Origin of the sequence: Xenorhabdus bharatensis (assembly GCF_037996705.1) — a bacterium.
Classification (GTDB): Bacteria; Pseudomonadota; Gammaproteobacteria; order Enterobacterales; family Enterobacteriaceae; genus Xenorhabdus; species Xenorhabdus bharatensis.
In genome coordinates this window covers 1-57,671 of sequence record NZ_JBBMXG010000021.1, presented here as the reverse complement: position 1 = coordinate 57,671, position 57,671 = coordinate 1, and the positions used below count along the sequence as shown (strand labels likewise).

Annotated in this window: 45 protein-coding genes; 28 read left to right on the top strand and 17 right to left on the bottom strand. The window is 43.0% G+C overall.

The annotated features are described in order from the left end of the window. The first annotated feature begins 71 nt into the window (after positions 1-71). The 4 genes from AAC855_RS17450 (at position 72) to AAC855_RS17435 (ending at position 4,355) form a co-directional block, all read left to right on the top strand. Positions 72-236 carry a hypothetical protein gene (locus AAC855_RS17450; protein WP_340611284.1) on the top strand — a complete coding sequence of 55 codons (165 nt, stop codon included), beginning with the start codon at positions 72-74 and terminating at the stop codon, positions 234-236. 39 nt (positions 237-275) lie between these two features. Next, on the top strand, positions 276-2,318 hold the full coding sequence (prlC, locus tag AAC855_RS17445) for an oligopeptidase A (protein ID WP_340611282.1): 2,043 nt from the start codon (positions 276-278) through the stop codon (positions 2,316-2,318). Between the two features lie 17 nt (positions 2,319-2,335). Further along, entirely contained in the window at positions 2,336-3,079 is a 744-nt protein-coding gene (gene rsmJ, locus AAC855_RS17440; protein ID WP_340611280.1) for a 16S rRNA (guanine(1516)-N(2))-methyltransferase RsmJ, read from the top strand. Positions 3,080-3,446: 367 nt separating this feature from the next. Next, complete coding sequence (locus AAC855_RS17435) at positions 3,447-4,355, top strand: lipase family protein (protein ID WP_340611278.1); 909 nt, start codon at positions 3,447-3,449, stop codon at positions 4,353-4,355. Between the two features lie 71 nt (positions 4,356-4,426). Here AAC855_RS17435 and gdhA read toward each other — a convergent pair whose 3' ends face one another. Continuing rightward, positions 4,427-5,770, bottom strand: a complete 1,344-nt coding sequence (gene gdhA / locus AAC855_RS17430; protein WP_340611276.1) for an NADP-specific glutamate dehydrogenase — start codon at positions 5,768-5,770, stop codon at positions 4,427-4,429. 267 nt (positions 5,771-6,037) lie between these two features. Next, complete coding sequence (gene uspA / locus AAC855_RS17425) at positions 6,038-6,469, bottom strand: universal stress protein UspA (RefSeq protein ID WP_099120419.1); 432 nt, start codon at positions 6,467-6,469, stop codon at positions 6,038-6,040. Between the two features lie 334 nt (positions 6,470-6,803). Here uspA and uspB point away from each other — a divergent pair, with 334 nt between their 5' ends. Beyond that, positions 6,804-7,136, top strand: coding sequence for a universal stress protein UspB (gene uspB / locus AAC855_RS17420; RefSeq protein WP_340611275.1), 333 nt, complete (start codon positions 6,804-6,806; stop codon positions 7,134-7,136). Positions 7,137-7,232: 96 nt separating this feature from the next. Here the strand turns inward: uspB and pitA are convergent, their stop codons facing one another. Beyond that, complete coding sequence (gene pitA / locus AAC855_RS17415; RefSeq protein ID WP_340611274.1) at positions 7,233-8,723, bottom strand: inorganic phosphate transporter PitA; 1,491 nt, start codon at positions 8,721-8,723, stop codon at positions 7,233-7,235. Between the two features lie 321 nt (positions 8,724-9,044). Here pitA and AAC855_RS17410 point away from each other — a divergent pair, with 321 nt between their 5' ends. The 3 genes from AAC855_RS17410 to AAC855_RS17400 all read left to right on the top strand — a co-directional run bounded on the left by AAC855_RS17410 (position 9,045) and on the right by AAC855_RS17400 (position 12,442). Further along, on the top strand, positions 9,045-10,247 hold the full coding sequence (locus AAC855_RS17410; RefSeq protein WP_340611273.1) for a BaiN/RdsA family NAD(P)/FAD-dependent oxidoreductase: 1,203 nt from the start codon (positions 9,045-9,047) through the stop codon (positions 10,245-10,247). 523 nt (positions 10,248-10,770) lie between these two features. Beyond that, the gene (locus AAC855_RS17405) at positions 10,771-11,535 is read left to right on the top strand and encodes an enterotoxin A family protein (RefSeq protein WP_340611271.1); all 765 of its coding nucleotides are present in this window, start codon (positions 10,771-10,773) and stop codon (positions 11,533-11,535) included. Positions 11,536-11,929: 394 nt separating this feature from the next. Continuing rightward, on the top strand, positions 11,930-12,442 hold the full coding sequence (locus tag AAC855_RS17400; protein ID WP_340611269.1) for a pyridoxamine 5'-phosphate oxidase family protein: 513 nt from the start codon (positions 11,930-11,932) through the stop codon (positions 12,440-12,442). Positions 12,443-12,516: 74 nt separating this feature from the next. Here the strand turns inward: AAC855_RS17400 and AAC855_RS17395 are convergent, their stop codons facing one another. After that, a complete protein-coding gene (locus AAC855_RS17395; RefSeq protein ID WP_340611267.1) occupies positions 12,517-13,701 on the bottom strand; it encodes an MFS transporter in 1,185 nt (394 codons plus the stop codon). A gap of 655 nt (positions 13,702-14,356) precedes the next feature. Between AAC855_RS17395 and AAC855_RS17390 the strand changes: the two genes are divergently transcribed. From AAC855_RS17390 to AAC855_RS17375, 4 genes are read left to right on the top strand one after another with little or no spacing between them, the layout of a single operon-like run. Next, complete coding sequence (locus tag AAC855_RS17390) at positions 14,357-15,487, top strand: LuxE/PaaK family acyltransferase (RefSeq protein WP_340611266.1); 1,131 nt, start codon at positions 14,357-14,359, stop codon at positions 15,485-15,487. Position 15,488: 1 nt separating this feature from the next. Next, positions 15,489-17,918, top strand: a complete 2,430-nt coding sequence (locus AAC855_RS17385) for an acyl-CoA reductase (RefSeq protein ID WP_340611265.1) — start codon at positions 15,489-15,491, stop codon at positions 17,916-17,918. A gap of 18 nt (positions 17,919-17,936) precedes the next feature. Beyond that, entirely contained in the window at positions 17,937-19,178 is a 1,242-nt protein-coding gene (locus AAC855_RS17380) for a phenylacetate--CoA ligase family protein (protein ID WP_340611264.1), read from the top strand. 12 nt (positions 19,179-19,190) lie between these two features. Next, a complete protein-coding gene (locus tag AAC855_RS17375) occupies positions 19,191-20,183 on the top strand; it encodes a GNAT family N-acetyltransferase (protein WP_340611263.1) in 993 nt (330 codons plus the stop codon). Here AAC855_RS17375 and AAC855_RS17370 read toward each other — a convergent pair. From AAC855_RS17370 to AAC855_RS17340, 7 genes are all read right to left on the bottom strand, one after another. Beyond that, positions 20,180-20,956, bottom strand: coding sequence for an APH(3') family aminoglycoside O-phosphotransferase (locus AAC855_RS17370; RefSeq protein WP_340611262.1), 777 nt, complete (start codon positions 20,954-20,956; stop codon positions 20,180-20,182). The genes AAC855_RS17375 and AAC855_RS17370 overlap by 4 nt on opposite strands. Positions 20,957-21,363: 407 nt before the next feature. After that, positions 21,364-21,510: a hypothetical protein gene (locus tag AAC855_RS17365; protein ID WP_340611261.1), complete on the bottom strand. Its 147-nt coding sequence runs from the start codon at positions 21,508-21,510 to the stop codon at positions 21,364-21,366. Then, complete coding sequence (locus tag AAC855_RS17360; RefSeq protein ID WP_340611259.1) at positions 21,488-21,991, bottom strand: hypothetical protein; 504 nt, start codon at positions 21,989-21,991, stop codon at positions 21,488-21,490. The genes AAC855_RS17365 and AAC855_RS17360 overlap by 23 nt, the downstream gene beginning before the upstream one ends. 258 nt (positions 21,992-22,249) lie before the next feature. Further along, positions 22,250-23,869 (bottom strand): phosphoenolpyruvate carboxykinase (ATP), encoded by a 1,620-nt coding sequence (pckA, locus tag AAC855_RS17355; RefSeq protein WP_340611257.1) that lies wholly within the window; start codon positions 23,867-23,869, stop codon positions 22,250-22,252. Positions 23,870-24,086: 217 nt separating this feature from the next. Continuing rightward, positions 24,087-24,947: an Hsp33 family molecular chaperone HslO gene (gene hslO / locus AAC855_RS17350; RefSeq protein WP_340611255.1), complete on the bottom strand. Its 861-nt coding sequence runs from the start codon at positions 24,945-24,947 to the stop codon at positions 24,087-24,089. An 86-nt stretch (positions 24,948-25,033) separates the two neighbouring features. Beyond that, positions 25,034-25,453, bottom strand: a complete 420-nt coding sequence (gene hslR / locus AAC855_RS17345; protein WP_099111038.1) for a ribosome-associated heat shock protein Hsp15 — start codon at positions 25,451-25,453, stop codon at positions 25,034-25,036. A 127-nt stretch (positions 25,454-25,580) separates the two neighbouring features. Beyond that, positions 25,581-27,689 (bottom strand): IgaA/UmoB family intracellular growth attenuator, encoded by a 2,109-nt coding sequence (locus AAC855_RS17340; RefSeq protein WP_340611253.1) that lies wholly within the window; start codon positions 27,687-27,689, stop codon positions 25,581-25,583. Between the two features lie 274 nt (positions 27,690-27,963). Between AAC855_RS17340 and nudE the strand changes: the two genes are divergently transcribed. Together nudE and AAC855_RS17330 are read left to right on the top strand one after the other, a co-directional pair. After that, positions 27,964-28,515, top strand: coding sequence for an ADP compounds hydrolase NudE (nudE, locus tag AAC855_RS17335; protein WP_340611252.1), 552 nt, complete (start codon positions 27,964-27,966; stop codon positions 28,513-28,515). Positions 28,516-28,975: 460 nt separating this feature from the next. After that, positions 28,976-36,130: a Tc toxin subunit A-related protein gene (locus AAC855_RS17330; protein ID WP_340611251.1), complete on the top strand. Its 7,155-nt coding sequence runs from the start codon at positions 28,976-28,978 to the stop codon at positions 36,128-36,130. 94 nt (positions 36,131-36,224) lie between these two features. Here the strand turns inward: AAC855_RS17330 and mrcA are convergent, their stop codons facing one another. Continuing rightward, complete coding sequence (mrcA, locus tag AAC855_RS17325; protein WP_340611249.1) at positions 36,225-38,756, bottom strand: peptidoglycan glycosyltransferase/peptidoglycan DD-transpeptidase MrcA; 2,532 nt, start codon at positions 38,754-38,756, stop codon at positions 36,225-36,227. Positions 38,757-38,880: 124 nt separating this feature from the next. Here mrcA and AAC855_RS17320 point away from each other — a divergent pair, with 124 nt between their 5' ends. The 11 genes from AAC855_RS17320 to trpS all read left to right on the top strand — a co-directional run bounded on the left by AAC855_RS17320 (position 38,881) and on the right by trpS (position 48,545). After that, positions 38,881-39,783, top strand: a complete 903-nt coding sequence (locus tag AAC855_RS17320; RefSeq protein ID WP_340611247.1) for a pilus assembly protein PilM — start codon at positions 38,881-38,883, stop codon at positions 39,781-39,783. Continuing rightward, positions 39,780-40,334 carry a PilN domain-containing protein gene (locus AAC855_RS17315; protein WP_340611246.1) on the top strand — a complete coding sequence of 185 codons (555 nt, stop codon included), beginning with the start codon at positions 39,780-39,782 and terminating at the stop codon, positions 40,332-40,334. Before AAC855_RS17320 ends, AAC855_RS17315 begins: the two co-directional genes overlap by 4 nt. Next, complete coding sequence (locus tag AAC855_RS17310; protein ID WP_340611245.1) at positions 40,324-40,890, top strand: hypothetical protein; 567 nt, start codon at positions 40,324-40,326, stop codon at positions 40,888-40,890. The genes AAC855_RS17315 and AAC855_RS17310 overlap by 11 nt, the downstream gene beginning before the upstream one ends. Then, positions 40,887-41,972 (top strand): secretin N-terminal domain-containing protein, encoded by a 1,086-nt coding sequence (locus AAC855_RS17305; protein WP_340611244.1) that lies wholly within the window; start codon positions 40,887-40,889, stop codon positions 41,970-41,972. The genes AAC855_RS17310 and AAC855_RS17305 overlap by 4 nt, the downstream gene beginning before the upstream one ends. A gap of 402 nt (positions 41,973-42,374) precedes the next feature. After that, positions 42,375-42,896 (top strand): shikimate kinase AroK, encoded by a 522-nt coding sequence (gene aroK / locus AAC855_RS17300; RefSeq protein ID WP_038260059.1) that lies wholly within the window; start codon positions 42,375-42,377, stop codon positions 42,894-42,896. Between the two features lie 45 nt (positions 42,897-42,941). Continuing rightward, positions 42,942-44,030 carry a 3-dehydroquinate synthase gene (aroB, locus tag AAC855_RS17295; RefSeq protein WP_340611243.1) on the top strand — a complete coding sequence of 363 codons (1,089 nt, stop codon included), beginning with the start codon at positions 42,942-42,944 and terminating at the stop codon, positions 44,028-44,030. Positions 44,031-44,201: 171 nt separating this feature from the next. Beyond that, the gene (locus AAC855_RS17290) at positions 44,202-45,152 is read left to right on the top strand and encodes an SPOR domain-containing protein (protein WP_340611242.1); all 951 of its coding nucleotides are present in this window, start codon (positions 44,202-44,204) and stop codon (positions 45,150-45,152) included. 84 nt (positions 45,153-45,236) lie between these two features. Next, on the top strand, positions 45,237-46,055 hold the full coding sequence (gene dam / locus AAC855_RS17285) for an adenine-specific DNA-methyltransferase (protein WP_340611240.1): 819 nt from the start codon (positions 45,237-45,239) through the stop codon (positions 46,053-46,055). A gap of 57 nt (positions 46,056-46,112) precedes the next feature. Beyond that, positions 46,113-46,787, top strand: coding sequence for a ribulose-phosphate 3-epimerase (rpe, locus tag AAC855_RS17280; protein ID WP_340611239.1), 675 nt, complete (start codon positions 46,113-46,115; stop codon positions 46,785-46,787). Positions 46,788-46,801: 14 nt separating this feature from the next. After that, on the top strand, positions 46,802-47,506 hold the full coding sequence (locus AAC855_RS17275; RefSeq protein WP_422824402.1) for a phosphoglycolate phosphatase: 705 nt from the start codon (positions 46,802-46,804) through the stop codon (positions 47,504-47,506). Between the two features lie 4 nt (positions 47,507-47,510). Next, on the top strand, positions 47,511-48,545 hold the full coding sequence (trpS, locus tag AAC855_RS17270; RefSeq protein ID WP_340611237.1) for a tryptophan--tRNA ligase: 1,035 nt from the start codon (positions 47,511-47,513) through the stop codon (positions 48,543-48,545). A 112-nt stretch (positions 48,546-48,657) separates the two neighbouring features. Here trpS and AAC855_RS17265 read toward each other — a convergent pair whose 3' ends face one another. The 5 genes from AAC855_RS17265 to sodA all read right to left on the bottom strand — a co-directional run bounded on the left by AAC855_RS17265 (position 48,658) and on the right by sodA (position 53,035). Then, positions 48,658-49,785: a TcdA/TcdB catalytic glycosyltransferase domain-containing protein gene (locus tag AAC855_RS17265; protein ID WP_340611235.1), complete on the bottom strand. Its 1,128-nt coding sequence runs from the start codon at positions 49,783-49,785 to the stop codon at positions 48,658-48,660. A 44-nt stretch (positions 49,786-49,829) separates the two neighbouring features. Beyond that, positions 49,830-51,050, bottom strand: coding sequence for a glycosyltransferase (locus AAC855_RS17260; protein WP_340611234.1), 1,221 nt, complete (start codon positions 51,048-51,050; stop codon positions 49,830-49,832). 94 nt (positions 51,051-51,144) lie between these two features. Beyond that, on the bottom strand, positions 51,145-51,816 hold the full coding sequence (yiiM, locus tag AAC855_RS17255; protein ID WP_340611233.1) for a 6-hydroxyaminopurine reductase: 672 nt from the start codon (positions 51,814-51,816) through the stop codon (positions 51,145-51,147). A 54-nt stretch (positions 51,817-51,870) separates the two neighbouring features. Beyond that, positions 51,871-52,293, bottom strand: coding sequence for an Exc2 family lipoprotein (locus tag AAC855_RS17250; protein ID WP_340611232.1), 423 nt, complete (start codon positions 52,291-52,293; stop codon positions 51,871-51,873). A gap of 115 nt (positions 52,294-52,408) precedes the next feature. After that, a complete protein-coding gene (gene sodA / locus AAC855_RS17245) occupies positions 52,409-53,035 on the bottom strand; it encodes a superoxide dismutase [Mn] (protein WP_340611231.1) in 627 nt (208 codons plus the stop codon). A 389-nt stretch (positions 53,036-53,424) separates the two neighbouring features. On the opposite strand from sodA, the gene acs reads away from it, so the two are divergent. From acs to actP, 3 genes are all read left to right on the top strand, one after another. Next, positions 53,425-55,380, top strand: a complete 1,956-nt coding sequence (gene acs / locus AAC855_RS17240) for an acetate--CoA ligase (protein WP_340611230.1) — start codon at positions 53,425-53,427, stop codon at positions 55,378-55,380. 192 nt (positions 55,381-55,572) lie between these two features. Continuing rightward, the gene (locus AAC855_RS17235; protein ID WP_099111057.1) at positions 55,573-55,884 is read left to right on the top strand and encodes a DUF485 domain-containing protein; all 312 of its coding nucleotides are present in this window, start codon (positions 55,573-55,575) and stop codon (positions 55,882-55,884) included. Continuing rightward, on the top strand, positions 55,881-57,542 hold the full coding sequence (actP, locus tag AAC855_RS17230; RefSeq protein ID WP_340611229.1) for a cation/acetate symporter ActP: 1,662 nt from the start codon (positions 55,881-55,883) through the stop codon (positions 57,540-57,542). Before AAC855_RS17235 ends, actP begins: the two co-directional genes overlap by 4 nt. Positions 57,543-57,671 lie beyond the last annotated feature (129 nt).

Sequence of the window (57,671 nt, the reverse complement as noted above, 5' to 3'; positions counted from 1 at the left end):
ATGAGCCAGCACAGTCATCTGCTGGCTTTCTTTATGATTCATTACGGCAGTTCCTTATGTTATTGGAAGCGATGAGTAAATTTCATCCCCTGCATGAACTCACCAAAGAACGTCCGCGTAAACCAACCACCATTGCTGAGGTACTGAAAAATGCAGTAGCCATAACATCAAGCATTGAACTCACGCTATTTTATCCCCATCTATCACCCATACCCCATAATGGGATATCAGGCTGATAACAGCTTATACCCACATGCAAAGATAAGGCGCTCATTATGACTAACCCGTTACTGACATCTTCAGTATTGCCTAAGTTCGCTGACATTAAACCTGAACATGTCGTTCCTGCCGTAAAAGAAACGCTGGCGAACTACCGTCAGGTCATTGAGAAAATTTTAACTGAGAACTCCGCTTTTACCTGGGATAGCCTGTGCCAGCCGCTTTCTGAAGAGCAAGATAAGCTTTCCCGTATGTGGTCACCCGTCGGGCACCTGAATTCTGTCAAAAATAGCCCTGAACTTCGTGAAGCCTATGAACAAAGCCTGCCTCTGCTCTCCGAATTCAGTACCTGGCTCGGGCAGCATAAAGGGCTATATCAGGCTTATAAGTCACTCAAAGAGAGTGAAATTTTTAATTCACTGTCCCAGCCACAACGCAAGTCTATCGAAGATACTCTGCGTGATTTTGAGTTATCCGGCATTGGCTTACCGGAAGAAAAACAGAAACGCTACGGTGAAATTGCCGTCCGTATGTCAGAGCTAGGTTCCCAGTTCGGCAATAACGTGCTGGATGCCACCATGGGCTGGTCTAAGCTCATCACCGACGAAAACGATCTGGCTGGTTTACCTGAAAGTGCCAAAGCCGCGGCCAAAGCTGCCGCAGAAGCAAAAGAGCAGGAAGGCTGGTTGCTGACGCTGAATATGCCAAGCTATCTTCCCGTCATGGCGTATGCTGATAACCGTGAACTGCGTCAGGAAATGTATTACGCCTACACGACTCGTGCATCCGATCAAGGGCCAGATGCCGGAAAATGGGACAATAATGCAATTATGGCAGAAATGCTGGCATTACGTCATGAACTCGCTCAATTGCTGGGTTTCGCAAGCTACGCAGAAAAATCCCTTGCCACAAAAATGGCGAAAGATCCTCAGCAGGTACTCAACTTCCTGAATGATCTGGCTAACCGTGCACATGGTCAGGGCAAGAAAGAACTGGAAGAACTGACCAGCTTCGCCCGTTCACATTACGGTGTTGATAAGCTGGAAGCTTGGGATGTGACCTACTACAGCGAAAAGCAGAAACAACATCATTTCTCCATTGATGATGAGCAACTTCGCCCTTATTTCCCTGAACAACGTGCCGTTGAAGGGTTGTTCGAAGTTGTTCGCCGCATTTATGGCATCACCGCCAAAGAGCGACACGATGTAGAAACTTGGCATTCTGATGTTCGTTTCTTCGAGCTGTATGATGAAAAAGGGGAACTGCGCGGTAGCTTCTATCTGGATCTCTATGCCCGTGAGCATAAACGTGGTGGCGCATGGATGGATGACTGTGCCGGCAGAATGCGTTTTGCTTCCGGCGAATTGCAGAAACCCGTTGCTTACCTGACCTGTAATTTCAATAAGCCAGTAGGTGACAAACCTGCTTTGTTTACTCACGATGAAGTGATAACACTGTTCCATGAATTTGGTCACGGCCTGCACCATATGCTGACCGAAATCGAAACACTGGATGTTGCCGGTATTAACGGTGTTCCGTGGGATGCCGTTGAGCAGCCAAGTCAGTTTATGGAAAACTGGTGTTGGGAGCCGGAAGCACTGGCGTTTATCTCCGGCCATTACGAGACAAACGAACCTCTGCCACAGGAAATGCTGGATAACATGCTGGCAGCGAAGAATTATCAGTCTGCGATGTTTATCCTGCGTCAGCTGGAGTTTGGTCTGTTCGATTTCCGCCTGCATGCTGAATATGATCCGGCAAAAGGCGCTCAAATCCTGCCAACGCTGTACTCCGTGAAAGAACAGGTTTCTGTTGTACCATCTCCTGAGTGGAACCGTTTCCCTAACTCTTTCAGCCATATTTTTAATGGTGGTTATGCCGCTGGCTATTATAGCTATTTGTGGGCTGACGTACTGGCAGCAGATTCTTATTCCCGTTTCTCCGAAGAAGGTATTTTCAACCGTACAACCGGTCAGTCATTCCTCGACAATATCTTGTCCCGTGGCGGCTCTGAAGATCCAATGACGCTATTCGTCCGCTTCCGTGGCCGCGAACCCAAACTGGATGCCATGCTGAAAAGCGCTGGGATCACGGGATAATTTGTGTGGAAACTCGCGTGAAAATTTGTTTGATTTGCGAACAGGGCGCTGATAGCAGCGCCTTATCTCATTTGGCTGAACGCTGGAGTCTGGTACACGATGAAGATTCCGTTATGGCCTTGGTTCTGACTCCCGAGCGGCTGGAACTGCGCAAACTCGACGAGCCGAAGCTCGGTGGAATTTATGTTGATTTCGTGACCGGAACAATGGCACATCGCCGCCGCTTTGGTGGCGGGCGTGGTGAAGCCGTTGCGAAAGCAGTCGGTATCAAGAAAGATTATTTACCCACAGTCGTTGATGCCACGGCAGGATTAGGGCGGGATGCCTTTGTTCTGGCTTCAATCGGCTGCCATGTCAGAATGCTGGAACGCAATCCTGTCGTTGCGGCATTGCTGGATGACGGACTACAGCGCGGTTATCAGGATGAAGAAATCGGCGGATGGCTGAAAGAGCGCATGACACTGATCCACGCTTCAAGCATTACCGCACTGACGGATATCACTCCGCAACCGGATGTGGTTTATCTTGATCCGATGTATCCGCATCGGCAAAAAAGTGCGCTGGTCAAAAAAGAAATGCGTGTATTCCAGTCTCTCGTGGGTGCCGATGAAGATGCTGATGCACTGTTAGAACCAGCCCGTGCGCTGGCAAAGCGCCGTGTTGTAGTGAAACGACCTGATTACGCCGAACCAATGGCCGGTATTAAAGCATCCGCCGCCATTACCACCAAAAATCATCGGTTTGATATTTATCCTTGTTGATAACATGACTACACCATGAAATACACCTATTTTTCAGACATGGATGTCTGAAAAATAACTAAATATTTCTCCTCCTGACTATCAAAGCTAATAAATTAAAAATTAATTTATATACAGCATGAATTTATCACAAAAAACCAGCTTTACTTGATTAACATATTAATATATTGACTGCATTTTAATTTACTCCATAATTAAATGAGTTATATTTAGAAAAACAAAAAACATATAATTTAAATTACAAATAATAATATATTGATAAAATTAAAAATGAAATATTCTCTTAATTTCAGGAAAAAAATCAAAATAGAAATATACTTTAATTATCTCTTTAATTTTCATTAAACCAATATAATGGGAGTGGACTATGTTTACAGCAGATTACTACGACAGTTTTGCAGCACTAATTCTATACGCATCAGATATGTGTGATCGATATCCTAATAACCTTACACCGCCTCCAGACCAACGTATAGAAAAAGATGGTTGGAAACTGAAATGCTATATTTATTGTAATGATTTCAATATTTTTATGAACACCAAAACGAATAAAAAAGAATTAATGATTTTGGAAGAAAAAGTTAACTTTGGATATATGGTAGAGAGAATAACGAATCCCGGAGAATACGTCCTTGCTATCCGTGGAACAAAAACTAATATCGAATGGATAAAGAATATTGATGCAATACTTATATCCCCTTGGCCTGATACGCCTGATCAAAAAGTTTGTGCCGGTTTTTACTCAATGTATCATTCTTTGCGTCTGATGGTTCCTGATAACACAACGGGGGTTAATTATCAGAACCTCCCACTAGCAGATGCCATCACACAATTTATCGGAACAAATGGTTATTGCACAATATCAGGTCATAGTCTTGGGGCTGTACTAGGAACTTATCTCATGAGAGATATTTATGATAAAGCAGCTCACTTTAGGTCTTGCTTATTTGCCAGTCCAAACGTAGGAAATAATGAATTTGTAACATATGTTGATCAGCATTTTCGTGATAATGTCGTTCTTAATTATGTAAATGACACTATTACTAAATTACCTCTTGCTTATTCGCATCTACCAAATATTAATGAACTACTGCCAAGAGACGATGTAAAAATAAGAGACGATTTAGGCATAATTGAATCCATATATTGCAATCATGTAATACTCACTTATCTTGCTTTAGTAAATAAATACAAATTCTTCGAGGTGCTTGATGGAGATTTTCCAGAAGATCAAAAAACATGGAATGATTGTCTACAAGTAACGCTGGACGCTTGAAAAATAAGCCCCATTCATCATGGGGTTTATTCATCAAAAATTATTTCTTGTTTACTGGTAAGCTCGCTGAATTATAAAATCCCTTGCGCCAGCATGGCATCAGCAACTTTCACAAAACCCGCTATGTTCGCGCCCTGTACATAGTTTATCTGTTTGCCTTCTCCGCCATATTCTACGCATGACTGGTGAATATCGAGCATGATGTGATGTAAGCGGATATCCACTTTTTCTGCTTTCCAGTTCTGGCGTATCGCATTCTGCGACATTTCCAGACCCGAAGTTGCCACTCCTCCCGCATTGGCGGCTTTGCCCGGCGCAAACAGAACACCGGCTTCAAGGAAAGCATCCGTCGCTGCGATAGTTGCCGGCATGTTGGCGCCTTCTGCAACCAATTTCACACCATTCTGAATCAGTGTTTTTGCATCTTCCAGATGCAATTCATTCTGTGTCGCGCAAGGCAGAGCGATATCAACAGGCACTGACCACGGGTTTTGCCCTTTAAGGAAAGTCAGCCCCCGTTCTTTGGCATAATCCTCAACACGCCCATAACGCTTGTTCTTTATCTCTTCCAGATGGGCCAGTTTCTCTGGAGTGAACCCTTCTTCATCCAGAACAGTACCGCCGGAATCGGATACCGTCACTACTTTAGCTCCGAGTTCCAGACATTTTTCGATGGTATACTGAGCAACATTTCCCGCTCCCGAAACCGATACCCGCATACCATCCAGCGCCATACCATGACGTTTCAGCATCGCATGAATGAAATAAACCAAACCATAGCCCGTCGCTTCCGGCCGGATCAAACTGCCGCCGAAAGAGAGCTCTTTACCCGTGAAAACACAGGCCGTGTTGTTGGATAACTTTTTCATCATCCCGGCCATAAACGCCACTTCCCGGCCACCAACCCCGATATCTCCGGCAGGAACATCAGTATCAGGCCCCAGATGACGATACAACTCCGTCATCAATGCCTGACAGAACCGCATAATCTCTCCCTGACTTTTTCCTTTAGGATCGAAATCAGAACCACCTTTCCCACCGCCCATTGGCAATGTTGTCAGCGCATTTTTTAACGTTTGCTCAAAACCCAGAAACTTCAGGATAGAGAGGTTAACGGAAGGGTGAAAACGCATCCCGCCTTTAAATGGCCCGATGGCTGAATTGAACTGTACCCGCCATGCACGGTTTACCTGAACCTTTCCCTGATCATCAACCCAGCTTACGCGGAATTGAATGACTCGTTCTGGTTCAACCAAACGCTCTAATAACCCCTGTTCACGATATTGCGGATTCCGCTCAAGAAAAGGCCAAAGAGAAGTCAGTACTTCCCTGACTGCCTGTAAATATTCTGGTTGATGTGGGTTGTGATACTGAACAGATTCAAGAAATGAGACTAAAGATGATGGTACATTCATTTATAGCTTCCTTTATACATTCAGATGTGATGCCCTCCCCATTTTCTTTGTTATTTTTTGTCGAAAATGTGAGGTAATTACGGTTTGCTTTCTGAATATACCACTATTTTATGATTGAATTTCAATAACTATTTTTATTAATTTTGTTAAAAATAAATTTTATAGTTTCTAAATAAAAAGCTTTTTCAAGCACCTTATCCTTTGTAGGGGCAAAAAAATCGCCTGCAATGAGCAGGCGATTCCATAGAATAAGTTTTCGGCAGAATATTAATCTTCGTCACGTAACGGGACGATAAGCATATCTACATGAACTGTGTTAATGAGCTGACGAGCTGATGACATCAGCTTGCTCCAAAAATCCTGATGATGGCCACAGACAACGAGATCCATATCATATTGCTTAATGGCATCAACAAGCACCTGCCCTAAATCGCCACTACCACTCAGCGTTTCCTGAATTTCATAACTTGAATTCTCTGACAGCTCTTTCAGGGAGTTACGGGTTTCATCTGCGATACGTGCCTGCATATCACCAAGATTAACATCTATCAGGCCGGTGTATAAATCAGAGTAATTTACATCAACATGGATCAAGGAAACTTTGGCATTGTATGGTCTTGCCAAAGAAACCGCTTTATCCACCAAGACCCTGCTTTCTGGAGATAGATCAACTGCTACAAGAATATGTTTATAAGCCATATAAGTGAACTCCTTCCATAAAATGGATTGGCGGCATTAAACGCCATGATTTTATACTTATACTATAACTGCTTGACGACTCTTTTGAGTGTCGTCGTGATCACAACTTGTTACTTTATTTAGTTAACCACTTGAAAGAAAAGATATCTGCTTTCAATACCATAACTGTATTAAACATTTTATCTCTGATACTGAGACCATTTTTCAATATCATTTGGCTTTTCTAATAAAACATTTCCGCCTAAAATTTAATACTGTGACTATTTACATTGCTACCTTTTCAGATAAATTCTTAACTCACAATATCCCGTTGCCACTCTAAGGAGGGGGGAATATGTTCAGTATGTTTGCATTCTTCTGGGCAATTTGCATTATCTGTATTATCAATATATTACGCTATATTTCTTCACTACGTGCTTTATTACTTATTCTTCGTCAGGCAGATCCGATGCTATATCAATCTATTGATGGAAATGGTTTTTTTACTGGTAATGGTCAGTTCAGTAAACAAATTCGGCTGGTACGCTACATTAACACACAAGGCTATCTCAACCATCACAATGATGATGTCATCTTTTTCTGCGAAAGGCTGCGTAAGCAGTTTTTATTGACGAAAGTATTATGTGGGATTGTCTTACTGTGTCTGGTAGTTATCGCAATAGTCTGATAACAACAGAGAAGGAAAGCGAGTTGAAAATAAAAAGTGGCAATAAAAAGGGTTGAGCTGCTGAGATAGCTGCCAACCCTTTTTAATCACTTAAGCTTAGATCAATTGCAGAGCAATCCAATACAGGCAGCCTGACAAGGCAATTGAAATAGGTAACGTCAGTACCCACGCCAGCATGATATTTTTGATAGTCTTACTTTGAACACCACCACCATCAACCAGCATTGTACCTGCGACTGCAGAAGAAAGAACCTGTGTCGTCGATACCGGCATCCCCGTATAACTAGCAACCCCAATCGATACTGCGGCGGTAACCTGAGCGGAAACCCCCTGAGCATAAGTCATGCCTTTTTTACCGATTTTTTCACCGATGGTGACAGCAACTCGTTTCCAGCCCACCATGGTGCCCAGAGACAGTGCCAGCGCCACCGCGATGATTATCCACATTGGTGCATATTCAACAGTATTCAGCAGATCTTTACGTAACTTATGCAGGAAACGCGCATCTTCCATGCTGGTTTCAGGCAATTTAGCCACAGCACTTGCTGTATCAGCAATACACATCAACATGCGACGCATGCTGTTACGTTGATCCGGATTCAGCTCACTATAGTTCTGAATACTTCCCAGCATCGTTTCCGTGGTATTCAGTACATCCAGTGCCCGTGAATTATCACAGTGGAAATTCATATCCAGTTGATCTTCAACCGGAGAGATAGCCGGAGTCAGCTCAATTGCATGGGTCAGTGCAGGTTCATGATGTTCATAATACTGCTGCAAATGAACAACCGCATCATGGGTACGAGCAATGTCATAGCTTGTTGAGTTCATATTCACAACAAAGCCAGCAGGCGCGACACCAATCAGTACCAGCATGATCAGACCAATCCCTTTCTGGCCGTCATTGGCGCCATGAGAAAAACTCACACCAACAGCAGAAAGGATCAGAGCTGTTCGTGTCCAGAATGGTGGTTTACGTTTACCATCCTGCTTTTCACGTTCAGCCGGAGTCATGTGGATACGACGGCGTTTTTTAGTACCACTCCAGTAACGGCGCAGTACAAAGACCATCGCTCCCGCGATCACCAAACCAATCATAGGAGACAGAATCAAGGACATAAAAATCTGTATCATCTTCGGAATATTCAGCGCATCAACTACAGAAGAGCTGGTCACTATCGCATTGGTCAGGCCAATCCCGATAATAGAACCAATCAACGTATGAGAGCTGGATGCAGGGATCCCGAAATACCATGTACCCAGATTCCAGATAATTGCCGCCAGCAGCATGGAAAAGACCATCGCCAAACCATGGCTTGAGCTGACATTCAGCAGGAGATCTGTCGGTAATAGATGAACAATCGCATAAGCGACACTTAATCCACCAAGTAGAACACCAAAAAAGTTAAAAACCCCTGCCATGACAACAGCAAATTGCGAGCGCATAGCGCGGGTATAAATAACAGTTGCTACTGCATTTGCGGTATCATGAAACCCATTGATGGCTTCATAAAAAAGCACAAACAACAGAGCAAGTACTAACATAAGGCCGGTATAAAAATCCAGGCCAGTAAACAGATGTAGCATAAACGTTAAGCCAGTTAGTAGGACATGAACGCGGCGCATTATCAGTGACAAACGCTGGCGGGAAAAGAGAAATATGACCTTTTTTTGATTTAATGACAATAAACCGGCAGCTAATAATTTACTTTCTTCATAAAAATCAAAAAATTATGGTATTTTTATCTTTTTATATTTTTTTGATGAAAAATAGCCCGCCATAATAAAAGTTTAACCAAGTACTTATTTTTCTCTGCATTTCGCAGATAGTCCCTCCACAATGAAGTGTATTTCCTGAAAAATAATCCGGCAAGAAAGTTATTCTGCAAGTATAGAGATAGCAAACGAATGGAAAAATTTGATGTAGTAATTATTGGTGCCGGCGCGGCTGGCTTGTTTTGTGCAGCACAGGCCGGGCAGTCAGGACTCCGCGTTCTGGTGCTGGATAATGGTAAAAAAGCAGGCCGCAAGATTTTAATGTCAGGAGGTGGACGCTGCAATTTTACCAATATGTATGCCGAACCCGCAGCCTTCCTTTCAGCCAATCCGCACTTTTGTAAGTCAGCACTTGCTCGCTATACACAATGGGATTTTATTGACTTGGTGCAACGTCATGGTATTGCCTACCATGAAAAAACGTTAGGGCAGCTTTTTTGTGATGACTCGGCGCAGCAGATTATTAACCTGCTGTTGAAAGAGTGCGAAGCCGGTCAGGTTACAATTCGCTTACGCAGTGAAGTCACTCAGATAGAGAAGAATGAGCAGGAGTTCGAAATTACTGCATCAGGGAAAAAAGTAAGCGCACACTCTCTTGTAGTGGCTTCCGGCGGATTATCTATGCCCGGTTTAGGAGCCTCTCCTTTCGGTTATCGCATTGCGGAGCAATTTGGTCTTAATATCCTGCCAACTCGCGCAGCCTTAGTGCCTTTTACCCTACACAAGCCATTGCTGGAGCAGCTTCAAACCCTCTCCGGTGTTGCGGTTCCTTCAGTTGTTACCGCACAAGACGGAACGGTGTTCAGGGAAAATATCCTGTTTACGCATCGCGGACTTTCCGGCCCCGCTATTTTACAGATCTCCAGCTATTGGCAGCCCGGTGAATATGTGAGTATTAACTTACTCCCGAATATCGATTTGGATGACTTCTTAACTCAGGAACGCGAATCCCACCCTAACCAAAGCCTGAAAAACACCCTTGCCAAACTGTTGCCAAAACGTCTGGTGGAGTGCCTGCAATCTCTTGGTCAGCTACCCGAACTCTCTCTGAAACAACTTAATTCCACACAGAGAAAAGAACTGATCACCACCCTGCAATGCTGGCAGGTACAACCAAATGGCACTGAGGGATATCGCACCGCAGAGGTGACGCTTGGTGGCGTAGACACGAATGAGCTGTCATCGAAGACAATGGAATCTCATAAAGTGAAGGGGTTGTATTTTATCGGTGAAGTTGTCGATGTCACCGGCTGGCTTGGCGGGTATAACTTCCAATGGGCATGGAGTTCAGCGTGGGCCTGTGCGCAGGCATTGGTGACAATGGAGAGACAATAGTATTTATCTGTTGGCAATAAAGTTTGCCCATAAGAACGATTCGATTCTTGTTCTTACGGTATCGTTCTTACGGGCAACCATAATCAAACCCATTCTCACCTTCTTCTGGCCATGAAGATAGCCATTAATCTTTTCCAATTTGATATTTTCCAAATCGGCAGACGATACATAATTCAATAAATTGACATTACAACTGATTAATAAAAATTATGAATATTATTTCAACATATTAAATAAAAATGTATTTTATTATACAAATAATTATTACCATAATATAACAATATTAAAAATAAAAATATTTAAATAGCAAGCACCATACAAAACCCAAAAAAATTAAGAAAAAATAACAATATAAAATTTCAATTTAAAAAATTTATTCATTACCATCAAATAGAAATCTTCATTGGTAAAACACCAAAATTGAACTATATTTAAATGACTCTAAATTCAAACTCAAAAAATAAAAATACACTCCATAATATCGTGGTTCATTTTCTCTGTAAAATTAAGGGGTGAATACTTAATGAAAATTTTAAAATTCCTTACGTTACTATGCATTTTATTTTTATACACAGTACAATCCTATGCTCAGCAACCCATTAATCATCTTTACCGAATGGATACCCGTACCCCAATAGAAATCTTTGGTCCCATAGGAAGAGGTTTTGTATCGTGGGGAACAAATGACGATATTGTAGAACATATTCAGGATTATAGTGTTTCAACACAGGGTAGGGCTGCCGGTTCAGCATTCATATCAACGAGTGTCGAACGAGAGTATGTTATTGAGTGGGGTGTTGATATGGATCTGAGAAGCCCATTCTACATTTATGACATAAGGCCAACTGTCAATTTTTATAGCGTAGTCAGATCATTAACTAGACTCTATGAGATAACTAGAAATGAGAATTATTTTCATCTAATAAGTGATTACCAAGAACAACAGGAGTATGTGGCAGTTGGAAATATTCCTGTTACACAAATTCGCGGAGCTTGGGAGTTTTTGTATGATGCAATCAATAATGAATATGTTGAAGGTAGTTATATAGAGAACATGGCGTATCATGATGATACAACAAGACCCAATACCGAACCTTATATACAAAGATCTCCATTATCAGGAGAAGTCATAGAACCCTCAACGAGTTGTGCTTTCTACCGAACTTCCCATAATCATTCTGCCCACACTTTAATCCGAACTAATAAATATCCATTTTTAAAAGAACTCATACTATGCCGTAAGATCTTAACGGAAATATCTCCTTTATCCATTTATGTTATGGAATAGCCCTCTATTTAACTCTACTCCGCCTGAGCCAAAGGCGGAATGTAGGGTTACCAATCCAGCTTTAATTATCTTTCTTAATCTCACTCATATCTTTATCGTATCTAATTTAGCCATGCCAAAAGTAGATTTTGTCATTACTATTGATAAATATTATTGTTATTTTCCTAATACATTCCGAACAAATAAATTTAATTTCACCAAAATCAAGTTTTTTTATTAATGACATGATAAATTTAAAGAAACACTTACACCTGACTATTTAATTCAATGTTTATTATAATCCTTGATGCAACAAAATTTGTGGTTCTGAAACCATATTGATTAATACCTTTATGAAAAATAAATAATACCATAATGTTCTGATATACAGAGCTATTCTGTTAAAGAGGAAGTTATGAATAAAAATGCCCAAAGTAGTTTTAATATACTCAGCAATATCCGTTTTTTCTGCCTTGCTACATCCCATCCTGAAACCAACTCAGTTTGGACAGCACCTTTACTTTATATTCCTCGCTATAACCCTCTGCGCTTGATTTGGTATTCAAAATTAGATACCCGCCATTCCCGTGGTCTGTCTATCGACCCACAAGTTAGTGGTTCAATATTCAGTGCTCGCCTAAATCGGGATGCCTTTGAAGATGTTGCCGGAGCGCAATTTAGCGGACTGGCTCGTGCAATACCCCATGCGGAGTTACAGGATACCTACGATTACTATTACAACCGCGTATTTCCTGATCCAGATATCAGAAAGAAAAACGCACGGCATATTGATGAATTTTATGGTCTGGGTTCCCGTCGTTTTTATGAATTGGAAGTAAAAGAATGGTGGTTATATGCGTTTGACGGGGATGACGGACGAATCTTTATCCCATTAGATGAATTGGCCCATCCGCCTGAAGGCCAATAAGAATATATTGCTAAAATTTAACAGGCCCGGCTTCTTACTGGGCCTGTAATAATAAAGACTAACTCAAGCAGTATTTATCCTCGCCTCACATTTGCAGTCAGTGAAGCGCTGCCTGCAACGCAGGTAGCGGCCAGAAGCATGATCACCGCAAGACCGATCATTAATCCGGTGAAATTGGATACATCAGCCACAATGAGCGGCCCGGCGCTGGCACCTATAAACAGGATAAAACCATTAAGAGCCATGCCCCCAGCCCGATTGGGGACGGACATCGTACCAAATTGCGTAATCATCGCCGGTATGGCAAGTGCCACACCAGCCACAAAGATCAGGCTCCCAATCGCAACGCCCGTCAGGGATTGTGGTAAGACTGCCACCAAAAATAAGCCAAAAGACGCAAACATATAACCCGTAATAGCAACGCCCTGCATCCCAATCCGGGTAGCAATCGACCCGGCCAAAAGCGCTGCAAACATTCCGGGTAATCCGACCATACGCAGCAAAATGATTTTTTCCGGCTCCAACCCCAAAACTTCAAGATGTGGCCCCAAAGCAGCATATATCGCAACAAATGACAGTAATAACGTGATATGAGCGCAAGACAGCAATAAAACAGCCGGACGCAGGGTAATCGCTCCCAACGCCATAAAACGATATCCTAGGTGCCCATTAACCGCAGCGCGTTCTGGTTCTCTGACCATCGCTGCAACGAATGGAATTGCCACCAGCAGACAAATTCCGGTTATCAGAAATACCCAATACCACTCCCATCTCAGCACCACCCAAGCAGCCAGTACCTGCCCGAAAATACCGGCAACAAGAAATGAGGTCGACATTGCTCCGGTTGCTATCGCACGCCGACGAACCGGAATAGCTTCACCGAGGTAGGCAAGTGCTGTCGGTGCAAAACTGGATGCCGCCAGCCCTTGTATCGCTCGTAGCCCAGTCAGCCATGATAATGATGGCGCGAAAGCACATGCAAAGGTAGCAAACGACAATATCACTAATCCCGTCAGCATCACCGGACGACGTCCATACTGATCTGATACCGGTCCCCAGATTAAGAATCCACAGGCATAGGCCAGACTGAAACTTGTAGCAAGAGCAAACGTAACATGCCGCTGGCTGGTCGGGCTGAAATCCTGACCAACTTGTGCCAGTAGAGGGATCACCATATAAAGCTGAGTCAGAACAAACAGGGCAATCACGACCAGCAACGCAATGACACCACCACTCGCCATCTGGGATTGGTTATGCATGACACTTTGTCTCCACTGAGCCAAACATGACGATGGTTTACTCATCCATAAAATAATCAACAAAATGCTGGATCTAAGTCTAGTATGATTTCTGTGATACTGGCAGTTGTATAACCAATATATTTCGAGGATATTAAGTTCCTACATAAAATATAAATAATAAACTTATGCAATTAACACATTCAATTATGAATTAACCTTTCAATTAATACTCAACCCCCTCCTATTATTTAAAAATGCCTTTTTCTCTCAGCAGGAATAAATAATGAAATAGGTATATCAAATATTGATACAAGATTATGTATGATTCAGCAAGAAACATTAGAAAAACAGATTGATTATTATATTTCTATTTGGAATAATGCGCGGCAAATTAGGACTGACTCCAAACTATAAAACTGGATAAAGCATGTTTATCCAGTCAAAAACCCAATTAAAATAGTTTAAAAATAATTTTAACAACGGTCAGAACTTTCCAACATCATTCTTCAACAAAGCCTCAGGGATTTAATTATTAGTACAAATGATTTATATCGGATAACGAAATAAATCCATTAAAAATCATTACATCCAAAATATGAGCAAACAAACTTATTAATCTTTATTGGGATGCGAATCCCAAGATTGTTCTGTTCAAAAAGAATGAGTCTTAAATATGCAAAACTTAACCCATGTTAGAGCACTATGTGCTTTAGCACATCCTTATCGTGCCTGTGCCGATCATGATGCGTTATTTAATGATGCCATGCGTGAACTGACGTTATATCACTGTGAATATACTCCGGGCTATGAACAGTGGCTGGCAAATAATGGTTTGAATAAACAAGCGGTCATGGCAATGGATGATTGGTCAAGCCTGCCACCTCTTTTTGCTAATTATTTCAAACGTAATTTGATCGTGAGCAACAGCTCGGTAGATGCTTTGGAGTTAACGTCCTCAGGCACAACCGGACAGAAGAGCCGCATGCACTATGACAACAGAAGTATTGCGGCTGCACAGAATATGGTGGATCGTATTTTTAACTATTATGGCTGGAATACACCTGATCAACCCTGCAATTACCTGCTACTCAGCTATGAACCTGCCGGAGCCATTACGTTGGGAACCGCTTACACCGATCAGTTTCTGTGTAAGTATGCACCGGTAAACCGCTCCTACTATGCCCTGCGTCATAACGGAAAAAGTAATGAGTTCGACCCTTTCGGTACGATTAAAGCTTTACAGGAATTTGCTGAAGAAGGGCTGCCAGTGCGTATTTTCGGCTTTCCGGCTTTCCTGTGGTTTACCCTGCAAAGAATGGAGCAAATGGGGCTCCCCGCGCTGAAATTACACCCGGAATCACTGCTTTCTCTGGGTGGCGGCTGGAAAACGCATTCCGATAAAGCGATCTCTAAACAAGAACTGTACCAACGATTGGAAAAACAATTAGGTATCCCGAATGTACGCTGTCGCGATGGCTACGGTTCCGTTGAACACCCTGTGCCTTATATGGAGTGCTCTCACCACCGTTTCCATGTTCCGGTCTACTCACGGGTCTATATCCGCCATACCGCGAATATGTCACGCCAGCCTTATGGCGAACCGGGGTTTCTGCACTTCGTCTCTCCTTTTATCACTTCCAGCCCGGCGCACAGTATCGTGATGAGTGATCTGGCGGTACTGCATCCCGGCAGTCACTGTGGCTGTGAGCTGGATACCGATTGGTTTGAGTTGCTTGGTCGTGCTGGTACCAGCAAAAGTCGTAGTTGTGCTATTGCCGCATCAGAATTGATAAAAGAGGCCTGAGATGTCTTCCATAGAAAATACTAATGAGCCGCTTTCTGTAGAACAGTTGGCAACACAAAAAATTGCAGAATTAAGTGAACGTTTACCAGAGCTTCTGGCACGGCCTCATACTGCGGAACAAGTACTTGAGTGTGCACAACGCTTTGCTGATCACCTTGTCACTATGGATGATCACCCTCTTTTTGATGCCAAAACACGTGAAGCCTTAATTGCTTTCTGCCAGCGCGAAGCACTACAGACTAAGCTGGAGCGAGAGTTAGGAAAAGACGCATTCTCCCTGCGCCGGTTCGATTATAACCAAAACCGCTATGAGTCATGGAAGCCACTGGGATTGGTCGTCCATATCACACCGTCCAATGCTGCCCTGCTTCCTTTTATGGCAGTGCTGGAAAGTTTACTGGTCGGCAATATCAACTGGCTACGTCCGAGCAGCAGCGATAAAGGCTTTAGTGAACAACTCCTGCATGCGTTCCTCGCTCATGACATTTCCGGTGATTTAGCCGATCGGATTGCTGTTCTGTCGTTACCGTCCACACAATTGGGAGCGTTGTTAAGCCAGGCTGATGCCGTTTCTGCCTGGGGCGGAGATTCTGCATTATCTTCCATCCGTAGCCAACTGCCGGCCGGCTGTCGCTGGGTAGACTGGGGGCACCGTATCAGTTTCGCTTGGCTGAACCCTGATGCAATCGATGATGCGCAACTGGATGCGCTGGCAGATGATATTTGTTGTTATGACCAACAAGCCTGTTCCAGCCCGCAATGCCTGCTGGTTGATAGTGATGATCCGGCTGTTTTGCAGCATATCGGGCAACGTATGGCCACTGCGCTTGAACGCCGTTCTGGATTACATCCTGCATTGCAGGCAGATGTGCAGGAATCCGCTGAAATTACCACTCAGATGGCATTTCAGCACCTCGATTTCGCCTTCGCTCCGGTAAGTGGCAAACTCTGGCAAAACGATGGATGGCGGGTCGTATGGCGACATGAGCAGGAACTGGCGGCTTCTCCCCTGTTCCGCACATTACAGTTACGTCCGGCACCTCGTCAGCAATTATGTTCTATTCTGCGTCCGTGGCGTAATCACCTCCAAAGCTGTGCCTTGATTACCCGTCAGGAAGATATTGCTGAAATGAGCCATGCTCTGTTCGCTGCGGGCGTCAGCCGCATAGCCGCTGCCGGTCAGATGCACAATGGCTATAGCGGTGAGCCGCACGATGGCGTTTATGCATTGTCACGTCTTGCCAAACGGGTTTCTGTCAGCCTGCCTGTAGGTATGCTGGAAGGCTGTGCGCATCTGAATACACCGCCTTCACGTCCACACGGGCTGGATAACCTGCCGATTATGAATAAGGCAGATTTTCAGGCACGGACTCCAAACGAAAAAGGCCGTCTGTATTTCCGTAGCGGAGGCAGCAGCGGAGCACCAAAACTGGCGGCTTACAGCTATTCCGATTATCACACACAGATGCAGTCAGCCGCTGACGGAATATTCGCTTGTGGGCTTGAGCCTGCTACAGACCGGGTCATGAACCTGTTATACGGCGGAAAGCTCTATGGCGGTATGATGAGTTTCTTCACAATTCTGGATAAGCTGGATGTCGCTCAATATCCGATGGGTGGCCCCACTGACAGTGATTTCAGCGAAATAGCAGACTTAATCATACAGGAACGTATTAATACGTTGGTCGGTATGCCAAGCACGATACACCGATTATTCCTGAGTGAAGCCGACAAACTGCGCCAATATGGCGGAGTTCGTAAACTGTTTTTGGGAGGTGAGCACCTGAATATTGGTCAGCGGAATTTTCTGAACGAATTCGGCATCACTCTGATACGTTCAGCAGCCTATGGTTCAGTCGATGCAGGCCCATTAGGTCACGGCTGTACAGCCAGCGAAGATGGCGTTTTCCACTTAATGGCTGATACCCAATGGCTGGAGATCCTGAACATTCATGATGATAAACCCGTAGCAGAAGGGGAAACCGGTCGCCTGATATTCACCTCCCGTCACCGCGAGGCACAATCTGTCCAGCGATACGATTTAGGCGATCTCGGGCACTGGATCACTGAACCTTGTTCCTGCGGCCTAATTACACCTCGTTTCCGACTTGTTGGACGTAATGGTGCTTTACTACGTGTTGGTAGTATTTTTATCAATCTGGCTGAATTATCAGAACAGCTGGAAGGGCCTGTGCAATGGATAATCGATCACAATGAAGAAGGTATCGGTGGTATCCAGTTATTGATTGAAAATCCTGATGTTGCCACAGTCCGCCAATATTTATTGGATCTGGAGCAGAATGCAAAAATTAAGGAAGTTGTCGACGGTGGAATGTTGAATCTGGATGTTACATTTTGCCCAGTATCAGAATTTCGTCGAAATGCTCATAGCGGAAAAGCACCCTTGTTCATTGACTCACGTAAATTCTGATTAAGTGAAGCGAATATCATGAAAAGCATAGCGTTAATTGATCTGTTCAATCATGTACGTAAGCATTCTGTTTATTATCGGGAGCTCTACAAGTCCGTTCCTGATAACTGGACGCTACAGGATTTACCCTTAGTCGAACCCGGTCATTACTGGGTCGGCTCAGAAAATTTACAAACGTGGCCGGTGCTTACCGCCCCACTGGAAGGGGGGCATGTGTTTAAAACGGGTGGCTCAACCAGTGATGGTCGGCTGTCGGTTTTCAGCCAGCAAGAGTGGAAAGCATTTATCCAATCTTTTGGCAAAGCTGTTGCCCGTCAACTCCAGCCGGGAGATCGCGTCGCCAATTTGTTTTTTGCGGGTGATCTTTATACCAGTTTACTGTTTATTCATGGTGCGTTGTCTAACTCATCATTACCTATTGTGGAGTTTCCCTTCACCTGTAAAGTCGATGACGATTTGCTGGCTCACAATATTCAGCATCACAACATCAATGTGCTGGCGGGCGTTCCCGTCCAGCTCATCCGCTTTGCCCAATATCTGAAAGAGAACGGGCAGACTCTGCCAATGGTAGAAACCATTCTGTTTGGTGGCGAGAGCCTGTTTGAAGGGCAAATTGCAGCAATGAAGCAGGTTTTCCCGCAGGCCCGCTTTGGCTCTGTAGGCTGCGCCAGTGTTGACGGCGGATTAATCGGCTTTGCTGATCCCGAATGTGGGCCGGGAGAACACCGGGTTTTCAATGAAGAGACTATTATTGAAATTATTGATGAGGTTACCCATGAACCCATCACAGAACCGGGGAATCGGGGAATACTGGTGGTTACCAGCTTACAAAGGCAACTGATGCCGGTACTCCGCTATCCCACCGGCGATCTGGCTTGTTGGTGTGAACCTGAGCAAACCCACCGTAAGTTTGCACTTCAGGGACGTGCCAATCAGGGCTACCGGATCAGAGTGGGTGATCTTTCATTATTTCCTGACGACTTAGCCACCCAGTTGTCGCCACAAACCGAGCTGCTTGCCTGGCAATTGGTGCTATCTCAGGAGGAATCGGAAGACAAAATTAAATTATTAGTAGCCAGCCCTGAACCCGTCAATGTCGAGAAAATACGCCATAATATGCTACTGGCATTTCCCGGTCTGAACACAGCTCATTTCCGGCAAAATATGCTGGAGATCGTTCAAACCAATATCGATGCAATGTATACCCACCCGCGTTCAGGTAAATTGCAGCGGGTTGTGGATCTACGTAGTTATAATTGAAGGATAAAATGTATGACGACTTTTCCTTCTGCCATTTTGGATTCAACTATTCAGATCCGCAGCTATCAATCAGGTGACAGTAAGCATATCAGCAAATTATTCCGTGATATTTACGGTGATTCGTATGTCTACCCTGATATCTACCTACCTAAGTTGATAGAGGGTTATCAAACGACAGGAAAATGGTATTCCGCTCTGGCTTTTTCTCAGGGGCGGCTGATTGGCCATGCATCACTTGTTAAGGATGCCGTTCAGCAGGATCAGGCAGAGCTGGCGCTGGTTGCTGTGTATCCAGAATGTCAGGGCAAAGGTATTGCGACCTCTTTGGGCAATTATCTGTGTCACTATGCGAAAGAACAGCAATATCGTTTATTAACGGTAAAACAAGTTTGTTCGCATATGAAAAGCCAATATTTAGCCCAGAATCTGGGCTTTTATTCGACCGCGTTGATGCTGGATTATGTTGATTCTCCCTTCGGGTTACCGGAGCCTGAAAGTATTGTTCAGGGTATTTTGCCTCTTCAATCATTTCCATTGCCTAAATTGAATTGGCCGCAATCCTGGCAGAACTGGGCCAACCAGATAAGCCAATATGTTGGTGAGTCATCACCTGATAAACAACAAAAAGGCGGTAACCCTTTTACTTCCGGTGGATACGCGACTTCCCAGATAAAAGGGCGACGTCTGGAGATCACATTGTATGAAGCTGATCCGGACTTCTTATCTGAGATCATAGATTATCCGGCTAATCAGTTAATCTATCTGAAGCTTCCGGCCTGTGAAGAAGCGCTGAAGTTCTACCCACAACTGAAAAGAGGCGGATTCCGCTTTGCCGGGCTATGCCCAGATCCCCAAGAAGGGTGGTTTTTGCTCTGGCTACGGGGTTACCAACCAACGCTCTATAAGTTTTCTGATATCAGCATACAGCACCTCTACCAAATGGAATTGGGAGAAACAGTAGGGCACTCACGACAATCCCGTGTAAATGAACTGATTCCGGGTTAAAACAGTTCGTCTAACTGCTCGAAGAATTCACGCTTGGCCGCGTTATCAACGCAGCCAAGCGTATTAAGAAACTCCGCAGCTATATTTATTGAAATCTCTTCACGTAAGTTACGATGCACAAATGCGATATCCAGCCAGCGATCCGCTACATCTCCCCGCCCAAGATCAATAAAGTACAGATCGTCATGTTCATCAACGAAGATGTTGCTGTCACAGAGATCGCCATGAGAAAACACGCGTTCCTCACTGGGTAAAGTGGCATGAAGATGCATCAGCAAACTCCGTGGCGTTGTTATTCCCGGCCACTGTTCAAGATCATATTGCTCAGCATACAAACCGTGATTCAGAAAATATTCAAGCTCATTGAGACGAAATCCTGCACCAGAATCAAACGGACAATCCACAATAGGCACAGACTGCATCTGGCGGACAGCTTCGTGAAACAGTTCCAGTACCGGCTGCCGCGCCTTGAGCCGTTCGTATAACGGCTGACCGGGAACAGCGCGGGAGATCATAAACTCACCTCCTGAATTTTCCGCCACACAGACAACTTCCGCAACATTCAGACGATCAGCCAGCCAATCCAGTACTGAGGCTTCCCGCATGACACTGTAAGTCGTATTGGCATAAACAGAAGGCGAGTGTTTGAGAAAAAACAGGTCATTCCCCCGTATGAAGCTGTAAACACAACAAGGAGATTCGCCAATTTTATCCCGGAATAACACAGAATTGCCGATAAAACGGTCAACTAATGGAGGCAGTTTAGGCAGCATTTATCTTCCTTTAACAACTCAGAAACCTGAAAATAATTTAACCGAAAAGGTCTGGCTGAATTCGTCAAAGTTTTGGCCAGAAAGCCGATCAGGATCTAATTTTGGTCAAAAAAACACTTTACAAATGATATTGAGAACGATTATCATTATTAACACTTTCAGTGCACCACCTTCAGGGTCATGTGAAAGTACGACATTGCTCACATTGCTTCCAGTGTTTACTTTATAGCCAGCAACTTGATGTTGGCTTTTTTTTATGCTTAATTTCCGGCTGTATCCACTCAGAAATCAGAAGGAATTAAAGAAAAACCCGTTATTTTTAAACGGGTTGATCAAAGATTTGAGATATCACTTGTAGTAGCCAAAAATAGGCAACTTGAAAGATGTAGTATATGAACAGGGTTTAACTAAAGAGGCTTAAATACGATGTTGCCCTTACTTTCTGCATCCTTTTTAGCAGCGATGAAATGTTGAATCATCTTAATTTTACTCTGTCGGATAGCTTCAAAATCGACTTTATCTTTTTCATGCTTACTTTTGCATTCGTATCGCATAGCTACCTCCATCATTTATATATTCCAGCCCGTAATCTTTAACAAAGCGTTTTACATACCTAGGATATATCTTATTGAGTTGTTCATTTTCTGCCGAAAAGTACAATATATCTATGCTTTCATTTTGAGCAACTCTCACCATGAAGTCAACCAATGTACTGTAGAGGTAATTCAGCTCATCCAGATTTAAATTAATAGCCCCCACAGGCTTCGAGAAAACACTCGCTGGATCCAGCTCTTCTTGCTCTACATTATAGAAACTAACAACCTGAACATGCATCGTTTTCAAGTGTTCACCTAACATTGTATACATGGTTTCTGCGGCTACCGGATCCATAGATGGTGGGCAAAAAAGCATTCTTAGTTTTATAACTCGGTTTGTATTCCCAGAAAATATGAACTCAATATCAAAGTAACTAATACCATCAAATGTACCTAAATATGTTCCATGACCATGAGTCACTAATCTATGCTGATGCATATAGCTCAACATCCTATCTATAATTTATAGTGATCAATTAGCAGTATTATTGTGGTCTATATCCTACCCAGACCAGCAGTACATATATCAGGTATTACAAAGATATACATTAGAAGAAAGCGTAGAACCTGAAAATAAAAAGCATATACAGAAACATTTACTCAGGTTTTCTAGGTGAGATTGTGGCTGTTTTAGTTATTCTATAATCTAAGGTGGGACTACGCTCCCACCTTATTTAATTCAGCTAGCCTGAAGTTCTTACAACTTCGGCCCAGCTTTTACCAATGCGGCGCCAGCGGCAGTATCAGTATATTTGTCGAAGTTATTAATAAAACGCTCAGCCAGATCTTTGGCTTTCACATCCCACTCCGATTTATCCGCATAAGTATTACGTGGATCAAGAATACCGCTATCAACGCCCGGTAATGTCGTTGGGACAGTCAGGTCAAAAATCGGTAATTCGACGGTATCCGCATCTTCAATATCGCCATTCAAGATTGCATCAATAATCGCGCGGGTATCTTTGATAGAGATTCGTTTACCAGTGCCGTTCCAGCCGGTGTTAACCAGATAGGCTTTTGCGCCGGATGCCTGCATACGCTTAACCAGTACTTCAGCATACTGTGTCGGATGTAAAGACAGGAATGCCGCACCAAAACACGCAGAGAAAGTCGGTGTTGGTTCAGTCACACCACGTTCTGTTCCGGCAAGTTTAGCGGTAAAACCAGATAGGAAGTGGTACTGTGTCTGTTCTGGCGTCAGGCGGGAAACAGGAGGTAATACCCCGAAAGCATCAGCCGTCAGGAAAATGACTTTAGTTGCATGCCCTGCTTTTGATACCGGCTTAACGATATTTTCAATATGGTAGATAGGATAGGAAACGCGGGTATTTTCTGTTTTAGACCCATCGTTGAAATCAACCGAGCCATCTGCCAGCACAGTGACATTTTCCAGCAGAGCATCACGGCAAATGGCGTGATAAATATCCGGTTCGGCTTCTTTAGACAGATTGATGGTTTTTGCATAACAACCACCTTCAAAGTTAAATACGCCGTCATCATCCCAGCCATGTTCATCATCACCGATCAATTTACGTTTCGGATCAGTAGAGAGCGTGGTTTTTCCCGTACCGGAAAGACCAAAGAAAACAGCGACATCACCCTTTTCACCCACGTTAGCGGAACAGTGCATGGAAGCAATACCTTTCAGTGGCAGCAGGTAGTTCATCATTGAGAACATGCCCTTTTTCATCTCACCGCCATACCAAGTACCACCGATCAGTTGCATTCTTTCTGTCAGGTTAAAAGCAACAAAGTTTTCAGAGTTCAGACCCTGCTCTTTCCATTGTGGATTCGTGCATTTAGCTCCGTTCATCACAATGAAATCCGGCGTGAAATCGACCAGCTCTTCATCCGAAGGACGGATAAACATGTTTTTGACAAAATGAGCCTGCCATGCCACTTCCGTGATGAAACGTACTTTCAGGCGCGTATCCGCATTCGCCCCACAGAATGCATCGACCACAAACAAACGTTTGCCTGAAAGCTGCTGAGTAACTAATCCCTTAAGATGAGACCAAGTTTCCTGACTGAGCGGTTTATTATCGTTCTTACCTTTTCCCTGATCTGCCCACCACACCGTATCGCGAGTCACTTCATCACGTACAATGTATTTATCTTTAGGAGAACGCCCTGTAAAAATCCCAGTATCTACTGCGACAGCGCCAAGGTTGGTCAATGTTCCTTTCTCATATCCCTGTAAAGAGGATTTAGTTTCTTCAGAAAATAACAATTCATAGCTTGGGTTATAGATAACTTCGCTGATATCACGAATACCATAAACCGCAAGCTCCTGCGCAGTAACGCCTGTAACGCTCATTTATTGCTCCTGATCAGTTAGATTTCATCTCTATCTCAGCCGGAAATAATAAATAATTATGACTAATTAACCGCGATTGTTATCAAAAAATTGAAATTTTATTATTTTTTTTAGTGTCATATGAGACACAGAACACGAAATAAAAAATTTTTAATAATAAAAAGGGCGTATTTATACGCCCTCCAAAATCAATACATAAATACAATCAATATAATTATTATTGCTTCACTTCTTTTATTTTATTAATTGCTTTTTCATCGAAAATATAATGCATTCCGCAGAATTCACATTCCATATCAATTTTTCCATCTTTATGCAGAATATCTTGTAGATCTTCCTCTGGTAAGGTTGCCAGAGTATCGGCACAACGTTGATGAGAACAACCACAACGGAATTCAACCTGCTGAGGTTCATACAGAGTGACATCTTCTTCATGGTAAAGACGATACAGAATTTCTTTTACATCCAGTGTAAACAGCTCTTCGCCTTTGATGGTTGTCGTGAGCTGAACCAGATGGTCAAGCATATCAACATCACCGGTTTGCGCGCTCGGTAAGCTCTGCAATAACATACCACCCGCCGCCATTTTACCATCCTGCACGCCAGTGCGGATAAACAATCGGGTTGGCAACTGTTCTGACTGCCTGAAGTAAGCATCCAGACATTCCGCCAGCGTCTCTCCTTCCAGCGCTACCACACCCTGATAGCGCTCGCCTTCTGTTGGCGTCACTGTAATGACCATATAGCCATTACCAACCATATCACGCAGGCTGCTTTCAGCACTGATATCACCATCAATACGGGCAGTTCCACGCATTTGTTGCTGGTTATTGCCATTAATAACCGCCAGTTTAACCGGCCCGTCGCCCTGAATTTGTACGGTAATATCGCCGTTGAATTTCAGAGTGGCAGTCAACAGGCTGGTTGCGACCAACAATTCACCCAGCAATTGCTGTACAGGTTGAGGAAAATCGTGATTTTCCAACATCCGCTGGTAAGTCTCACTGACGGTAACAAGTTCACCTCTGACAGAGTGACGTTCAAATAAAAAGCGGTGTAATTGGTCATGCTTGATCATAAATCTCTCTCATTTCACTGAGGCGGTTATCCCCTGTATCTTTCGAGCCGCTACTTTGCTGGCAGCACAAAGTAACTCGAAATTTGTTAGGAATGCCCCGACTCATTTAATTTTGTATTCTTGAACTTAATCAGTGTACGCCGCTCTTTCTTATCCGGGCGACGATCAGGATGTGGCATCGTTAATGCATTCATTTTACGGGCTAGAGCCATTTTTTCCCGTTTAATGATGCTTTCTTCGGTTTCCTGATAAAGCTGCTGGGCTTCTGTAGCACCACGCCTTTGGCTGCTGAGGGCCAGAACGGTGACTGTTCTCTCATCACTGCCCTGACGCAGTTTAATGACAGCATTCAACTCAACCAGTTTACTCGGCTTTCCACGCTGCCCATTATAATGGACTTTGCCTCCATCAATCATGTCACGCGCAGTGGAACGGGTTTTGTAAAAACGGGCTGCCCACAGCCACTTATCAAGGCGAACAGCTTGATCGTTGTCTGAATTAGGCATGATTGTTCTCTCTGATTATTCTGTTTCAATATTAACGGATAATGATTAACAGCTAATGTGCAATAACAATACCTGATCGGAGATGACAAAAAACAGATTCAGGGTAGCATAGCCCACTGGATTATCGCTAATTCATTGGCGGTTGTTTCACATTGAAGCAACTATCGTAGTGCTGTTTTATCCGCAGAAAACGCTGTTTGTTTTTTTGTTTTTTCTGGATAAGCAGTGTCCCATTGACTATCAGCGTCGCCATAATTACTGCCAGAAAAAGGCAGCTACCCAGATAACGAATCAGTGTTATAGAATCAGGCTCACTGTGCAGCATAATATGGAGGGTGCCATTTGCATCTTCCGATAACTCCGTTACGATACCTTTCGTTTCAAATGGTACATGCGTCAATATCCCCGCCTGCCGTAATAAATCATACCACTGCTTCAATGCATTAGAATCATCAACAGAAAATGATGCAACAGGATATTCAACTAATGGACGCTTTTCATCACTAATCAATAAAACGCCCCCCGGAGGAGGACTGTTCAGGAGAATACTGAATCTATCCGTTTCCTGCTGGATAAATGACGATACGGTGGAATCCACTAATTTTCCTAATGCATCCGCACTGACAGAACGTAGTAAGACCTTAGTTCCATTCAGTTTCCCTTTTTCTGCCTGACTTAAGAGGTCATCCCAACTTTTGGCATTACTTAAATTGACGAGTGCATTTTTCAGCCGGTGGCAATCGCCTTCCTTGAAACAAAGTGCATTCGTTTTCAAAATAATCTGAGGAAAATTGTCGAGTAATATCATTCCCGACTTAGCAATCACCTCATTCAGGCCGGCGTTATATTTCCGGGTATGATCCATAGGACGTAATTGCTCATTCACTGTTGTCAACAACGCCGAAGCTTTATTAATAATATCCGATTCAGGAATGGGTAATGAGCTGACATTGTTCCAATAGATACCAAGGCAATCAAACGGCAAAAAAGAAAAATCATCCTCTGCAGAAAGTGGCTCTGGTTTTGGTGGCATGTAACACATTCCCGTGCCTTTAACCCTCAGGACATCCCCTTCCCGCAGCGGCATATTCAATAATTCACTGACATTGGTAATGACGGTGGTGTTATTGCCATGCAACCACGCGAAACTTAACCGCATCGATAAACTCACCGGCTGATAAAAATACAATACCAGCATGGCTAAGATAGAAAATACCACCAGCATTTGATTCTTCTGGTAACGCTGATAAGGGTAAAGCCTTTCTTCCTCATGCAATGAAAGATGCTGCCCCTGACGGACAACATGGCTATTGGAGTACATTTCCACATCAGTATTTTTATCAAGTTCATGAACAACATACGGCTCCCAATGAACAGGATAAATGAGATCAACGCCTCCCAGAGAGATATTCTTTTTGTTTTCCTGCTCAAATTCACTGAATACCCCCCAGCGTTTCAGTATTCCGCTGAAACAAGTTATATTCAAATAATTACGTGCAGAGGGTAACCTGAAAAACGGCCAGAAACTGGCAAGAATAAACAGCACAGAAACCAGCATCAGCCACGGCAATAATGGTGAGGGAACAAAAAGCGCCAGAAACCACAACGATAAGCCAACACACATCAGTGTGCCTTCCTGAATACCTGTTGAGTGGCGTAGGCGATATTCTTCCGGGGTTTCTTTACGTTGGTACAACAGGCTGGCATTCGAATTACCGTTTTTCTGAATTGAAGCGTGCTCTGCTTTTTTGATATTCGGTGTGACCAGCAGGTCTTGCTGATAGTCTGTCAGACTGTGACCATTCACCGCAATGACAAGCGGAATCGAAGAAGTTTCAACAATATCGATTGTATTTCGCTGATTGACAAAAGGTTCAAGCAAAGCGGGAAAATAGAGTTCTGTTTCATCGAGATAGTAACGCCAATGCTGCGTTTCTCCGGAAACAGCAGAAAAACGGGTAATGGTATGGCTGATGGTGTAAACGTTATTATCCCTGATGGGAAATACCGGATAGCCGGACACGTAGCTTCTGTCTAATTTCGTCTGAGGTAGGATATTTTTCAAATAAGATTCAATAACCTGAGATTCGATTGCATTCAACTTACGGCTGGCAGTGTTAGTCTTCAATGACAAATAACGCGCGTTATCAGACCGCCTCCATCTGAAAGTCAGAAAGGAAGCCATTATAGTCAGGCTAATAATAAAAATAGCCAATATAATGACCAGTGAGCTCATTTTTTCTCCACGCCCATGACAGCAGTACAGAAGCTGACAAAATAACAATCGAAAGAAACCCGCAGAATCAGGTTATTCCTATTCTCACCTTCTATTTTTAATTTTATTTACAACATGTTATATAAATTTTCTCACACCGATTCACAAAAAACAGCTTTTTATGCAAAGCAGAATCATAACAAAAATACATATAAGCGATAATCGCTATCATTTACTAACATAATCAGCCATATTAAAGCAAAGTTTAAATACGCAACAACCATCAGGGGCAAGCATGATTGAACTGAAAAAGCCTAAAATATTGAATATAAGTGATATTGCCCATTCTCGTTTATTCAACATCCAGTCCGTCGATCTTGAATTCAGTAATGGTGCCAGACGTATTTATGAACGAATGAAACCCGCCAATCATGAAGCAGTTCTCATTATTCCGGTAATTGGTGATGACTTACTTCTGATACGTGAATACGCCGTAGGTATTGAACAATATGAATTGGGTTTTCCTAAAGGCGCGATTGATGCAGGGGAGAGCATCCTTGAAGCGGCTAATCGTGAATTAAAGGAAGAGGTAGGATTAGGTGCCGGGAAACTGGAGTTATTGACAAAATTGACGATGGCCCCTTCTTATTTTTCCAGCAAAATGAACATCGTAATTGCACAGGATTTATACCCCGAAGAGCTGGAAGGAGATGAACCAGAGCCACTGGTACAGATTCGCTGGCCTATAGCAGACATGATGTCACTACTGGAACACCCCGATTTCAACGAAGCCAGAAATGTCAGTGCGTTATTTTTTGCACAACGATATCTGAATGAAACATGCTAAGGCTACGCATACAGCAGTGCTGATTACCTTATCTGAACAATAGAAATTGATCATATCATTTTATGAAAAAGGGGGTATTGGAGACAGCCATCTTTAATACCCCTTTTTTATAACTGTACTGGGTATATTCACTTTATTAAAAATAACAAATAAACATATTTATTATTATTTAAAAATTAATACCAACAATCACAATATTCCCCTGACAATCCCTTTATGATGCATTCAATAAACTCATTTTATTAAAATTCCATTGATATAAAATAACTTTTTAATAAACGATCAGATCTGGAATATATTTTAGACTGGATAGCTAACAATAACAGGCCATAGTGTAACCGTTTCAATAGCGCCAGAAACATAACTTAATGTGATGAAAAAGATGTTATGAGAAAGGTGTTATGAAGAATAGAAGCACCGTTTTCTTTTAATCGAATTTCTATTTAAAAGGTAATCATGTATGGCAAATAATATAAATTCACAGATTAGTTATAAGACACTCTTTAACGATAATCCGGATCTTTATTGTTTTCCGGGTTTACCCGAAGCCAATGACGGGCCGTTAGCCTATCTGGTTGAGCTGTACCAACAGATTCAGATGTTCGAAAAAGATGCAGATAAAGAGAGTGCCCGTTTTCTCAGCCAACGGCGGACTGATATCGAAAAATTATTGCTTGATAGCACTAACCTCAATCAGACCAGTAGCCTGTTACCCCTCGTCATTGAAGCGCTGGCCGAAAAAGTCAAAACTCATATCAATAATAACCAGCCTTTGACTCATTCTCTGGCTGATATTCATTACCCGCTTTCGTTGCCATTCCACTTTCCGCTCAAGCAAACGACAACCGTATTAGCAAAAAAAGAGATCCCATTACTGGATTTGATCCAACGGGCAGACAGCAAGTATCCCAATTTTATCGATGACAATCTGAGTGCTGACTCGCTGCAAACAGCAATGATGATAAGCAGCACACTGGCACCGAAACTGCAGGCATTATTGCTGGAAAAATCACAAAGCAGCCAGAAAGATTTCTTCGAAAAATATTACGGTATCAAAGGAGATACAGCCAAAGCCGCAGAATCTCTGGGGCGTCTTACCGTATTCACTCAACAAACCGGCCTGACGTCTCAGGAAGCGGAATCGCTGCTTGCGGTTAACGGAATAGCCGAAGAAACCAAGACTCACAGTATCGTCACCTACTCCAGTAACGTCACTAAACCGGGTAATGCCGATAAACAATTCCCTTCCGGTGCCAACTATGCGGCTTCCTATATCAACGCAGGCAAAGCTCCCGCACTCTATCTGGAAAAAATAAAAGATAAAGACACGGCAAAAGATGTTATCCGGATTAAAGGCGCCAGTAACGATAACTTTGACCGTATCCAGCGTTTCCTTCACATTCAGAAAGCATTAGAACTCAGCTATGAAGCGCTAGATCTATTGTTGGTAACGGCCATTAAAGCAGAAAAACAGACTGAGTTTTTAATAACAGAAGCAACTCTACGCACGTTGGGGGTATTTCTGCATTTTCAGCAGGAATATAACGTCAGTGCAGAGCAATTTTCCGCTTTTATCGGCCAGATAACGCCCTATGCTCTTGAGAATAAAACCTCTTTCTTTGATCAGCTTTTCAATGCGCCGGGATTGTCACAACAGGCATCTTCTTCATTTGTGCTGGTTCTGGATGATAAAGAATTTGATCCCGCCGCGACTGAAGGCATCGATGCATTGACTGTTAATCAGTTATGCCGGGGGTTGAATATTGATGATGCAACCTGCCAGATATTACTTTCTTTCGTTATGCAGGCACAGAACCTGAGCAAACCCAAACGTTCGCTGGATGTGGTTTCCGCTCTGTATCGTCTGGTTGCCTTACCGCGCCTGTTGGGTATGTCAGTAAAAGAAAGTCTGGGGCTATTGTTATTATTGAACCGCGATAATCCGAACTATCTGCAACAACTGGCAGGCATTCCGGTATTAGCTAAGGATGCTAAAGCCATTGATATTCTCGATGTACTTATCGCTGTCATGAATGCCTCACAATGGATTAAGCAACATAATCTATCTCCCTTGTCCCTTAACCTATTACTAATGCCTTATCAGTCCGGCAGCAATACCTCTGCTGATATTGAAAATATTGATTGGATTAAAAAAATCAGATCCGTTATTCCCAGTGCAAACGACGCCTTACTGAGTGAAGATAAAATCGCTTCTGCCATGCAGGGGTTTCAGGCGAAAAACACATCCGTCATTTGGATGACAGCGCTTGCCAAACTGGTGGATACACAATTCGGTATTGTTCTGGACAGTGTAATTTCAACTAGCGGCGAGAGCGAAAAAGCCCTGCTCAATGAAGTGAATAAAATACTCAAAGATCTGGCTCAGGAAGCCGCATGGAAACAACAGGGTGATATCTGGACGCAAAATCTGGTTACATTACTTATCAATGCGTTTATTGCTCAGCAAGATCTCATTATTAACGCCGTTAACCACGTATTTAGCATTGATAATACGCTTTCTCTACCGTTATTACGCTGGACAAACAACAAACAAGCTGATTTTCTGCTTAATACCATAGTATTGTCTCGCAATTTAGGTGATCAACAACGCAAAGATAAAGCTGTTATTGCATGGTACGATCTCAGCCGTTACGCCGCGATTTGCAATATATTCAAACTGACAGAAAAAAGCCTGGAAACCCTGATTGATCACCCTGATTGGTTCAAACTGCAAAAAGATGGCAAACTCCGCGCCCTTGATCTGACCTTCCTCCATCGCCTGAGCCGCTATAGTGATTGGCTGAGTTTATTACCTGAGAATAAAACGGAAGACGATGTTATTTATTACCTGCGTCAGGCCAACCAAATCGGTCAGAATCCACCAGCCACAAACGTCTGGACCACAGAACAGGCAGCCGCCAATCTGGCTGAATTGATAGGCTGGTCAGATAAAGAAATCCTTCGCGTAACACAATACTTTGCGCCAAAAGTGGCACAAAACATTGTCGGCATCAGTAACGTGATGCGGCTAAAAGCACTAGCAGAGAAAAGCGACACGTCAGTTCAGCCATTATTAGATGTGGCTAAATTGACCACAACATCCAGTTATGATCACTGGCATCAGGTCAGTAGTGCTTTATTTGCCGCTATTAAACCCGAAGATCAATCCCAGCCGGAAGGCTTACTCAATGAACTCTGGCGTGATGCGCTGGTAGATTATCTCTTACGGCGCTGGGCACCTTCTGATGATTCATTATCGGATATCGTCACCATTGAAGACCTTTCAAACTATTTTCTGACGGATATACAGGTTGCCGCAGAAGTTGATACCAGCCGGGTAGCTTTCGCCATTGCCAGTCTGCAACGCTATTTATTCCGCCTCTTTTCTCATCTGGAAATGGGCTATGATGCCATTCCCATTACTGATGAAAGAATTGAATACTGGAATCGCTATCTGAGTCAATATAGCCACTGGCAGGTCTGGCAACGACAAAGAAACTTCCCTGAAAACTTTATCGATCCGACGCGCAGGCTGCGTAAAACCCGGGCTTTTGCCGATTTAGAAAATGATTTGGGTCAGTCCCGTTTAAATAACGATATGCTGCAAACAGCTATTCTGCGTTATCTCACCGAATTTGAACGGATCAGTAATCTCCAACTCATCAGCGGCTATATTGATGGCACAGATCCCACGAGTGATCGCTACCACTTTATTGGCAAAAACAATTCTGAACCAGTGGAGTATTACTGGCGAACGCTTGATATCAGTTTGCGTGACAGCAATAACATCATTAGCCCACTGGCATGGAGTGAATGGGAAAAAATCACCCTGTCTTTATCAGGCACCTTGCTGGCAATCCGGCCCATTGTGATTTCTGGTCGCCAATATGCTATCTGGGTTGAACGTGAAGCCACACCTCTCATGGGAGCTGATCAAAAACCCACAGATTACCGTGCTATCAACGTAAAATTTACTTTCAAGCAAAGCAATGGGGAATGGAGTGCGCCCAACGAATTATTCCGTCTGGATGGCACCGATGCTAACGGTGAATATCCAACTAAAGACGGTAAGCGGATCCCTGATAATGAAAACCATTATTTGAAGGATGAAAAATACAAGCCCGCTCTAATCGCAATGGTAGACGTACAACGTGAAGAAGATCCCTGGATGGGCGTTCTGTTATACGACACCAAAGAAAAAGACAGCAGCACATGGGTAAAAAACAAAGATTATTATCTGGAGCTACGAGATTTATTATTAGTAGATAAAAAGACGCTTGATGATGAAAGGAAGATTGTCGAAACGTGGTATAAACTGTTTAACAATCCTGATACCTTACAACATCATTATGCTGGTACAGAGAAATTTGTCATTGTTAAAGAAATTGAGGCAAAAACCAAACATAACTTCTTTAAGCTTAAGCCATTTAGATCTCCAATTCTGACTTTAGATGTCAGATTAGACCCAACGAAAACCAAACTTCTATTAATGGGTAAGAATTCGCTAATCAAGTTTGACACTAATAATCAGGCTGCGTCAGTTAATTCCAATAAACTCCCTACCAAAGAACTCCAATGGGTAATCAATACTGATGACATTCATATTGAAGCTCAAATACCGGCCAGTGACACAGGTCTTAAAACCTTTAATTTTCAATGGAAAGGGCAAAGCACCCCAACAAAAGTATTCACTATAAGCTATGGCGAAACAAAACTTTTCCAGTTATTACCCAATGAGTGGAAAGAAAATAAAATTATTAAAAGTTTTGATCTTTCATGGGTTAGCGGGAAAGTATTCCAAAAAAGTATTCAATGGGATGCTAAAAGTGACAAGAAACTCTCAATCTCAATTGAGGGAAACAATACTTCTATCGCCAGTAAGCAATACCAGACTAAAAATGAAAAGTTTGCGCAATCTTTTTTTGTTATGGGAACTTATCCACAAGAAAAATCACTATTTGGCCAAGAAGTAGAGCTTAATGGTCAGGCATCAACGGGAGAAATACCATTTTCTCTTAAGCCAGACACTAAAAAATATTATTTTATATTAGGTTCAATTTTTATGTTGGATCAAAATAATCCAGAAGACACCTCAAAATTTGTCGAGAATGTATACGAGGTCACTATCGGGGAAAGCGACAAAATTCCCTCCATCACATTGCAGCGAAGCAAACAACAGGCACAATATCTCGATATCAAAACATTAGGATTCAATTCCACCGCCATCAGATTAAACACACTATTTGGCAAGCAGCTGGTTGCAAGGGCTACTCAATCTATAGAACGAGTTCTGGCATGGGACTCCCAATCATTACCCGAACCCATCTTAGATGACAAATCATCACTAACCAAAGTCGATTTTAACGGGGCTAATGGGCAATATTTCTGGGAACTGTTCTTCCATCTCCCTTATCTGGTTTCAGCCCGGCTCGGTGACGAACAACGTTTCTACGATTCCCGCCGCTGGTTTATCAACTATCTGTTTGACCCTTATGGCGGCATTCGGATGTGGAATTCTCGCCCCATTATTGAAAGTGGCAGTAATCTTCCATCATCATTCAACGAGATCGACCCGGATACAGTCGCTTACAGCCAGCCTGTCTATTACCAGAAATCCCTATTCCATTACCTCATAAAACTTTGGATGCAGGAGGGAGATTACCTTTATCGGCAACTGACCAGAGACAGCCTCAACGAGGCCGGTTTACTTTATCAACAGGCGCAGCAATTGCTCGGGGCATTACCGGAAGGCATAGATGCAACGCGCTGGCATCCTGTGACTCTGGACAAGATAAAAACGAGCTTTAAACCGAATGTACGGGCTATTGATAGCTTATTTATATCTCCTTTCAATACCCAACTCATCGAACTCCAGCAAACACTGAAAAATAGGCTGTATAACCTGCGTCATGGCCTGACAATTGATGGCAAAGCATCATCGTTGTCACTTTATGCCAGTGCTGCCAATCCAGATAACTTAGCGCAGAGAAATACAGGGTATGCCACCAGCACCCTTAGTAACATGCAACAGCAAATTCCTCCATATCGCTTCCCAATCATGTTAAAACGCGCCAGTAACGCTGTGAAACAGCTTACTGATATGGGGCACCGATTACTTCAGGCGACAGAAAGCGAAGTCAATGCAGAACAAGAGGTACTGGAACAAACACAATTGATTAGGTTGTCTGAATTTGCCATTGAACTGCAACAAGAGGCTGTCCAGATGGCCCAAATGGGTAAGGCAACACTGGAAGAAAGCAAGAAAATGGCTCAGGAGAGATATGATCATTATCACAACCTGTATGAAGAAAACCTTTCTTCTTTGGAAATCTCCGCCATCAGCATGAAAACCATGTCAGAAGTTGCCAAACTAGCTGCCGCTCCTTTCTACGTTACTGGTGCCGCACTGGAAGTTGTCCCCAACATTTTTGGTATGGCAATGGGAGGGGCTAAATATTCAGCACCAGTCACTACGGCGGCTATCATCGCACAACTCACTGCGGAAGGATTAGATATTGCCGCCGAAAGGTTGCAGGACGGCGCAGATTACCAACGTCGCCGTCAGGAATGGGAGATTGAATACAAACAGGCACAAAGTGAAATCAATATCATTGAAATGCAGTTAAAAGAGCAGGAATTACTGATTAAAAGTGCCAGTACCGCTCTGAAAGAAGCTCAGGCTCAACAATCCGCAGCCCGTGAGCTGTATGAATTCATGACCACCGGATTCCTGATCGTACCCACTTACCAATGGCTGATGGGGCGTCTGGCTGCCTTGTATGCTCCGGCTTATGATGCCGTGCTATCCATGTGCCTGATGGCAGAAAGTAGCTGGCGTTATGAAGTCGGGGATTACAGACGTCAGAGCTTTATTAAAACGACGGCATGGAACGACTCTTATCGTGGGCTGCTGGCTGGGGAATCATTGCAGTTGGATCTTCTTCAAATGGAAAATGCATGGTTACAGCGCAATGAGCGCCGTTTGAATATTAAGAAAACGGTCTCCCTCAGTTCATTACTGACGAGCGGCGGGTTAAGAAAACAGATCGATAATAAACAATCCATCACCTTTACCCTGAATCCAAAACTGTTTGACGACAATTATCCCGGCCATTATCTGCGCCAAATTAAACGGGTTTCCGTCTCAATCTCTCTGGATACGCTGAATCTTGGCTCTGTCCTGTCATCAGAAATTAGTGCTATCCTGACCCAAACCAGTAGTTCCACGTTAACCCATCCGGATATGGACGGAGTTAATTGGCTCTATGATCCAAACAGGAAAGCGGGTAACAGCAAAAATGTGGTTAATAATCTGCGCGCTCAACAGCAAATCGCCCTTTCTTCCTTAAATGAGGATGATGGCAGTGTGGCGAAAGAGAATTGGTTATATACCCTGATGTTTGATGATGACCGTTACCTGCCGTTCGAAGGCACGGGTGCCATTTCCACCTGGACACTGGAGTTCCCTGATCAAGATGTTATCGATGACATATTTTATTATCCGGGGCTTGTACCTGTGTGGCGATTAAAAGATATCAATCTTCATATTCACTACACCGCTGTGGATGGCGGTAAACCATTCGCAAAAGCGGTGAAAGATAGAATGAATAAATAAATCCATCAATAACCTATAACAAAAGGCTCCGTCAGTTTCCTGACAGAGCCTTTTATCTCGGTTTAATACCTGCCATGCAGGCATCTAAAACTGATCAGAATAGTTCTTGGCTTTCACCATTCTCGATGACAGTCGTGCCCGCCTCCGGTACGGAATATTCTGTCGGCTGAGTGCCTTCAATAAAATATTCAGCGCGGGTATTTTTTCCACCATTAGAGAGCTTACCCGTTGCCCGATCAATCGTGACAGAGACAACGCCTTTCGGCGCCTCCATCAGTTTTTCAGGCACGCCTTCTAATGCCATTTTCATGAAGTCATCCCAGATTGGCTGAGCCGTTTTCGCGCCACCTTCTCCTTTCAGAGCCGGAGTACGCCCCAGACTTCTGCTGTGCTCATCAAAACCAATCCAGACTGTTGCCACCATATCCGGCCCGTAACCAGAGAACCATGCATCTTTCGAACTATTGGTTGTCCCGGTTTTACCACCAATATCACGACGCTTTAAATCTCGGGCGGCGCGCCAACCCGTTCCCATCCAGCCCGGTTCACCAAAGATGTTGGTTTTCAGGGCATCATGGATCAGAAATGCCAGCGGCGTACTAATCACATGCGGAGCGTATTGCTGATCATCAACGTACAGATTAGGCGCGACACTTTCCAGATCCGGCTGTGGTAATAACACGGAGTTTTGGGAAACATCGGAATGAGCGACGTTCTCAATCGAATCTTCGGACAACTCAATAGAGCGCGTTGTATCCCCGTAGATCACCGGAATATCAGTACATTGTGGGCAGGCAACCTTAGGTTTCGCTTCGTACAGAACTTTCCCTGCATCATTCTCAATTTTGTTAATGAAGTAAGGATCGACCAGATAGCCACCGTTCGCCATCACGGCATAACCGCGTACTAGCTGCATTGGTGTGAAAGACGGTGAACCCAGCGCCAGTGATTCTGTACGGACAACATTTTCTCCCGGTAAGCCAAAGCGTTTCAGATAGTCAGCCGCATAATCGACACCCATCGCACGCATAGCACGTACCATCACCACGTTCTTGGACTGCCCCAATCCCTGACGCAAACGAACCGGGCCATCATAAGTCGGAGGCGAGTTTTTCGGGCGCCAGTCCGTACCTGCACCGGCATCCCAACGGCTGATAGGTGCATCATTCAACAATGACGCCAGCGTCAGCCCTTTATCCATCGCTGCGGTATACAGGAATGGCTTGATATTGGAGCCAACCTGACGCAAAGATTGAGTCACGCGGTTAAATTGGCTTAATTCAAAATTGAACCCACCAACCAATGCTTCTACCGCCCCATTTATGGGGTTAATAGAAATCAACGCCGCATTAACTTCCGGCAATTGAGCCAGCCACCAGACATCATTGACCTTTCTGACCCAAATCTGCTCACCCGCCCGAATGACGCTATTCACACTCTGTGGTGCCGGCCCTTGTAGGCTATCAGTTTTGAACTGACGTGCCCAGCGGACTCCCGCCATCGTCAATTCAACTTTGCTGCCATCTGTCAGCATCACTTCTGCCTGAGTAGCATTAGATTTCATGACAACCGCAGGCAATAAAGAACCATATTTCGGTAAGGTTTTCAGCTTATCGGTAATCTTAGACTGGTTCCATGCAAGCTGACCTGATTTCCATAACACTTCCTGAGCACCGCGATAACCATGACGCATATCATAATCAATCACATTAGTACGAACGGCATCGACAGCAGCCAACTGGATTTTGCGCGTCACCGTGGTATAGACCTTATAACCATCCGTATACGCATTTTCGCCATAACGGTTAATCAGATCCTGCCTGACCATTTCAGTCAGATAAGGCGCAGAAAACGCAATCTGCGGAGTGTGATAACGGGCAACTAATTTCTCACTTCTGGCCTGATAATACTGCTGCTGAGTAATGTAGCCCTCTTCCAGCATACGGCCCAGCACCACATTACGGCGATTGGTCGCGCGCTCATAAGAATACAGCGGGTTTAACGTTGAAGGGGCTTTCGGCAATCCGGCAATCATCGCCATTTCACTCAGTGTCAATTCATTCACGTTTTTGCCGAAATAGACGTGCGCTGCAGCACCGACACCATACGCACGATAACCGAGATGGATCTTGTTGAGATACAGCTCAAGAATTTCATCCTTGGTTAACATCTGCTCAATTCTAATCGCCAGAAATACTTCTTTCGCCTTACGTATCAAAGTTCTTTCCGGGGTAAGAAAAAAGTTTCTCGCAAGCTGCTGCGTGATGGTACTCGCTCCCTGAGAAGCGTGACCCGAAGTCATCATAATGGAGGCAGCGCGAATAATACCTATCGGATCAACACCGTGGTGTTCATAAAAACGGCTATCCTCGGTGGCAATAAACGCTTTTACCAACAACGGAGGCATTTCGGATAGGGTAAGCGGTATGCGGCGTTTTTCGCCATATTGAGCGATGAGTTCGCCATCAGCACTGAACACCTGCATCGGTGTCTGTAATCGGACATCCTTTAAAGTCGCAACATCAGGTAACTGTGGCTCGATATATTTGTACAAACCAAAAATCGAGGCAGTTCCCAAGAAAATGCAAAAGACGACAAGGATCAAAAAATACTTTATGAACTTCACCTGAAATTTCTCACGCCATGTTAATGAGGCAGTTTATAAACGATTAGTACGTAGTATAAAGGCTATACAACACGATGAATATGACCTTTCATTAATAACTCACCACTGATAAGGAAATCACTATATGTACCCGGCAAAATGGTATATCGGGCTGGATATCCATAATCATTACATTCGTGCGATTGCGGCCACTAAACGCCGTCATGGCTGGCAACTCCGGCATTGCTGGCACTATTCTTTATTTAATGAAACATCGTCATTGAGTGAAACACCCTTATTAAATAAGGTACCAAACAACCCTATCTCAGGGGGATGGTTACAGTACCCAGAAAAATTACGTCAAATTTTAACGCAGTGGCGGCAAATATTGCCTAACAAGGTTAAATTAAGGCTGGCACTGCCTGTTCAACAAACATTACAGAAACAAATTCCTCTGCCTCAGCACATTTCATTACAGGAGCCGGAACTCGGTTGGTTTGTCCGCGCTAATGCCGAAAAACAATTTCCCACCACGGATCTGGCTCTCGATTATCGGGTGCATGGGCAACAAATCTGTATAAGCGCAACCCGCCAAAAAGACCTTAATTTCTGGCTCAGTCTGCTCGCAGAAATCGGTTTATCCCCCGATGCCATCGATATTGCCCCCTGTGCATTACGCTATGTAGCCGAACTTGCCGGAATTCCCTGCAACAGCTGGCTGGTTCATCAACGCATAACTGACTGGCTATGGCTGGCCCCGGCGAACCAACCTTTCAGTTATGGGCTGGTATCAACGCAGTCTCATACCAGTCTGACACAAGTCATCAGCCAGCTCCCTATGACTCCGGACAGGGAAAGTTACCCGATTTATTACAGTGATGAACAATCCACCAGCCTGACTCCGGTAGAGCAGCAGGCCGCACCAGTAGGATCCGTTCAGGTCTGGCACCCACTGTCAGCATTTTGTCATTACCAGCCCCCAATACCGGAAAATATAAATGCGTTCATGATCGCGGCAGGATTAGCACTAAGACCGGATGATCAATGATGCATCAGGTAAATTTTCTACCCTGGCGACAGGCAAAACTTAAACGTCGGTGCCATAAATGGGGGCTGTTCCTCGGGTTACAGCTGTTCCTGTGGACTGCCGCTCAGGTCATCATTTCAATAGAGCAAAAACAACAAATTGGACAATATCAAAAACAATTTACTGAAAATAGCCACCAACTTGCGCAATTAAAACAAACTATCAGTGAAACAGAACAGGCTGTTCATCAGCAACAACAACTGGCTCAACAATTAAGGAAAAAACAGTTATTCATGGAGCAGAACCAGCGATATTTACAGCTATTTCGGCAACTTCCTCACTTATTACCGGAAAAAAGCTGGCTAACCACATTCAGTGATGATTCCGGTCAATTAGTTTTTGCTGCCAATAGCCAAAACTATGAAGATGTTTCTGATTTATTAGATAACCTGACAAGCAATATTTCACTTATCAATGTCCAGCTGAAAAAAATGACAACGACACCTGAAGACTACTTTCGGGTATTTACCATTGATGCTGAGTGGTTAATGGGGAACAGTGATGAAAAATAATTATCTTGTGTGGTTACTTCGCCCTGCATGGCAATTATTTTTATTACAGCAATTGGTGATCGTTCCTCTTATATTGGGTTTTTATTTTTTTGTCTGGCAGGGCAATAAAAATGCCATTCATTCTTTTCGCTTCAAAATAGCAGAACAGAAAAATGATATTGCATTATCTCAAACCCGTTTTTCCGAACTACCGGATTTAACCGAACTTCACCAACAAATCCAGCAGATAACCGCTAATCTCGACTCAAATAGTCACATAACATCATCCCCGAAAACCACCGTACTTAAACGGCTCCACCAGCCTTTAACCCGTTCCGGCAGCCAACTGATGGAATGGAAAAGCCGCAAAGAAGGCCATCAGATTTTATGGCATATCATATTGTCACTGACCTATGAGCAATTACTCCTCTTTCTCAGTGAAATTCAGCAGTTACGGCCCTTATTGCTGATTAAGCACCTCACAATCACCCCCGCCGATAATGGCCTGACTGTCCGCATGGTACTGGCAGATATGAGTCATGAGGGAAATATAAATGATGAGGAAAAGCAGCAATGAAGAATTGTGTTTACACCTTACTGACACTCCTGTTTTTATCCTTTTTCAGTTGTGCTGAAAATGCTGAATCGGGAGAAGCCGCTTTTTCCATCAGTGTTAGAGATCCTTTTCAGCCTCCACACAACCCTAACAATGAAAGCACGGCAGATGAAGTGACGGAGTTCCATCAGTCAGAACAGGATGATCAGGAAATCGAATATCAGGTTATTACCCTGCAATACGCTGATGCCGGGAAAATAACAGCACAATTGCAAAAAAATACCCCTGCTTTACTGACAAAATGGGGAAAAGTAGAACATGATGCTTTAACAAACAGCCTGATATTAGAAGATAAATTTGATGCTATTACTCGCATCAAAAACTGGCTGAAAGAAGTCGATACACCACAACAACAAGTTCAAATTACTGCTCATATTGTCACCAGCAGCAGGGAAGCACTACATGAATTAGGTATTCACTGGGGTATTACCGCTGATCCACAAAATCGAGCACTGGGGTTTAACCGCCTGAACCTGCATCAGCCTGCTGGTAACCAAAGCCATCGTTTAGTACTGAATGCAGCCCGTATCCATGCCACTCTGCTGGAAATGGAACTCAGTGCATTAGAACAGGAAAATCAACTGGATATTATTGCCAGCCCACGATTGACAGCCTCACACCAGCAACCAGCCAGTATCAAACAGGGTTCGGATATTCCTTATATCGTACAGGATAAGGATAAAACAACGATTCAGTTTAAAGAGGCCGTATTAGGGATGGAGGTAACGCCACACATTTTAAAGAACGGAAAAATCCGGTTAATACTGAAGATCAGCCAGAATGCGCCCGGCCTTCCCATTAATCAGGGCGGAAATGAAAATCTAGCGATTGATAAACAAGAAATAATGACACAAGTTACCGTTAGAAATGGCGAAACACTTATTCTGGGCGGTATTTTTCAGCAGAAAAAAGGGGCCAGTCTGCAAAAAGTGCCCTACTTGTCAGAAATACCTATCTTGGGTGCATTATTTAACCAACAGGGAGAACGACATAGTCGAAGAGAACTCGTAATTTTTATTACACCTCAATTGACTGATATTTAATCAATAAAAAATATAGATATATTTATCAGTTAATTGAAGACAGTTAATGGGACTTTTTTGCCCTATTATCAGCCATTTTTCTTGGTCTGACCTGTTTATGGATTTGACGCTGAGAACAATTTAGCATACAAGGATTAACTAATTGAGTGAGCAGGTCTCTTATTACCAGCAAAAGCCTACCGAAATATCCACGGGTAGGGTTACAGTCAGCCAGAAAAAAGGCATGAACCCGATTCAATCGGTTCGTGCAGATTTATATAGTTGCAATATAGGCTGATGTGCTGAGATAATTTTTCCATCTGATCTCACATTTCACTCATGAGGTTTCAGTTTAGGTCCCGCGGCTAATCTGATTGGCGGGGCGGGTTATCATTAACAAATAGTCTTAGTAATACCAAAAACATGGCAGAGAAACGCAATATCTTTCTGGTTGGGCCTATGGGTGCCGGCAAAAGCACTATTGGTCGTCAGTTAGCTCAGCAACTCAATATGGAGTTTTACGACTCCGATCAAGAAATTGAGCGACGTACCGGAGCTGACGTGGGCTGGGTATTCGATGTGGAAGGCGAAGAAGGCTTCCGTGAACGCGAAGAAAAAATAATTAACGAACTGACTGAGAAACAAGGCATTGTATTGGCAACTGGGGGGGGGTCTGTTAAGTCAAAAGAAACCCGCAATCGTCTGTCTGCCCGTGGTGTTGTCGTCTATTTAGAAACAACTATCGAAAAACAGTTAGCTCGTACCCAGCGCGACAAAAAACGCCCTTTACTTCAAGTTGATGCACCAGCACGTGAAGTTTTAGAAAATCTGGCTGATGAGCGCAATCCTCTGTATGAGGAAATTGCTGACCTGACTATACGTACAGATGAGCAAAGCGCCAAAGTTGTAGCTAATCAAATTATTGAATTATTGGAAAAAAATTAATTTCCGCGGATTCAATCCGTTGCAAAAAATAAGGCGAAAGCTGATATGGAACAAGTGATTGTTACGTTAGGTGAAAGAAGCTACCCAATTACCATCGCCCAAGGGCTGTTTTCGAGCAGTGAAGCATTCAGGCCCCTGCAATCTGGTCAGCAGGTCATGATAGTGACCAATGAAACACTGGCTCCCCTGTATCTTGAACAGGTGAAATCCACATTGCTGAATATGGGCCTTCGGGTGAATGAAGTTATCTTACCTGACGGTGAACAATACAAATCACTTTTTGTGCTCAATGATATATTTTCGGCCTTACTGGAAAATAATCATGCTCGGGACACAACGCTTATCGCTCTCGGTGGTGGTGTCATCGGTGATATGACGGGTTTTGCTGCTGCCAGCTATCAGCGCGGCACCCGTTTCATTCAGGTGCCCACCACTCTACTTTCTCAGGTTGACTCTTCTGTTGGTGGAAAAACCGGGGTCAACCATCCCCTCGGTAAGAACATGATTGGGGCGTTTTACCAGCCCGCCTCTGTAGTCATTGATCTCAACTGTTTAAATACCCTGCCAGCTCAAGAGCTTTATGCAGGGCTGGCTGAAGTGATCAAATATGGCGTGATTCTGGACGGTGAGTTTTTCGACTGGCTTGAAGGCAATATCGAAAAATTATTGGATCTCGATCATCAGGCTATGGCTTACTGCATCCGTCGTTGCTGTGAGCTGAAAGCCCTTGTTGTTGCAGCAGATGAGCATGAACGCTCCGGTATGCGGGCTTTATTAAATCTCGGCCATACTTTCGGGCATGCCATTGAAGCTGAAATGGGATACGGAGTCTGGCTGCATGGGCAAGCAGTCGCGGCAGGAATGGTCATGGCTGCACGGGCTTCTGAACTTGTTGGCTCGTTCTCCGGTCAGGATACACAACGCATCATCAACCTGCTGGAAAGAGCAAAACTGCCTGTACATGGCCCGTCAGAAATGCCTCCTGAAAATTATTTACCCCATATGATGCGCGATAAAAAAGTCACCGCAGGCAAGCTTCGTCTGGTATTACCCACAGCGCTCGGGAAAGCAGAACTTCGTTCTGATATCAGCACCGATGTCATATTAGATGCCATCCGACGTTGTAGTGAATGATCCCTAATTTTCTGGCTGTTTGCTATAAAATAGCTACATTGATAGATATATCCGATAGATTTTTCAAATAATGGGTATAATGTGAACAGTTTCAGTTAAGTTAGGTCAGGCCGCCAAACCTATTACTTAGTCACATAGCAATTGGCAGTATTATCTCAGCTGGGAGGGCATATGGACGAACTAAAATCAGACAATAAACAAAAAACAGAAAACGAGTTTAAACCCGATACCTCTGATCGTCCTCCTCAGCGATCACGTCCCCAAAAGCAGAATCCAAAACTGGCCATATCCCGTCAACAAATGATGATTGGGGCCGGTATCCTTGTGCTTTTACTGCTTATTATCGCTATCAGTTCTGCCCTGAAATCGCCAACAGAACATGAAAAGCAACAGTCATCAAATTCAGTCGAGAAAAGTATCAACCTATCCGGCACTTCATCATCTTCCGACAATGAGCAAAATAGCGCGCAAGAAGTGCCCTCCACACCTGCAACTTCTGCCACCGACCATCCGCATGAAATAGGCATGCCGCCAATCAGTAGTACCCCTAGTCAGAACCTTTCTCCGGCCAGCGGAACAAGTGGCTACAACCAACGTATCGAATTACCCGGTGATATTTCTGATGCTTTAAATCAGCAACAGAGCAATATCAACAATGCAGTACAAAAAAATACGGAACAGACGAACCAACCTGCCTCACAACCAGCACCACAACAAAACCGTGTAAAGCAAACAACCGTAACGCCGGTTGAACAGGAAAAAACCGAAAAACAACATAAGGTAGCCACGAAGCCCGCAACGACTGACCATCAGATAAATAAGCAAAGTACTGCAAATATCGGTGAAGACCTACTGAAAGTACCGGCAAATCGATTTACTCTCCAGTTAAGTAGCGCCAGTCGCCCGGATACCTTGATTGCTTTTGCGAAAAAGAATAACCTTTCCCATTACAAAGTTTATGAAACTAAACGTAATGATAAAACATGGTTTATTTTGATCTACGGTAGCTACAATTCCGCTTCTGACGCCAAAAAAGCGATTGCCTCACTCCCTGTAGACGTTCGGACACAAAAACCCTGGGTAAGAAAACTACAACAGGTTCACCAAGATCTGAAAAAATAAAACTATTTTGATTAGGCGCTGATATGCTGTCCTAAACAGAGTACAATCTGCGACTCTGAAATTATTGAATACTTTATTGACGGCATGAAAAAAAAACGCGCTTTCTTAAAATGGGCCGGTGGAAAATACCCCTTGGTGGATGATATTAAACGTCATCTGCCAGAGGGCGATCGCTTAGTTGAGCCATTTGTTGGCGCAGGCTCGGTATTCCTGAATACCGATTATGATTCTTATCTCTTATCAGATATCAATAATGATCTGATCAATCTGTACGATACAGTAAAATTTCGCGCGGATGAGTTTATTGATCATGTCCGTCCTTTATTTTCACCAGCATACAATACGTCTGAAACCTTCTATCGCCTGAGAGAAGAGTTCAACAAAAGCAAAGATCCATTCCATCGCAGCGTGTTGTTTCTGTATCTTAACCGTCACTGCTATAACGGTCTGTGTCGCTATAATTTACGCGGCGAGTTTAATGTTCCTTTCGGACGCTATAAAAAACCTTATTTTCCGGAAGATGAGCTGTATTGGTTCGCTGAAAAATCTCAGAAGGCTACTTTTATCTGCCAGCATTATGAAGTCGCATTAACCCATGCCCCAAAAGGCTCAGTGGTTTACTGCGATCCTCCCTATGCGCCTCTTTCAGCAACTGCAAATTTTACAGCCTACCATACAAATAGTTTTAACCTGACAGACCAAGAAAATCTGGCGCGGCTTGCCTATAATCTTTCGTCTCAACATGGTATTCCGGTACTCATATCCAACCATGACACGCCGATGACACGTGAATGGTATCATCATGCTTCCCTTTACATTGTTAAAGCCCGCCGGACAATAAGTAGAAATATTCTTGCCCGCAGTAAAGTTGATGAACTTTTGGCGTTATACTGCCAGAAGTGATTGAGGTTTCCTGCCCCTGAAATAACGGGGATAAACAATGAATTGGAGAAGAGAATAATGAAGAAAGATTTTCTGATTGCCCCATCCATTCTATCTGCAGATTTCGCCCGTCTGGGTGAAGATACCGCAAAGGTGCTGGCTGCCGGTGCTGATGTTGTGCATTTTGACGTTATGGATAACCATTACGTACCAAACCTGACAATCGGCCCGATGGTCTGTCAGGCACTGCGCGATTATGGTATTACCGCTCCCATCGATGTTCATCTGATGGTGAAGCCTGTAGATCGCATTATCCCCGATTTTGCTAAGGCCGGTGCAACCTATATCACTTTCCATCCCGAAGCGAGTGAACATATTCACCGGACACTACAGCTGATTAAAGATCATGGCTGTAAAGCTGGTTTGGTATTCAATCCGGCAACACCTCTGAGCTATCTGGATTATGTACTGGATAAACTCGACGTTATTTTATTGATGTCAGTTAACCCCGGTTTCGGCGGCCAGTCTTTCATTCCGGAAACCCTACATAAATTGCGTCATGTCCGTAAAATTATCGATGAAAGCGGCTATGATATCCGTCTCGAAATTGATGGTGGTATCAAAGCCAACAACATCGCTGCGGCAGCTCAGGCTGGTGCAGACATGTTCGTTGCAGGCTCTGCCATTTTCAGTCAACCTGACTACAAAACAGTCATTGATGAAATGCGCAATGAGTTATCAACAGTGGCATAACGACAGGCAACATGATGAAAAAAAATGTAGTACAAGCCATTCAGGCCATTGCATTTGATCTGGATGGAACGCTGGTAGACAGCGCCGGTGGGCTGGCAGATGCTCTGGATCAGGCCTTACTCACCAAAGGTCTTCCCGCCGCAGGCAAAGAACGCGTTGCTGTGTGGGTGGGTAATGGCGCGGACATCATGGTTGAACGTGCTCTGAAATGGGCTGCCGGAGAGTTTACCCCTGAGCTGTTCAGTGAAATTCGCGGCCTGTTCGATAAATTCTATGAAACCGCTGTCACAACAGGCAGCACACTATTCCCTCATGTCAAAGAAACTTTGGCTGAGCTGGCAAAACATAACCTGCCGATGGCGATTATTACTAATAAACCGACACCGTTTATTGCTCCATTGCTGGAATCCCTCGGTATCAGTCAATACTTTTCACTGGTACTGGGAGGAGACGATGTTAAACAGAAAAAACCTCATCCGGCACCACTGTATCTGACAATGGGCATGTTTGGTTTACATAAAGAAGAATTGCTTTTTGTTGGTGATTCCCGTAATGATATTTTAGCTGCGCAGGCGGCAGGTTGCCCTTGTGTTGGCTTAACCTATGGATATAACTATGGGGAATCAATCACATTAAATCACCCGGATTATGTATTGGACAATTTCCCGGATTTACTACCAACAATTGGATTACCCACTTTGAACTTACAGGAAGCGTAATAAAATGAACGAACCCACAGCAACGAAACCAACAACACAGAAACCTATTGTATTCAGCGGTGCGCAACCTTCCGGTGAATTGACCATCGGTAACTACATGGGAGCGTTACGTCAGTGGGTTCAGATGCAGGATGAATATGATTGCATCTATTGTATTGTTAACCAGCACACCATTACCGTACGTCAGGATCCTGAAGAACTGAAAAAACGTACGCTGGATACGCTGGCACTTTACCTTGCCTGTGGTATCGATCCAAAGAAAAGCACTATTTTCGTACAATCACACGTACCTCAGCATAACCAGCTAGCTTGGGCACTGAATTGCTATACCTATTTCGGTGAACTCAGCCGTATGACCCAGTTTAAGGATAAGTCCGCCCGTTACCCGGAAAATATTAATGCGGGTCTGTTTAACTATCCTGTCCTGATGGCTGCTGATATTTTGCTTTATCAGGCTAATCAAATCCCTGTAGGTATTGATCAGAAACAGCACCTTGAATTGACTCGTGATTTGGCACAACGTTTCAATGCTCTTTACGGTGAGATTTTCACGATCCCGGAACCTTTCATTCCGAAAGAAGGCGCTCGTGTCATGTCATTACAAGAGCCGAGCAAGAAAATGTCGAAGTCTGATGATAACCGCAATAATGTTATTGCGTTGTTGGAAGATCCAAAATCTGTTGCCAAAAAAATCAAACGTGCTGTCACTGATTCCGAAGAACCGCCTTGTGTCCGTTATGATCTGGAAAACAAACCGGGTGTTTCTAACTTACTGGATATTCTTTCAGGTGTAACAGGCAAGACTATCCCTGAATTGGAAGCTGAGTTTGAAGGGAAGATGTACGGCCACCTGAAAGGTGCAGTTGCTGATGCGGTGTGTGAAATGCTGTCCGGCTTACAGGAACGTTTCCATCATTTCCGTAATGATGAAGCACTACTTAACCAAGTCATGGCAGAAGGCGCAGCAAAAGCGCAAGCTCGTGCTCAGGAAACCCTGAACAAGGTTTATGAATCAATTGGGTTTATTGCTCATCCGTAATAGGTTTATATGAATGCCAAAGAGTGTCCATTTATCTCTTTGGCATACTTTTCGAGAGCTGATTTTCGACAGATTTTAAAAATCTATTAAGCATAATTTAATCACTAACCTGTTATTTTTTCTTATTCACTATCGCCCATTTTCCATCATTATTAACCTCTTTAAACATTAGATCGATCCCGCTACTCATTTGCCAATCCCGGGGTGGTTTGACAGTAGAACTCCTTCTATCATCTTCCTGAGCATTATCTTTAACTAGAGAAAAAAGCTCCTGATAAGCGGATGGCCCTGTCATATCAACAGTGGTGCTAAGCCGACGACATCTACGATCCAAGGGCTTATTCCATGGCAGACCAGGACAAATTCCGGTTCTCCATGTTGAACTTAATGTATTATCTTCATCATTATAAACGTGATTTTTAATATTACAGGCCATAAAGACTAAAATAGCCATAATGTTTTCAGATTGAGGTTGTGAAGCAATAATACTATTTGAAAATTTTTCATCACTTTCCCTTATTTTTCCCCACCCCATTCCCTGACAATCACCAAAACCTATATCCGATTTTAGTTCTAATTTTTCAAACCTTGCCCTTCTGTTAAAAGGTTTTGGTGTTAATAGTGTTTTATCAAAACAGTTTGATTTCATATACTTAATATCTGAGTCTGTAAGTTCAACATCAACATCAAGGTATATGCCTCCTTCCATATATAAAATAGCCAAGCGAGCAATATCACCAGCTGATGCATAATTATAAAAATGACCACTCATCTGGAGGTGGTATACATGATGCAAAAATTTCATCACATTAGAATAATTCTGACAATGCCCACTTTCTTTAATATTAAAGATATTATTAAGAATTTTCTTTATCTTAGACGGGTTATCAAAATGAATGCCAAATTTAGCTAATTCATGTTTTTTTCGACTATAACATGAAGTTATAAAATCATTGTTAATGATAGTTGAAGATTTATTTATTAAGAAAGAAAATGCAGACTCAATGTTCCTATATGAAAAATAATCCCCAAATAATTCACCAACATCAAATTCTCCTCCATTATTTTTAAATTTAATATTTCTAAATGTTTTCAATATTAATGAATTATCATTCCCACTTCCCCAAATATTAACTTTAAAACCGGGATTTTCAGACTTCATTGTGATAATATTTCTTAAGTCATTTTCAGAAATATTATTTCCGACCCAAAAGTAATGTATTTTTTTTGGTACATTCATAGTAGAGTCCTCTTTAACTATATATTAAATATATTTACTGTAATTTAAGCCCATCCTAATTTTTTTAATCTGTTCATAATCTCATCATCATCCAAAATATATTTGGAAAAAGAAGGGAATTCTGTATCATCAGAACGCACTCCATCCATTTTCCTTTTTAACATCCTTTTCTCCCTCCATTTTCCCTCAGCATCAACTTTCTCAAATAGAGGCTCTTTTCCTTTCTCAAATCTAAATTTCTCAAAAACCCTTGGATCAGAATCTTTTAAATATTTTGCATACATATGTGGCCCTGTATTATAACACGCAGCTTCATAACGAAAGTCCGGCACTACGCGAGAAGCAGACCAAGTATCCTTTGCACCTTTAGGATATTTTTTAATCGCCTCATTCCATTGATTAAATTCATCCTCTTCACTCGAAAAGGAAATACCTTTATTGGGTTCGGAAAAATTTATCAGTGAAATTGTTGCGTTAGAGTTAATGGGATTATTGATATGAGGTGGGTTGGCCTTTTTGGTCTTTGACATTACTCCTCTCATATCATAACATTTTTCCCTGAGATTTTTTTCTATTTTATTTTTTATGATTTTCAGTATATCTAAAATGTTAGATGATCTAATAGGAGCCGCAATAATAGCATTTCCAAAGGATTTTGATATCCATCCACTTCCAGTTACATCACCAAAAGAAATGCCTGATGCCACATTAATTTCTTTAAAGAAGTTTACTTTATTACTTTTTTTAAATTTAACATCAACATCTAAATAAACGCCCCCTTCTGTATATAAAATAACAAGTCGTGCAATATCACTGGCCAACGCATAATTATTATAAAATCCATTTATATTACGGTAATACATTGATTCTAAGTTAAAAAAACTTTTCCCTAATGATATGAACGCCTCATTTATATTCCTTATGAAAAAACGATTCGATTTTTTTATAAATTTATTTTTGTACTTTAGATCTTCACTTTTAAATTCAACAAACTCCCCAAATTCATCTGACTCATCTGATTCATTTGACTCACCAGATTTTTCAAATCCACCAAATTCACCAAATTTATCAAATTCACACCCAAATATTTCACCAGATTCTGTTAACATTGAGCTAAACGTTTTTACGATTAATGATTTATCACTAACCCATAAATGAAATTCGAAGTCAGGGTTTTTTCCTCTCATGCTAATAATATTCATTAAATTTTCTTTAGAGATATTGTTTCCAGTCCAAAAATAATGAACTTTATTGGGTATATTCATAAACCACCTCTTTATTTAATAAAGTAAAACAATTTTTGGTTGATTTGCTTTTTCTTAATATCAGAGATTTATATATAATATTGATTACAAACAATTACTTCCCAAATAAACGATAAGTAAAACTCTCTATTTTTCCATGAAGTATACGTTTCTGCATCGTCAGGTTCCAGCTGGCAGAGAGCCCGGCAGCGCTCATTAAACGACGATATTGTTCTTCATCAAATGGACTATGAAAAACGATGGAAATGGCTTCTTTCACAGAAACATCACTATTCCGGCTGAGAAGTTTTATGGGCTCCCGCGCACAGGTTACACCTGAAGAGATAACACGGTATAACCAGCCGCAATAGCCTCTATCCTGCATGATAGCAGCAAAATTCTCAATACCGGTAGTAATATTAAGTTTATAACAAGGAGAACGGGGCTGAGTTACCTGAATCATTGCCTCTCCCCACTGGAAAATGTCCCCGATATAAACGTTATCTTCTGTCATTCCTTCCGTTGATATATTTTCACCAAATAAGGGGGGGACAAATAATTCCATTAATTCAGGAAATTGCCTTTTCCAAAATAGATAATGTTCCATCGGATAATGGCAAAGCGCACGATCCGGCCCGCCATGAAAACGGGATTCTGCCTGTTCATCACCTTCCAGTCCCAGAGAAGTCAGCTGTAAACTGCCATTTACCAGCAGTTTGTTGATTGCAGAGGAACCCAACTTCTCGGAGGAGATTATTTTTCCTCTATATATCTGCGGGTAATACATTTCCATTTCTCCTCAATAAACAAATAACAACCAGACAGTCAGTAGAACAAGCGGTTAGTTCCGACCTGCATAACCATCCATATAAGTAGCAGAGATAGCTTCGGACATTGCCTTACGCCATCTTAGTGAAGGGCCTTCGCTACTCTCATAAACTCTGCCCTCAAAATGTGATGTTCTCCGAATTGAATTCATGAATTCATCACCTTTTAAATAAATGACTCGTTCCTGCGCCTGTTCGGGGGATACTCCGGCTTCTCTATCTTTTTTACCCAACTGCCAGAATTGTTCAAAAAACGGTACTGAAAGCTCAATACTATCGTAGATTTTGGTCCTAAAATTGGGGTCAAAATCATCATTAGAAGCATAAACAAAATGCTTGGCATTCCGTTCAGCACTTGTTTTGGGCTGTGCACAGCCAGACATTAGTAGTGAGGATACTATAAGGGTTGTAATCGTTATGACAGCGTTCTTTTTCATAATGTGCCTTTAATCGCGAAACAAGAAAAAATCGAATGATAGAGAAAATGATGAACAATAAAAATGCTGACCATGATAATGATCAGCATTTTCTGAAAGATGAGGATAATAGCGGTTATTTAATTTTTTCTTCGTAACGCCTTGCCGCTTCGTCCCAATTTACGACATGCCAAAACGCCTTAATATAATCAGGGCGACGATTTTGATATTTAAGATAATAAGCATGTTCCCATACATCTAACCCTAAAATGGGATAACCGGAAGTGCCGGAAATTTCTTCTCCCATCAATGGGCTATCCTGATTTGCAGTAGAAACAACATCGAGTTTTCCGTCTGCTTTCAGTACCAGCCAAGCCCAGCCAGAGCCGAAGCGAGTTGCTGCGGCCTGTTCGAATTTTGTTTTGAAAGCATCAATACTGCCAAAATCCCGTTCTATCGCCGCTTTTAAAGCACCGGATAACGTTGTATCTAATTTCAGCCCCTTCCAGAACATGCTGTGATTTGAATGACCTCCTGCGTTATTACGCATAAAAGTACGTTTATCCGCTGGGATTCTGTCAAGCTGCTGAACCAGATCATCAATGTCCAGCTCAGCGAGTTCAGGGAAGTTTTCCAGTGCGGTATTGGTATTTGCAACATAGGTTTGATGGTGTTTGGTATGATGAATAACCATCGTTTGTTCATCAAAGTGAGGTTCCAGAGCATCATAAGAATAAGGCAAGGAAGGTAATGAATGACTCATATTAAATCTCCAGTTGTTTAAAATACATACACCCTTTATTTATTGGGGATGAAGATCACCTTGTAAGCAACAGGATTATTATAGTGAATCAAATGGTAATGAAAATGATTATCAATTCCATAATATCACTGTGGTTTCCTTTCCTTTTGTGTTTAATCTATAAATAAGAATAAATAACCAAGTGGAATCGGCTAGTTAGTTAATTTTTCCAAAAATAAGATTATTAATGACGGTATATTTTATATAAATACACCGCACTAAATGTTCCCTTCATAACATTCATTATCTCTATTGCGTGATCTTCCGCGCAAAAAAGAAACAAAAATTATCCTTACACTTTAGTTAACCTTGTTTTGACATAGTATTAACAATTGCAAGGAGATAAAAATATGACTCAAATAATTAAGCACCCGATTCCTGCTGACATCGCAGAAACAGCCCTGATAAACAAACAACAATATTTGCAAGAATACCAACGTTCACGACAAGATCCTGAGGGGTTCTGGGGAGAGAAAGGTAAAATTGTCGATTGGATAAAACCTTATACAAAGGTGAAAAATACCTCTTTCGACCCCGGGCATATCAGTATCCGCTGGTTTGAAGATGGCACACTTAACCTAAGTGCTAACTGCCTTGACCGCCATTTACAGGAGCGAGGTCATCAGACCGCCATTATCTGGGAAGGAGACAATCCGGCTGAATCCAGACATGTTACGTATCAGGAGCTATACCATGATGTCTGTCAATTCGCCAATGTATTGAAAAAGCTCGGGGTAAAAAAAGGCGATGTTATCGCTATTTATATGCCAATGGTGCCGGAAGCTGCTGTCGCCATGCTGGCTTGTGCCCGGCTTGGCGCGATTCACTCCGTGATTTTCGGCGGCTTTTCTCCTGAGGCAATTTCCGGTCGAATTATCGATTCAAATGCGAAGTTAATCATCACAGCCAATGAAGGTTTACGGGCTGGTCGAGTTGTTCCGCTGAAAAAAAATGTCGATGAAGCATTAAACAATCCGGCGGTGAAAAATGTGACGAATGTCGTCGTCTTCAAACGTACGGATAATGCAACAAACTGGCATACCGGGCGCGATCTATGGTGGCATGAATTAACCAAAGAGGTGAGTACAGATTGCCCTGCTGAAGAGATGAATGCCGAAGATCCGTTATTTATTCTTTATACATCAGGTTCAACAGGTAAACCTAAAGGTGTTCTACATACCTCTGGTGGTTATCTGGTCTATGCATCTTTGACATTCAAGTATACGTTTGATTACCGTCCCGGCGAAGTTTACTGGTGTACAGCTGATGTAGGCTGGGTAACAGGTCACAGCTATTTGCTTTATGGCCCGCTATCCTGTGGTGCTACAACCTTAATGTTTGAAGGTGTACCAAACTACCCGGATGTTAATCGCCTCTGTCAGGTTGTAGATAAACATCAGGTCAATATCCTCTATACCGCACCAACTGCCATTCGAGCGTTAATGGCAGAAGGGGATAAAGCCATTGAAGGCACCAAACGCACATCATTACGCATTATGGGGTCAGTGGGCGAACCCATCAATCCAGAAGCGTGGGAATGGTACTACAAGAAAATAGGCAACAGTAAGTGCCCTATTGTCGATACGTGGTGGCAAACAGAAACAGGTGGATTCATGATCACGCCATTACCCGGAGCAACCGACCTCAAGGCTGGATCAGCCACTCTGCCATTTTTCGGCGTAAACCCTGCGATCGTCGATAATACCGGAGAAACCTTAAGCGGTGAGAGTGAAGGTAATCTCGTTATTACCGATTCATGGCCGGGACAGGCTCGCACTCTGTTTGGTGATCATGATCGTTTTGAGCAAACCTACTTTTCTACCTTCAAAGGCATGTATTTCAGCGGCGATGGTGCCAGACGAGATGAAGATGGTTATTACTGGATTACTGGTCGTGTTGATGATGTGCTGAATATTTCAGGCCACCGATTGGGAACCGCAGAAATTGAATCAGCTTTGGTTGCCCATCCCAAAATTGCGGAAGCGGCTGTTGTCGGGATACCACACCATATTAAAGGGCAAGCGATTTATGCTTATGTCACATTAATTCATGGTGAAGAACCTTCTCCTGATCTGTATGCAGAAGTCAGAAGCTGGGTTCGCAAAGAAATCGGCCCAATTGCGACTCCGGATATCCTGCACTGGACTGACTCGCTACCCAAAACACGTTCAGGAAAAATTATGCGGCGTATTTTACGCAAAATTGCTTCTGGTGACACTGGCAACTTAGGTGATACTTCAACTTTGGCTGATCCCGGCGTTGTAGAAAAATTATTGGAAGAAAAGCAATCCATAATGATGCCTTAATGTATATGCCATAAGGCTCAATAGTTCACATGCACGCCGCCGCAAGGCGGCTTGGTAACATCATCAAAAATACAGAACTGTTCAGGGACGTGGCAGATAGTCATGCATTCTCTCGAATGTTGCTGCTCCGTATCTGACAACCCTTAATGTTGTTTAAGGTTCGTCCTTTAATACCTAAAAGGAGATAGCCTGATGAGTACCGATATTTATCAAGAAATCGAAAACAACCCTCACTTTAAAGAGTTAATTGAAAAGCGTGGGCGCTTTGCCTGGTTGTTATCTGCCATTATGTTAATACTCTATGTTGGTTTTATTTTCCTCATTGCTTTTGCTCCCGGATGGCTCGGTACACCTCTTTATGAGGGCTCCAGCATGACTCGTGGTATTCCTGTGGGTGTCGGTATTATTTTTATTTCTTTTATATTAACGGGGATCTACGTAATCAGAGCGAACGGTGAATTTGATCGTTTAACCTCAGCTATTCTCAATGAGGTGAGAAAATGAGAAAACTTGTCTTATCAACAATCACGCTATTTTCTTCTCTCCAACCCATTCTCACGCAAGCTGATACCATTTCAGGAAATGTAGAAAAACAACCTTTAAATATTCAGGCAATTATCATGTTCCTGTTATTTGTCGGGTTCACACTTTACATCACTTATTGGGCATCAAAACGAACAATTTCACGTTCTGATTACTATACCGCAGGCGGGCGGATCACTGGCTTCCAAAACGGTATGGCGATTGCAGGCGATTATATGTCTGCAGCATCATTTCTGGGAATTTCAGCGTTGGTTTATACCTCCGGTTATGATGGCCTTATTTACTCTATTGGTTTCCTTGTCGGCTGGCCGATTATTTTGTTCCTAATCGCAGAACGATTAAGAAATCTGGGACGCTACACATTCGCTGATGTTGCTTCTTACCGACTAAAACAGCGCCCAATCCGTACATTATCAGCAGTAGGCTCACTGGTGGTGGTTGCTTTATACCTGATTGCACAGATGGTTGGAGCAGGAAAACTCATCGAGTTGTTATTTGGGCTGAATTACTACATCGCTGTGGTTTTAGTGGGTATTTTGATGGTTTTATATGTGCTGTTTGGCGGAATGCTGGCAACAACATGGGTGCAGATTATTAAAGCAATCCTGTTATTGGCTGGTGCCACATTCATGGCGTTGATGGTCATGAAAGCCGTCAATTTCAACTTCAATACCCTGTTTAAAGAAGCTATTGCCGTTCATTCAAATGGTCAAAAAATTATGAGTCCCGGAGGATTAGTTTCTGATCCAATATCTGCGCTTTCTTTAGGGTTAGCATTAATGTTTGGTACCGCCGGCTTACCACATATCATTATGCGGTTCTTTACCGTAAATGATGCCAAAGAAGCGCGTAAAAGTGTTTTTTATGCCACCGGATTTATCGGCTATTTCTATATTCTGACATTCATTATCGGATTTGGCGCAATACTATTAGTCAGCCCTAATGCCGCATTTAAAGATGGCACCGGTGCATTACTCGGCGGAACTAATATGGCGGCTGTTCACCTTGCGACTGCTGTGGGTGGGGATTTCTTCCTCGGGTTCATCTCTGCTGTCGCCTTTGCCACCATTTTAGCTGTAGTTGCGGGATTGACACTTGCAGGTGCTTCAGCAGTTTCTCATGATCTCTATGCAAATGTGATTAAACAAGGTCAGGCTAATGAGCGGGATGAATTAAGAATTTCGAAAATTACGGTTGTTTTTCTGGGAATTATCGCAATTGGATTAGGTATTTTATTCGAAAAACAAAATATTGCCTTTATGGTCGGTTTGGCTTTCTCTATTGCAGCAAGCTGCAATTTCCCGATTATTTTGCTGTCAATGTACTGGAACAAACTGACGACACGAGGTGCACTCATTGGAGGGTGGTTAGGGCTAATAATAGCCGTTGTGCTAATGATACTGGGCCCAACAATCTGGGTTAGTATTCTTGGACATGAAAAACCAATTTATCCCTACGAATATCCTGCTCTATTCTCCATGATTGTGGCATTTGCCGGTGCGTGGTTCTTTTCTATCACGGATACATCAGAACAGGGCCAGCAGGAACGCGAGTTGTTCCGCAGGCAATTTTTGCGTTCACAGACAGGAATTGGAATTGAACAAGGAAAAGCACATTAATTTTTTCAGATTTTAAATGCAAAAAAGCCATCCGTTAAGGATGGCTTCTCTGTCAAAGTGATGTCTGGCAGTTCCCTACTCTCACATGGGGAGACCCCACACTACCATCGGCGCTACGGCGTTTCACTG

What these genes read in the sequence shown, in the direction of transcription:
- AAC855_RS17450 (WP_340611284.1), top strand. Translation starts at nt 72, where the DNA reads ATGAGTAAATTTCATCCCCTGCATGAACTCACCAAAGAACGTCCGCGT.
- prlC (WP_340611282.1), top strand. Translation starts at nt 276, where the DNA reads ATGACTAACCCGTTACTGACATCTTCAGTATTGCCTAAGTTCGCTGAC.
- AAC855_RS17435 (WP_340611278.1), top strand. Translation starts at nt 3,447, where the DNA reads ATGTTTACAGCAGATTACTACGACAGTTTTGCAGCACTAATTCTATAC.
- gdhA (WP_340611276.1), bottom strand. Translation starts at nt 5,770, where the DNA reads ATGAATGTACCATCATCTTTAGTCTCATTTCTTGAATCTGTTCAGTAT.
- uspA (WP_099120419.1), bottom strand. Translation starts at nt 6,469, where the DNA reads ATGGCTTATAAACATATTCTTGTAGCAGTTGATCTATCTCCAGAAAGC.
- uspB (WP_340611275.1), top strand. Translation starts at nt 6,804, where the DNA reads ATGTTCAGTATGTTTGCATTCTTCTGGGCAATTTGCATTATCTGTATT.
- pitA (WP_340611274.1), bottom strand. Translation starts at nt 8,723, where the DNA reads ATGCTACATCTGTTTACTGGCCTGGATTTTTATACCGGCCTTATGTTA.
- AAC855_RS17410 (WP_340611273.1), top strand. Translation starts at nt 9,045, where the DNA reads ATGGAAAAATTTGATGTAGTAATTATTGGTGCCGGCGCGGCTGGCTTG.
- AAC855_RS17405 (WP_340611271.1), top strand. Translation starts at nt 10,771, where the DNA reads ATGAAAATTTTAAAATTCCTTACGTTACTATGCATTTTATTTTTATAC.
- AAC855_RS17400 (WP_340611269.1), top strand. Translation starts at nt 11,930, where the DNA reads ATGAATAAAAATGCCCAAAGTAGTTTTAATATACTCAGCAATATCCGT.
- AAC855_RS17395 (WP_340611267.1), bottom strand. Translation starts at nt 13,701, where the DNA reads ATGCATAACCAATCCCAGATGGCGAGTGGTGGTGTCATTGCGTTGCTG.
- AAC855_RS17390 (WP_340611266.1), top strand. Translation starts at nt 14,357, where the DNA reads ATGCAAAACTTAACCCATGTTAGAGCACTATGTGCTTTAGCACATCCT.
- AAC855_RS17385 (WP_340611265.1), top strand. Translation starts at nt 15,489, where the DNA reads ATGTCTTCCATAGAAAATACTAATGAGCCGCTTTCTGTAGAACAGTTG.
- AAC855_RS17380 (WP_340611264.1), top strand. Translation starts at nt 17,937, where the DNA reads ATGAAAAGCATAGCGTTAATTGATCTGTTCAATCATGTACGTAAGCAT.
- AAC855_RS17375 (WP_340611263.1), top strand. Translation starts at nt 19,191, where the DNA reads ATGACGACTTTTCCTTCTGCCATTTTGGATTCAACTATTCAGATCCGC.
- AAC855_RS17370 (WP_340611262.1), bottom strand. Translation starts at nt 20,956, where the DNA reads ATGCTGCCTAAACTGCCTCCATTAGTTGACCGTTTTATCGGCAATTCT.
- AAC855_RS17365 (WP_340611261.1), bottom strand. Translation starts at nt 21,510, where the DNA reads ATGCGATACGAATGCAAAAGTAAGCATGAAAAAGATAAAGTCGATTTT.
- AAC855_RS17360 (WP_340611259.1), bottom strand. Translation starts at nt 21,991, where the DNA reads ATGCATCAGCATAGATTAGTGACTCATGGTCATGGAACATATTTAGGT.
- pckA (WP_340611257.1), bottom strand. Translation starts at nt 23,869, where the DNA reads ATGAGCGTTACAGGCGTTACTGCGCAGGAGCTTGCGGTTTATGGTATT.
- hslO (WP_340611255.1), bottom strand. Translation starts at nt 24,947, where the DNA reads ATGATCAAGCATGACCAATTACACCGCTTTTTATTTGAACGTCACTCT.
- hslR (WP_099111038.1), bottom strand. Translation starts at nt 25,453, where the DNA reads ATGCCTAATTCAGACAACGATCAAGCTGTTCGCCTTGATAAGTGGCTG.
- AAC855_RS17340 (WP_340611253.1), bottom strand. Translation starts at nt 27,689, where the DNA reads ATGAGCTCACTGGTCATTATATTGGCTATTTTTATTATTAGCCTGACT.
- nudE (WP_340611252.1), top strand. Translation starts at nt 27,964, where the DNA reads ATGATTGAACTGAAAAAGCCTAAAATATTGAATATAAGTGATATTGCC.
- AAC855_RS17330 (WP_340611251.1), top strand. Translation starts at nt 28,976, where the DNA reads ATGGCAAATAATATAAATTCACAGATTAGTTATAAGACACTCTTTAAC.
- AAC855_RS17320 (WP_340611247.1), top strand. Translation starts at nt 38,881, where the DNA reads ATGTACCCGGCAAAATGGTATATCGGGCTGGATATCCATAATCATTAC.
- AAC855_RS17315 (WP_340611246.1), top strand. Translation starts at nt 39,780, where the DNA reads ATGATGCATCAGGTAAATTTTCTACCCTGGCGACAGGCAAAACTTAAA.
- AAC855_RS17310 (WP_340611245.1), top strand. Translation starts at nt 40,324, where the DNA reads ATGAAAAATAATTATCTTGTGTGGTTACTTCGCCCTGCATGGCAATTA.
- AAC855_RS17305 (WP_340611244.1), top strand. Translation starts at nt 40,887, where the DNA reads ATGAAGAATTGTGTTTACACCTTACTGACACTCCTGTTTTTATCCTTT.
- aroK (WP_038260059.1), top strand. Translation starts at nt 42,375, where the DNA reads ATGGCAGAGAAACGCAATATCTTTCTGGTTGGGCCTATGGGTGCCGGC.
- aroB (WP_340611243.1), top strand. Translation starts at nt 42,942, where the DNA reads ATGGAACAAGTGATTGTTACGTTAGGTGAAAGAAGCTACCCAATTACC.
- AAC855_RS17290 (WP_340611242.1), top strand. Translation starts at nt 44,202, where the DNA reads ATGGACGAACTAAAATCAGACAATAAACAAAAAACAGAAAACGAGTTT.
- dam (WP_340611240.1), top strand. Translation starts at nt 45,237, where the DNA reads ATGAAAAAAAAACGCGCTTTCTTAAAATGGGCCGGTGGAAAATACCCC.
- rpe (WP_340611239.1), top strand. Translation starts at nt 46,113, where the DNA reads ATGAAGAAAGATTTTCTGATTGCCCCATCCATTCTATCTGCAGATTTC.
- AAC855_RS17275 (WP_422824402.1), top strand. Translation starts at nt 46,802, where the DNA reads ATGAAAAAAAATGTAGTACAAGCCATTCAGGCCATTGCATTTGATCTG.
- trpS (WP_340611237.1), top strand. Translation starts at nt 47,511, where the DNA reads ATGAACGAACCCACAGCAACGAAACCAACAACACAGAAACCTATTGTA.
- AAC855_RS17265 (WP_340611235.1), bottom strand. Translation starts at nt 49,785, where the DNA reads ATGAATGTACCAAAAAAAATACATTACTTTTGGGTCGGAAATAATATT.
- AAC855_RS17260 (WP_340611234.1), bottom strand. Translation starts at nt 51,050, where the DNA reads ATGAATATACCCAATAAAGTTCATTATTTTTGGACTGGAAACAATATC.
- yiiM (WP_340611233.1), bottom strand. Translation starts at nt 51,816, where the DNA reads ATGTATTACCCGCAGATATATAGAGGAAAAATAATCTCCTCCGAGAAG.
- AAC855_RS17250 (WP_340611232.1), bottom strand. Translation starts at nt 52,293, where the DNA reads ATGAAAAAGAACGCTGTCATAACGATTACAACCCTTATAGTATCCTCA.
- sodA (WP_340611231.1), bottom strand. Translation starts at nt 53,035, where the DNA reads ATGAGTCATTCATTACCTTCCTTGCCTTATTCTTATGATGCTCTGGAA.
- acs (WP_340611230.1), top strand. Translation starts at nt 53,425, where the DNA reads ATGACTCAAATAATTAAGCACCCGATTCCTGCTGACATCGCAGAAACA.
- AAC855_RS17235 (WP_099111057.1), top strand. Translation starts at nt 55,573, where the DNA reads ATGAGTACCGATATTTATCAAGAAATCGAAAACAACCCTCACTTTAAA.
- actP (WP_340611229.1), top strand. Translation starts at nt 55,881, where the DNA reads ATGAGAAAACTTGTCTTATCAACAATCACGCTATTTTCTTCTCTCCAA.